This window comes from Sorangium sp. So ce375, assembly GCF_051473855.1.
Lineage (GTDB): Bacteria > Myxococcota_A > Polyangia > Polyangiales > Polyangiaceae > Sorangium.
Genome location: NZ_CP150335.1, coordinates 1,038,089 through 1,095,759, shown reverse-complemented (window position 1 = coordinate 1,095,759; position 57,671 = coordinate 1,038,089). Strand labels below are relative to the sequence as shown.

Below are 57,671 nucleotides of genomic sequence, written 5' to 3'. Positions count from 1 at the left end.
TCCGCCGGCAGATCGGCGAACCTCGCCAGCAGCAGCGCCTCCAGCGACACCGGCGGTGCCGGGGAACAGGCATCCTCGTGGCCCGGGTGAGCCGGCGCCGCGCGGCCAAGGTGGAGCGCGAGCTCCGCCAGGAAGAAGGGGCTGCCCTCGGACTCGCGGGCGATGTCGGAGGCCTTTCGCGAGGGGCCTTGGCCGCCGAGGAGCAAGCGCGCCAGCGCTTCCGCTTCTTCACGAACGAGCGGGCCGAGGCAGAGCTTCCGGTGCTCGGTGGCCCCGGTCCACCTCGGCGCCGGAGCGCCGAAGAGCTCCCGCAGGAATGGACTCGAGGCCTCGTCCTCGGACCGATACACGCCGAGCATGAGCATCGCGGGCGGATCGGGAGGGCCGAGGAGGTCGGCGAGGAGCAACGCGCTGTCGCGGTCGCCCCACTGAAGATCGTCGATGGCCACGACGAGCGGCCCCTTGTCGGCGAGCGCCGACAGGAGCTCCTTGAGCGCTCGAAACGCGCGGAACCGGAGCTCCTGGGCGTCGTGGATCTCGAAGGGGCGCCGCGGGACGTCCTCGATGGCCGCGACGACGCGCAGCGCGGGGAACACGCGCACGAGCTCATGGATTCCGCGCGGCAGGAGGCCCGCGGCCGCAGGCCGCGGCAGGCGCCTGAGATGGCGGCTGAGGGCGTCGAGCACGCTGTCAAAGGCCTTGAAGGGGACGGACTCGCGCTCATAACACCGGCCCGCCAGGACCACCGCGGCGCGGCGGCTGCGCAGGCCGTCGAGGAAGTGCTGGACCAGCGCCGACTTGCCCATGCCGGAGCGGCCATGCACGTAAACCGCCACCGAGCGGCCACCTCGCGCCTCGTCAAACGCTTCCTCGAAGGCCCGCAGCTCCTCGCCGCGTCCCATGAACAGCGCGTGAGGGAGCGGCGCCGGCGCGTCGCTCCCTGTCGGCGGGGCGCCGGGCCAGGGAGCGGCGCCCGGCGCTGGCGCGGGGGCGACCGCCACCTCGCGGAGGACGCGCAGCACGTCCGCGCCCGTGGCCCGCGCGCGCGGGTCGCGGTGGAGGAGCTGCAGGCACAGATCGCACAGCGCCCGAGGCGCGTCCGGCGCGATGAGGTGAGGCGGCGGCGGATCGCCGAACGCCTTGCTCTCGACGATGTCGTAGAGACTGCCGCTGAAAGGAGGGCGGCCCGTGAGCGACTCGTAAAGAATGGCGCCGAGCGCATACCAGTCCGCGGCGGCGGACAGCTCTCCGCGCATGTGCTCCGGCGCCATGTAAATCGGCGTCCCGGCGACCGGGGCGTCCGTCTCGAGGGTCGCGAACGCCGCCCGGCGAGCGTTGGTGTCACGGGCGATGCCGAAATCCAGCACCACGACACGTCCGCCCTGATCCACGAGCACGTTCGAGGGCTTGAGATCCAGGTGCAGCTTGCCCGCGCCGTGCAGCGCCGCGACTCCGCTCACAAGCTGCTCGAGCGCGTGACAAAGGCGCGCCACGTCGACCTCGGGCCGCGGCGCGGGCGCGCCGCCAGAGGCGGCCCTTGCCACCTCGCCGGCGTGGGACGAGAGCGCGCGACCGTCGAGGTCCGCCTCGCAGATCGTGGTCGCCGCCGAGTCGAAAGACCGCTCCGGGACATGCGCCGGCGGGCCCGGGGCGGCCCGCTCCGCCCCGCGGACGTACCGGGTGAAGCTCACGCCGGAGACGAGCTCCATCGTGAAGAACCAGCGCCCCTGCGCCGAGATGAGCTCGTAAAGCGTCACCAGGTTCGGGTGGGCGATGTCCGCGATGGCGCGGAACTCGTTCTTGAGGCGAAGGATGTCGGCGGCCTCCATCCGGAGCAGCGTCTTGAGCGCCACATCCGCGCGGCGAAGACGATCGTGGGCGTGATAGACGACCCCCATGCCGCCCGCCCCGAGGCGAGCGAGGATCTCGAAGCGGTCCGTGCCGCCGAACCCCTCGGGAGCAGGACTGTCAGCGACGCTGTCCACCTGGCCCATCCCTGCCTCCGCGACGCGCCATCGTAACAGCACGTCCGCCGCGCGCCAGGGCGCGTGCCGCGCCGATGGCGAGCGGCCGGATGCGGCGGGCTGCCTCCCGTCCTCGGTGCGGAGCCAGCCATCGCCTTTGCCGAGGTCGCGCGTCGCCGGCACGCGGAGCAGGAGCCCCACGAGGAGGATGCGCATGCGCCCCACGAGGAGGATGCGCATGCGCCCTGCGCGCCCTACGCCGAAAGCAGGGTTGCCTCCAGCGCGCGTCGTGGGGAGTGGGCTCCGCGATCAGTCACAGGGCCCGAGGTCGGCCCACTCGGCCGGGCACCAGAAGGTGGGGTTGCTCGGCGGGCAGCTCGGGTGCGACCACCAGATCTGCTGGGTCGCCGCCCAGAGGTGGCCGCCGTCGGTGACCAGCGTGGAGGGCGTGTACACCTGCCCCGACAACCATGCGGGCACGCCGCTGCACTCGTTTGCGGGCGACGTGCAGGCCTCCCAGGTCGACGGCGACGCGCTGAGGTTCTTGTTCTGGTAGATGTACGGAGCGGCGTCGTGGAACGACCAGGTGCTCGCGCCCGACATGTTCTGCCAGACGCCCGCGGTCGTCTTCAGCTGCTGGCGGAGCATCTTGATGGGCGCCTCGCAGGAGATCTGCGGCTCGGGGTACGCCGGACCGACGTCGGCGAAATGCTCGACGTCGTGCGCGTACATCTCGACGGTGGTGCGCGCGTCCTGGGCGAGGAACTGCCAGCCAGCGCCGTCCTTCATGTCGACATAAAGGCACAGCTCGGATCCGGTCACGCTCGCGGCGCGCTCGGGCGTGCACCACTCGTACTTGAAGACGACCTGCTGCCCAGGCTGCAGGTCGCCGAGCGAGCCGCCACAGGTGCCCCCCGAGCCCCACTGGGTGTTGCAGCTCGGATGATTCCCCGTAACCCCGTTGTCATCTCCGAAGTAGTAGACGAACCACCCGTCCGGGCTGTGGTAAATGCCGGACTCGAGGTTATAGTACCACTGGCCCACCGCGGTCCAGGCCGTCGACTCGTTCAGCAGCTCGGGGACCTGCCATTCAACGAGCCAGCCGCGGGTGTCCCCGACGGTGCCCGTGTAGCTGCTCGTCAGATCGTAAGTCCCGCGCTGGCTCGCCACCCCGAGGATCTCGTCCTCCTCCACGCCGGCGCCGGAGGTGCAGGCGGCGCCGCCGACGGCTCCGACGAGCAACAGCGCTGCGCCGATTCGCGGCAGGGCAGCGCGAGACGGACGACGAGGATGGGGTTGCATGGAAAGCGTGCTCTTCTCGATCATAAGTATTCTCCAGGGAGCTAGGTTTTCCCCCTCCGCAGCGGTGAATAGCGCAGGCCCTGGCCGCCCACCGTTAAGTCGTGTTAAGGCGAACGACGTGATTCCGGGATCCGGCGCCGAGCGCGCGGGAGGCAGCTCGCGGAGCAGGTCGATGCTCGGTGGCGTTATGGACGCAGCTCAGCCCGCGGCAAAGTCGCCGCAAGCGAAGTGAGGAGAAAGAGATTCGCGGCGCGCCCCGGGGGCGAGGCGCGCGAGGAGAAGCGATTCGACGTGGGGTATCTCCATCGAGAGGACCGCATCGTGCGATCTCTGAGCACGTGGAGAGACCGGCTCAAGTTTTTGGAGGTGGTCCCGCGAGGCCGAGCGATTCGAGCCTGCAGCGGTAGGCGGAGCCGTCGCCGGCGACCGGGGCCGCGTACCTCAGGGACCCGTCGACTCGAGCGGAACCCCGTTCACCCGCGCGCCGCCTCCCATTCGGGGCTGCTCAGGAAGTACGTATCGTAGAGCTCCTGCACGTCGCGCAAGGTCTCGGGCGGCTCCTCGCCGTACGCGATGCGCGTCAGCTTGCGAAAGTAGTCGAAGCGCTCGACCCCTGGGGTGATGACGACCAGGAGCTCTGCGCCCTTGCCGCGCGCGGCGGCGAACGCGTGGGCGACCCGGGGAGGGACCACGAGGAGATCGCCCCTCTCGGCCGTCACGATGTCGCTCCCCGAGAGGACCTGCACGGCGCCGTCGAGCACATAGAACATCTCGGCCGAGGCGTCGTGACGATGGGGCCGCGCGCCGTCCGCGTCCTTCGCGAGCGTCACACGGACGGTGGAGAGCGCCCCGCCCGTCGCGCTGCTGTCCGCGAGGAGCTGGATCCGCGCCGTCGGTGAGCCGACGATCTCAGCGTCGGCGCCACGGACGACGACCGACCGATCGAAGCATGGCTGGATGATCGACATGCCGCCCAGTGAAGCACCCGGGGAAGGAGCGCACCTGGAAAAACGTGCGGAGCTCCCCCGCTGGCTGTGGGTGGAGGTGGCCGCTTCGAGGGCGGACGCTGGATGGAGCAGGTGGAGGTGACGTCGTTTTTCCAGGAGGTGGACAGCGCGCGTCGAGGAGGCGGCGCCCGCTCAGGTGAGCGGCAGGGCGCCCCCGGTGTTCAAGACGCCCTCGCCGAAGCTCTTGACGTCTTCGAAGCCCATGTAGTGGAAGCAGCTCACGAGCATGTCGGCGAAGGAGCGATCGCCACGGAAGTCGACCAGCCTTCCGCGCCGGAAGTAGTCGTGGGCCTTGCCCGCGAAGACGACCAGGCTGTCCTCGATGCTGTGGCTGTCGCCCTGCCCGAGCTCGTTCCAGTGCACGACGAGCGTGTTATCCCAGAGCGTGCCGTCGCCGTCGCTCGTGTTCTTCAAGATCTCGTAGAGCTTTGTGTTCTGCTCCCAGAGGTGCTTGTGGATCTTGCGCACGTCGGCGAACGCGGCTTCGTCGCTGTTGTGCGAGATGTCGTGGTGCCCCTCGCTGAGGCCCAGGTTCGAGTAGACGCGGTTGCTGGTGTTGCCGCTCCAGTTGAAGTGCACCACGCGCGTCAGATCGCAGGCGAACGCCAGGGCGCTGATCCTGAAGAACAGCTCGCCAACGATTGCGTGGTTCTCGTCGGCGTAGGGGTTCATCCGCTCGCCGAGCGACGTCTTCACGCACGCGGCCGCGCCGTTGCCGGCCTGGAGCGCGCGCTCGACGTCGCGCATCGCGTCGAGGTGCTGCTGGATCTTGGCGCGGTCCTCGGCGCCGAGCCTGCCGAGGAGGGAGTTGCCCTCTTCGCGCACCAGATCGATGGCCGACTGCTTCTTCGCCAGGCGCCTCAGCACCTCTTGCTGCGCGCCCCCGTCGTCGGAGGCAGCGCCGAAGATCCGGGCGTAGGCCTCGTACGGGTCGGTCTCCGGCGGGATCGGGTTCTGCTCGCCCGCGGGCCCCGCGTGGGAGTGCGTGTTCCAGATGTCGTTCCACTTGTCCCCGACGCGGTACACGAGGTGCCGGTGCGCGACGCGCTCGTCGGTCTCCAGCACGCGACCGCCGATCGCGTAGTCGGCGCTCGGCCCTTCCACGTAACCGATGGTGCTCTCGGTGCCGCCGATCGGGAACGACCCGGTGCCGGACTTCCACGGAGCGAGCGAGCTGCCGCCCTGCTGGTGGTTGTCGGCCCGCTCGGACTCCGGCAGATCGTAGAAGTGCTTGTGCAGGTTGTTGAGGAAGATCAGATCTTCCCGGTAAGGCTCGAGCGGGGCGAGGAACTCGCCGAGCTGAAAGCTCGTCTCACCGCGGGCGTCGAAGCGCCTCGCCGTCTCGTCGCCGTTCGCCTGGAACACGAACATGATGCGGCGCGGGGAAGGCGGCGTCTGGGCTCGCGCGCGGCTCGGGCGCATGGCATCGAGGAACGGGAGCGCGAGCGCAACTCCGGCTGCGCCACGCAGGAATGTACGGCGGCTCAGAGGTTTCATTGTTTCTCCGGGACGATGACGGGGCGGTAGCGGAAGGCGTCGGTCTGCGTGAGCGCGACCACGAGCTCGGACAGGCTGTATCCGCTGTCCTTGAACGCGAGCGAGAGCGAAGCCATCGAGCAGCGATCGGCGTCGGTCTTGTCGCGACCGTAGAAGAAACGGAAGTTTTGCAGCACGTAGCAGGCGCGCGCCTCCTGGCTCTGCGCGAGGCGCTGGCCCAGCTCGGCGGCGTCCGCCACGGGGCCATTGACGTCGCCCGTGCTCGAGATGGTGCTGGAGGTGACGACCGGCCTCCCCGCCTCGTCCTCGGTGCGCGGGCGGCCCACGGCGTCAAACGACTCGAACACCACGCCGATGGGATCCATCAGCGAGTGGCACCCCGCGCAGCTCGGCTCGGTGCGGTGGAGCTCGAGGCGCTCGCGCTGCGAGAGCCCTTCTCCCAGGCCCTCGAGATCGAGCTTGACGTTGTTGGGCGGAGCCGGCACGAGCTTGCACAGGAGATCGGTGCGCACCTTGAGGCCGCGCCGGACGATCGATGTGCGCGTCGCCTTGTCGCGCGTGAGCATCATGCCCTGGGTCAGGACGCCCGAGCGGCCGGGCATGTCGACCTTGATGAAGTCGTCGCCGCTCACGCCGCTCACGCCGTAGTGCTGCGCGAGCGCGCCGTTCACGAAGCTGTAGTCGGCGGCGAAGAGGTCGTCGAGCGAGCCTGTCGGGCTCGCGAACAGGTCCTTCACGAACGTGCGCGTCTCCTGTCGCAGCAAGGCGGGCAGGCCGGGCGCCAGGTCCGGATACACCGCCGGATCGCGGGTCATGTTGCTCAGGATGTCGGTGTCGAGCCACTGCTCGAAATACTCGAGCAAGCGGTCGGCCTTGGGATCGGCCAGCATGCGCCGCACCTGGGCTTCGAGCTGCTCTTTCGTGCCGAGCTCGTCCGCCTCCGCCGCGCGCGTGAGCTCCTCGTCCGGCTGCGACTGCCAGACCAGGTACGAGAGCCGCGAGGCCATCTCGTACGGCGTGGGCTCGGTGACGTCACCCGTGCTCTCCTGGCCGAGCTCGACGCGATAGAGCACGTTCGGCGACTGCAGCATGCTGAAGACGACCCACTCGATGCCGTCTTCGAAGGTGTACCCGTCCGAGCCTGCGGTGAAGCGCTCCTCGTAGCTCTGGACCTCGGCTTCGGTGAGCGGGCGCCGGTACGCTTTGGCGCCGAAGGTGCGGATGAAATCGCGCGCGCACTCGAGCTCACCGAGCTCCTCCGGATCGCAGGAGACCAGGCCCGAAGCGTGGGCCGCGACAGCGGCGATCTGCTCCGCGGCGTCCTGGAACTTCTGCGCGACGAGCGAGCCGACGGTCAAGAAGCTCGCGTTATTGCGGAAGCCGAGCGACTCGGACTCGTTCGGAAACGTGGCGACCGCATTGTCGACGGTGGAGGCCACGCCCGGGACGCTGGAGAAGAGATCCTTCAGCGTGTTGGCATACTCGTAATTGCTGAGGCGGCGGAGCGGCGCCGTGCCGGGCTGCGGCGTCTGACAGAACGCCGAATCCAGCACGTCCTCCGGGGGCACGTTGCTCCCAGGATCGTCCCCGCCGGGGCCCGTGCCAGACCCCGTGGACTGGCCGGACCCGCCGATCTGGCCGTTGCAAGCCGCGACGAACGCGAGCAGGAGCGGCGCAGCGTACATGAGTTTTGAGCCGGAGAGCTCGAGAGGCCAGCGATGCGTGTATTGCTCGGGGTTCACCGTGTTCTCCACGCCGCGCCCGACGAAAGGCACGAGTTGGTGCGAGCGCCGACCACATGGATCGGCGCCTGCACGGGTTCCCGACGCTGCGACTCAACAGCGCCGATTTGACATTATGTACCAGAACCTGTCCTGTCCGGCTCACGGCAGAGGTCGATCGCGAACATTTTTGTGCCCCAACGACCCACCAACCCACCCATTTTATGTACTGTCGTCGCGTTTTTGAATCCCGACGGTAGCGGGGCGCGGCGCACTGCCGGACATCGCTGTCGAGAGCAGAACCTTCAACTATCAATGATTTTGACGCGTGGACGACGGGATCGCGCTGGAGGAGCAGGCGTCTTCCGTCCGCCCCGGGGTCGTGACATCATCGTCGCGACGGGCGCGGTGCGGGTTATCCGACGCTGGCGGAGGTGCGAGCGATGGGGGTCAAGGTTCTCTTCATCGTCAAGGAGATAGAGGGGGCCGAGCCGCTCGGCGCGCTCTACGTGGCGGGTTGCCTGGAGCACGCGGGCCACGAGTGCAAGTTCACCGGGACGCGCGGCCGCGACGTGCTCGCCGAGGTGCGGCGGTACGAGCCGGACGTCATCGCCTTCGGGGCGACGACCGGGCTGCATCGCTATTATCTCGGGCTCAATCACCACATCAAGCAGCATTATCCGAAGGCGGTGTCGCTGATGGGCGGGCCGCACGCGACGTATTACCCGGAGGTCCTCCAGACGCCGGGGCTCGACGTGGTGTGCCAGGGCGAGGGCGAGGACGCGGCGGTCGAGCTGTGCGACGCGCTCGCGCGAGGCGACGATCACCGCGGCATCCGGGACCTCTGGGTGAAGTCGGAGGGAAAAATCTACAGGAATCCGGCGCGCGGGCTGCGCCGCGACCTGGACGCGATCCCCTTCCCTCCGCGGCGGCTGCTCTACGAATACGACGACAGCCTGCGCCGGCGCCCCCTCAAATCGTTCACCACGAACCGGGGTTGCCCCTTCCCGTGCAGCTATTGCTTCAATCCGTCGCTGGTCGAGCACTACGGATCGAGCTGGAAGAAGGTGCGCGTCCGGAGCCCCGAGAACGTCGTGGCCGAGCTCGTCGACGTGAAGAAGCAGGGGCCGCTCCAGTTCGTCGGCTTCCGCGAGAGCATCTTCGTGTACGACGCCGAGTGGTTGAGGCAGTTCGGAGAGCTCTACCGCCGTGAGGTGAAGCTGCCTTATTACTGCCACCTGCGCGCCGACATGATGACCGAGGAGATGGTCGATCTCCTCGCCTGGTCTGGCTGCTACACCGTCAACGTCGGCATCGAGACCGCGAACCCCGAGCTCGCGAACGGCGTGTTGCGGCGCCAGATCCGGATGGACCGGCTTGACCACGGGATCCGCCTCCTCAAGCGCGCGGGGATCGTGGTCTTCGCCGACAACATCCTCGGCATCCCGGGCGGGACGCTCGAGGACGACCTGGCGACGCTGGAGCTCAACATCGAGCTCGACGTGGACTACGCCGCCGCCACCTTGTGCACCCCCTATCCCGGGACGGGGATCGCCGCGTACGCGGTCGAGCACGGCTATTTCAGCGGGGATTTCGACCTCATCGACGACAGCTATTACACGGAGTCGGTGTTGCGCTTCTCGTCTGACGAGGAGAAGCGGCAGATCGAGAACCTGCACAAGATGTTCGCTGTCACGGCCGCCATCCCCGCGCTGCTGCCGCTCGTGAGGCGGCTCATCAGGCTCCCGCCCAACGATTTCTTCTACGCGATGTTCCGCGCCTGGTACCTCGTCTGCCACATGACGGACGTGATGCCGCGCCGGCTCGAGCTCGCCGAGCTCTTCAACAGCGCGCTCTCGATCTTCGGCGTGTACCGGGGCACCGACGAGAACCGGTATCCCGCGCCGGCCCCCGAGGCGTTGCCCATCGCGGCGCCGCCGGCGCAGGCTGCCTGCGGGGACACGAGGACCGTCCAGCTGAGGCGCCGCCCGCGGATCGCGGCGGAGAGCGCGGAGGTGCCGGATGTTCGCTGATCCGAAGAAGGTCGGGCTGCGACGGCTGAAGAGGCGGCTCAAGGCGGGCGCGTCGATCGCGATCGCCATGGCTGCCGGGGTGTTCCTTGCCTGCAAGGGCGGGGCGAGCGACCCGGGTGCGTCGCCGAGCGGCCCCGACGCGCGGACCGGCCCTGAGCGGAAGGGCGCGGCCGGCGGGAGCAGCGGCCAGGGCGCGCCCGCCCCGACCAGCGGCGCCGTGAGTGACGGCGCCTCCGACGCCGGCGATGACCTGGATGCCACGGCTCCCGCGGACGCAGACGCGGGTCAGGCCATCCTGGTCCGCGACGCAGACGCCTCCGCGGACGCCGGCGCCAGCGGAGCGATGGTGGTCCCGAGCGCCAAGCCGTCCACCGGCGTGAAGCCTCGCACACCGCACGTGGACAAAGAAGAGCACCGCAAGGGGATGCCGGTACGCGACAATCTCCTCGAATAATCCCGGGGGGCGGGCAGCCCGGGGGGCGGCGCGCTCGAAGCGAAGAGAAGCGCGCCTGCCGGCGCTGAGGTCACCCGCGCGCTATCGCACCGCCGCACTCGGGCCGCGCGGACGGGCGCGCGCCCGCGAGGTAGGCCCGCGGCGTCACCCCGAGCAGCGACCGGAACTCGGCCGTGAGGTGGGCTTGGTCGTAGAAGCCGGTCTCGAGGGCGAGCCGCGCAAGGCTCGTCGTGGCGAGGCGCTCGGCCGCACGACGGATGCGCACGATGCGCGCATAACGCTTCGGCGATAGGCCGATCTCCTCGTGGAACAGCGCGCGAAGCGTCCGCTCGGCGACGCGAAGGCGCCGCGCGAGCGCGGGGATGGAGGTGTCCGAGCCGGGTGCCGACGCGGAGGCGTCGAGGGCGTCGACGGCGCGGCGCAGGAGCGCCCGGCGCGCCGGGGCATCGGCCCTCGCGCCGAGCGCGCTGCACAGGGCGTCTTCGAGCAGGCGCACCGCGGCGGCCGCGTCCCCGCCGACGCGCGCGAGCGCATGGCGCAGCTCGCGCGCGCGGGCGCCCCAGAGGTCGTCGAGCGGGACGACGCGATCGACGAGCTCGTGCGCGGCGACGCCGAGGGCGGGCCGCGCGGCCCCGGGGTGGAACGAGAGGCGAGCGTAGAGAGGCACCGAGCCCGAGGGCTTGAACGTGGCGCGCTGGAGCGGCCCCACGGCGGCGACGACCGGCTCTCCGCCGGTCCAGCACGCGACGAGCGACGTGGTCCCGCTCGGCAGCCGCGTCCACCCCGCGGGCGGCGAGGGGACGGCGCTCATCACGTGGACGTCGGAGACCCAGGAGCGGAGCGGCGCACGTGGCGGAAGGTCGCGGTTCTCCGGACGGGCGGGAGCGATCAAGGGCGCGAGCACACTGGCAGTGTAGCGCGCGCGGCCTCCGCCGCATGGGCCGTCGCGCGCCGGCGGGCTCGTACTTCGTGCCGGAATCTCCAAGAGACGGCTTCGAGGAGACAGCAGGGTTCGCTCTCGAAACGGAGGTGTTTTATGATCCTTGTTGCTGGTGCGACAGGCACCATCGGTCGCGCGCTTGTCCCACAGCTGCTCGCCGTCCGGGCCGATGTGCGGGTGTTCACCCGCGATCCCGCCCGCACGCGTGCGCTCTGGGGGAGCGACGTCGAGGTGGCCTGCGGAGACCTCACGGATGCGCCGTCGCTCGGGCGCGCGCTCGAAGGCGTCGACCGCGTCTTCTTGCTCACGGCGCCGGGGCCGACGGTGGCGGAGCACGATCGCGCGATGGCCGCGGCGGTGATGAGCTCGCGGGTCGAGCAGATCGTCAAGCTCTCGGCGTACGGCGCCGAGCAAAAGGAGCTCATCGCGTCCGGCTGGCATCGGGCCGGGGAAGAAGCGGTGATCGCGACGGGGCGCCGCTTTACGCTGCTCCGGCCGGCGGGATTCCACTCCAACGTGCTCGCGTGGGCCGCGAGCGTGCGCGCCGGCGCCCCGATCGAGATCTCGACCGGCACAGGGAAGCACGCGGTCGTCGATCCGCGCGACGTCGCGGCCGTGGCCGCTCAGGCGCTCACGTCGAACCATCACGACGGGCGGGCGTATACGCTCACCGGGCCCGTCGGGCTCGACGCGCACGAGCAGGTCGCGATCCTCGCCGAGGCGCTCGGGCGCCCGATCGCCGCCGAGGACGTCCCCGTCGAGCACGCAGCAGCGAAGATGCGGGCGGCCGGCGCCCCGGAAGCGTTCGTCGCAGCGGTCGTCGAGGGCCTCACGTTCCTGCGCGACGGGTGCGCGGCGACGCCGACGGACGACGTGGCCGCGGTCCTCGGCCGCCCGCCGCGCCCCTTCGCTGCGTGGCTCCGGGATCACCTCGACGCGTTTCGCTGAGCACCCGCGATTCGAGAGGAAGGTCGCCGAGAGGCCCTACATCAGGTGATCATTTGTAGAAGCCGATGTCGTCGATGTAGACGTCGAAGCCCTCGCCCTCGGCGAACCCGAACTCGACCGCGAAGAGCCCTGTGAGGTCGATGGTCTCGGCTGTGGGCTCGGCGCCCTCGCCGCCGCGCGACAGCGCCTCGAAGGGGATCACGACCGGGGCCCACTCCGTGCCGAGGCGCGTCGTGGATAACCAGTCGTCAAAGCACGGATTGGCCGTGTCCTCGCCCGACTCATCGCATATCCCGCCCGCGGGATCGGAAAACTTGTCCGGGATAGCGATCTTCATGGTCGCCGCCGCGCCCGGGTCGCCGAGCTTGGCCCAGAACACGATACCGCTGTACGCCGACGCGTCGTAGGCGGACAGACCCCCGTCGGCGCCGTTCAGCGCGAAGCCGACCCCGGCGCCCCACGCAGTGAAGCCGGACCCGAACGTGTGCATCGCCATCGTGCTCTCGCCGCGCGGCTCGGTGAGCGCCTCCGGGATGAACCCGACGGGATTATCTTCCGTGTAGACCGGGGGAGTCTGCGTGCCCGTCCCATCATTGAAGCTGTACCAGTAGCCGACCCTGCCCCCCGCCTCGTCGATGGCGCTGTCGCCGTCTTCCATGTCGTCGATCAGCTCGATGTCCGTGGGGACGACCACCTCGCCCCCGCCCGCCCCTGCGCCGGCCTCGCCGCCCGCAGCCGAAGCCGAGGACGGACCGCCCGTCGCACCGGCCGCGCCGCCCGCGCCGTCCGCCAGGTGGTAGCTGTCGTCCAGCCCCGCGAGCGCGGTGCACCCGCCGGCTGTGAGCGTCCACGCCGCGCACATCCATGCAGCACGCCTCTTCGCCATAACTTCTCCTACCACCGCCGCGCAGGCGCGGTCCACCGCCGCGCGGGACCGCCCACGGCGCGGCGTCAGGCGATCAAGCTGTCGACTGCTCGTTGGGTCGAGAAGAAGAAGGGAAGATTCACAGGGAGCAGCCGTGTTTCCCGTCAAGAGGTGGCTGCGGTGAAAGACCAGGGTCGGCGCGCCTTCACCATCGCGTTGAGGATGGTCAGGAGCTTGCGCATGCAAGCGGTCAAGGCGAGCTTGGCGGGCTTGCCAGCGGCGACCAATCGCTCGTAGAGCGACTGGAGGACCGGGTTGCAGCGCAGGCCCGAGACGCACGCCATGTAGAGCATCGAGCGCACGGGGGTGCGCCCACCGCGGATGCAACGGCGGCGCTCCTTGCCGCCGCTTTCGTCGTTGAACGGCGCAAGACCGGCGAGCGAGGCGATGGTCTTGCGGTCGAGCGTGCCGAGCTCGGGCAGCTCGACCAGCAGCGTCCGCGCCGTGCCCGGGCCGACGCCGGGGACGGTGCGGAGCAACTGGTCCTTCGCGCGCCAGATGTCGCTGCGCTCGATGTGGCCCCGCAGGTCCTCGTCGATGTCCGCGATCTCCTTGGTCAGCCAGTCGATATGGCGGTCGAGGCTAGCGAGCACGCGCTGAGTGCGTCGTGGTCCGAGCAGCGTGGAGCGTCGATTTTTCTCGGCGACGAGCTCTTGCATGAGCTGCCGGCGGCGCGCCAAGAGCTGCTCCAGGGCGAGCGTCGTCTCGTCGGGCATCTCGGTTCGCGATGGCTGCATGGCCGCCGCAAAGTGGGCGATGCACCTGGCGTCGAGCTTGTCGGTCTTGGCCAGCCTCCCGCTCGCCTTGGCGAAGTCGCGCACGTTGCGCGGATTGACCACGGCCACGGGCAGCCGCGCGACGCTGAGCGCGGCGAGCACGGTCATTTCGAAGCCGCCGGTGGCCTCGAGGACGATGAGCGCCGGTCCGATCGACGCCAGTTCCTTCGCCAGCGCCAGCAGACCGTCGTCGTCGTGAGCGCACCGCCACTCGCGCTTGGCCTCGTGCAGCGCGATGTCGAGGTGCTCCTTCGAAACATCGATGCCTACGTACTCTGCCATACTCTGGGACTTTCTTCCGGACGATGACGAAACGATCTCCCCGGCGCGCCCACCCTTGCAACAATGCGAGCTCTGGCTCAGGCAGCCGTTCGGGCTCTGCGAGGAGACCTACACCGCGGCGACCTCAGCTCCCTGACGGTCTTCCAGACCAGGGCGGGGTCGATCTGCCGCGGGGCAGCTTTGTTAACGCTTCGGCGCGCCCCCGACGAGCTTTCCCCCCAAGCTCCCCAAGTTGCCGGTCTCCCCCCGGGCCCCCCTCATCAGCGACGACGACGACGTAGACCAGGCGCTCCCGAGGGTCATACAAGGCGGGGAGGCGAGGAGGCGAGAGATGGGGATTTGTTGTTCGAACCGTCAGCTCGGCGCCGACTGCTTCGGGCGGCATCGATGCGTGGCGGCTGTGGTCCACGGGGGTCGGACAGCTCGGCAACCAGCTCAGCGAGCGCCCTCCGCTCGGATCAGCGAGCGCCCAGGTAGTCCATCTTGCCGATGTCGAGCCCGTTGTGGCGCAAGATCGCGTAGGCGGTCGTCACGTGGAAATAGAAGTTGGGGAGGGCGAAGTTCAGCAGGTAAGGCAGACCCTTGAACTGCATCGGCTGATCGCGGGTCGGGATCGTGACCTCGCGGTCCTCGGAGCCGTCAATCTGCTCCGGCCGGAGGCTGTTCAGGAACGCGATCGTCTTGGCGACGCGGGCCTGTAGCTCCTCGAAGCTGGCCTCGTTGTCCTCGAACTTCGGCACGTCGACGGCCGCCAGCCGCGCTCCACAGCCCTTGGCCGAGTCGGTGGCGATCTGGATCTGACGCGTGAACGAGAGCATGTCCGGGGCGAGGCGCCCGTCGAGCAGGACGCGAGGCTCGATCTTCTTCGCCTCTGCATACGCGACGGCCTTTTTGAGGATCGCCGAGAGGTTGCCGAGCATTCTGACGAGGACAGGGACCGAGGCCTGATACATCGAGATCGTCATCTTCATCTCCTTGCTACCGCACGGTTCGGGCAGCGCGTTCCCGCACGGCGCACGCGACGCGGCGCCGACGTACCCCCGCGGGGACGCGAGCAGGCGCGAACATAGGGCATCCTGCTCCGCTGGCAAGCGCGCTCGCGCGCAGGGCCCGCCCGCGACCTCCCGAGCGCCCGATCGCCGCGCTCGTTCGCCGGAATTTACGGTCTGGGCGCGAAGGACACGCCCTCCGGGCGCTCCGCGTCCCGCGTCATGATGCGTTCGTGAAGTAATGTAAACAGGGTTGACGAACGACACTCGATGACGAGGCGCCGCGAGAGGCTCCCTACCGGGGAGGGAGAACGACGGGAGCGCGTCGAGGTCGCGCGCCGCGCGGCGCGGCGGAACGATGGCCACCCCGGCGCGGCGGGGCGGCCCATCGAGGTTGCTTGACAAGCGAGGCGTGATTCGTTGTCCTACGGTCGGGAGGGCGCGCATCGTCAGGTGAGCAGGGGTGCGCCTGGACACGGCCTTCGACGGGAGACACGTGGAGCAGGTAGGACAAGAAGCGGCGGAGCTCCTGCGTCTCCGCGACCGGATCGCAGAGCTCGAGGCGCACGCCGCGAACCTCGAGCGAGATCTGGAGGGAGCCCGCCAGGCGATGGACCGGCTGCAGCGCAGCCAGTGGCGGCTGAGCCGCCTGCTCGAGATCCCGAACGAGGCGCTCGCCGTCCTCGAAAACGGGCGATTCATCGACGTGAACAGCGAGTTCGAGCGCATGTTCCGCTGCCGCCGCGAAGAGGCCGTGGGCCGCAGCGCCCTTGATTTCGCGGCGCCCGAGTCGCGCGACCTCATCCTCGGTCACCTGCGCTCCGGACACGCCGAGCCGTACGAGGCCATCCTCCTCCGGCTGGACGGGACGACGTTCGTCGCCCTGATGCGCGGGAGGATGGTCGAGGAGGACGGCCGCATGGTGCGGGTGACCTCGGCGGTCGACATCACCGGGCAGAAGCGGGCCGAGAGCGCCCTGCGCGAGAGCTTCGCGCGCGAGCAGGTCATCAAGGCGCAGGCGGAGCTCCTCGCCGAGATATCGACCCCGCTCCTGCCCATTGCGCCGGGCGTGCTGGTCATGCCGCTCATCGGCCAGGTGAACGCCGAGCGAGCACGGGACGTGATCGAGACGCTCACCAAGGGCGTCGCCGCGCACGGCGCCCGGGTCGCCATCCTCGACATCACCGGCATGCGGATGGTCGACGCGCAGATCGCCGATACGCTGCTCACCGCGGCGCGCGCGGTCGGCCTGCTGGGCGCCCGCGTGCTGCTGACCGGGATAAGCCCCGCGACCGCGCGCACCATGGTGGACGTCGGCGGCGATCTCGCCAGCATCGCCACGCTCGGCACGCTCGAGCAGGGCGTCGCCCACGCGCTCGCGAACCGTCGGTAACTCGACGGCGATGTGGGCGCGCTCGTCGAGCCTTGTGCGGAGCGCGCTCGGGATGTCCCTCGACGGCCGCGTCGACGTCACGTTATAGGGGACGCCGATGCGAAACATCCTTTTCCCCTGCTTGTTCACGGCTGCGCTCGCGACCGCGTGCGGCTCCACGACGACCGACCCGGAGCCGTCCGGGAGCGGCGGGTCCACCGCCAGCTCGACAAGCGAAGGCTCGACCAGCGAAAGCTCGACGGACTCCAGCTCGGCCACGGGCACAACCTGCACTCCTGGCGAGACCATGTCGTGCACCTGTCACGCCGCCAGCTTGCCTGGCGTCGCGACGTGCCTCGCCGACGGCAGCGGCTACGGGCCGTGCATGGAAGAAGGCGGCGGCGACTGCAGCTGTCCCCTGGGGCGCGGCGACGGCTGCTGCCCTGGCGACGGCATCTGCTGCGCGTGCGTGCAAGGCTGCGATCCGAGCACGGATCCGCTGCAAGATCCCGAGACGGACGCGCTCATCGCCTGCGTCTGCGCGGCGGGCGTGTGCGCCGACGAGTGCGAGGCGGAGTGCGCCGGCCAGGGTATCAGGGCGGACTGCAGCGCGTGCGTGCAACAGGCGGGCATGGACGTGTGTCAAACGGAATACGACGCCTGCGGCGGGACGTGAGCGCATCGCGCGGCCGGCGGCGCGCAGGGGCGGCACAGACTCCCCCTTCGTGACCTAGGTCGCCCGCGGCTCTACCGCTCTCGACCGCAGCAGCGCATGGATCCGGCGGAGCAGCTCCGCCGGATCGATCGGCTTCGGCAGGATGCGCCCCCCGTGCGCCGAAAGGAACCTCCTGCTCACCTCGCTCGTCGCCCCTCCGGTCATGAACATCACCCGGTCAGCGAGCGCCGGCAGCTCCGCCTCGATCCACTCGTGGAGCTCTATCCCCGTGCCCTCCTGCATCACGATATCGCAGAGCACGACATCGAAGTCCGCGTCCTGCCGGAGCGTCCTCTGGGCCTCTCTGCCGGAGCCCACGCACACGACCTCGTGGGATGGCTCTAGGAGCCCGCAGAGCGCGCGCAGGAGGAGCGGCTCGTCGTCCACGAGGAGGATCCGGGCGCGCCTCGTCGGTCCCTCGTCGCGAGCCGGCGCGGGCGGCACGCGACGAGGGGCCGGCTCGGCGCTCGCCCAGATGGGCAGCCGGACGCGGACGCAGGTGCCCACGCCCGGCTTGCTGCTGACGCCGATGGTCCCGCCGCACGACTCAACGATGTTGCGGCAGATCGCGAGTCCGAGCCCCGTCCCCTCCCCCGCGCGCTTCGTGGTGAAGAACGGCTCGAACAGCCTGTGCATGTGCTCTTCGGGCACGCCGCAGCCCGAGTCCACGATCTCCGCGACGATCTCCCGGCCCTGCTCGCGGGTGCGCACCTCGACGATGTTCTCGGCGACGCGCCCCTCCCGGATCGACTGCGCCGCGTTGATGAGCAGGTTGACGAACACCTGCGTCAGGCGCCCCTCCGCGCCGCCCACGGGAGCGACCGGGGAGAGCTCGCGCACGACGCGCGCGCGGTGCTTCATCTGGGCATGAACGATGTTGAGCGCGCTCTCGATCACCGCGTTGACGTCGGTCGGCCCGCTCGCCTCGTTCGCCTCCACGCGCGCGAACACCCCGAGATCCCCGACGATGTCCACCACCCGCGCGGCGCCGTGGCGGGCGTCCGCGAGCGGCTGGGCGAGGTGCTCCGTGGCGACGCCCTTGTCGGCCAGGCGCCGCACCTCGCGGGCGAGCAGCTCCAGGTTCGCCACCACGTACGCGAGAGGATTGTTGATCTCGTGAGCCACGCCCGCCGCCAGCTGGCCGACCGCGGCGAGCCGCTCGCTGCGCTCGAGCCGTAACCGCAGCTCCTCGGCCCGGCGCCGCCCGGTCACGTCGCGCAGGAGCGCCATGCTCGCGGGGCGCCCCTGCCAGTCCACGTCGACCCAGCGGACGTCGATGACGACCTGCTGCCCTCCGAGCTCCAAGGTCGTCTCGCCGGCGCAGAGCGCCTCCGGACAGCGCCGGCCGGCGACGGGGCGCCCGTCGCCCAGCAGCGACTCCGCGGCGGGGTTCGCGAAGAGCACCGCCCCGGAGGGATCGACCACGATCACCCCATCGGCGCTCCGGGCGATGAGCTGGTGCAGGTTCGCCTCGTTCTCCCGGGCCTCCGCCATCGCGCGCGCGAGCTGCGTCACGAGCTGCTGGCGGCTGACCGCATAGCGGATGGCTCGCCACAGCGCGTCCGCGTCGAGGCGGCGCTTCACGAGGTAGTCCTGCACCGAGGCGCCGAGCGCGCGCTCCGCGAGGCGGACGTCGTCGTGGCCCGTCAGCACCACGATGGGCACATGGGGATCCACCGCCCGCACGCGCTCGACCACCTCGATGCCTTCCCCGTCGGGCAAGGACAGGTCGAGGAGCACGACATCCCACCCTTCCCTCACGCGCGCGAGCCCGGCGGCGAGCGTCTCCGCGTGCGCGAGCTCGGCGCGCTGCCACGACGCGGCCTCGAGGTGGCTCTGCACGATGGAGGCCGCGATGGCGCTGTCCTCGATCAGCAGGAGGCGAAAGCAAGGCAAAGGCGGCGCCCGGCTGGGCTCAGCGAACATGGTGACCCCCTGAGGACTAAGAAACTCAAACGCTTTCCCGGAAGTCAAGCGTCTCTCGCCCTCGCCGCCGATCGCGGCGAGGGTGGAGCGGCGAGCGGCAGGCTCCTCCGCCGCGGACGACGCAACGCACCATCCCGGAGCCCGAGGACTCGCCGTGTCCTCGGCGCTATCGTCGCCGGCAATGGAGTTCCTCGCCTTCCCGAAGATGCCGTGCCTCGGCGCGAGCGACGCGCCGACCTGGGTCGCGCTCGAGAAGATCCACGGCGCGCAGCTCGTGATCGGCGTCGACGCGGCCGGCGTCCATTTCGGCAAGCGCAAGGAGTGGCTCCGGGACGAGGACCCGTTCTTTGGCTGGCAGCTGCTCCGCGCGTCGCTCCGGGACGCCGCCCGCGCGGCGTTCGCGGCGGTCGGCGCGGCGCGGCTCGTCCTTTACGGCGAGCTCTTCGGCGGCGGTTACCCCCATCCGGACGTGCCCGCGGGCGGCGTGAGCGCCGTGCAGACCGGGGTCTGGTACGCGCCCGACCTGCGGTGGGCGCCCTTCGAGCTGCGCGCGATCGACGGCGGCGAGGACGCCTTCCTGGCCTGGAGCGAGGCGGCCCCGGTCGCCGCCGCGGCGGGGCTCATGATGCCCCCGCTGCTCGCCCGCGGGCGCAAGGCGGAGGTCGCCGCCGTGCCCGAGCGCTTCCCGTCGCGCGTCGCGTCCGCCCTGGGGCTGCCGCCGCTCGGCCCGGAGAACCTCGCAGAGGGGCTTGTGGCCAAGCCCGACGTCCGCATGCCGGCCGGGGCCTACATGGCCTTGAAGCGCAAGATCGCCGAGATGCGCGAGGACCGCTTCGACGAGAGCGCGCCGTGGGACCCGGAGCGCCCGGTCGACCTCGCGACGCTGATCCGCTGGGGGGAGCGGCTCGTGAACGGCCCGCGCCTCTCGTCCGCCGCCTCGAAGGTGGGGCGCCACGACAGGGCGGCCGTCGACGAGGAGGCCGCCCTCGACGTGCTCGTGGACCTCGAGGCGGCGTTCCCCGGCGCGATGCGGGCGCTCTCGCCCGAGGACGGCGAGGCGCTGGAGCGCGCCGTCAGGGCGGCCGTCGCGGCGGAGCGGCTCTGAGCCGCGGCGCCGAGCGATCAGGCGGGAGCGAATCGCGCGTCTCCGCCCCGTGCGGTCACGACGCCGCTGGCCGGGCGCCCACGCTGCTCTGCCGCGGTCGCACGTCGGGCCCGAGCTATTCCTCGGCATTGAAGCAGAGAACCCCGTAGACGAGATTCTCTCCTGCGCCTTCGCTCGTGCCGTCAAAGAGGCCACCCCCAGCGTAGCCATGTTGGTTGCACACCTTCTCGGCCACCAGGGACGCTGTCTGCCATTCGTTCATCTCCAGCTCTTCTTGCCATTCAGGCTCCAGTATATCTCGGCGAGGAGTCAAAATACGGCTTGCGTGGACGCAGACGAGCCTCATAGGCGCTCCTGGTACATTGACAATAAAACCACCTTCGTAGTTATCCCGGAGACATTTGCCCCTTCCGAACTGGCTCGATTTTGCCCAGGATCCCGGTATAGGGTACGCTATCGGATCCCGCCGGATGCTCGTCGCGAGCGCCCCCGAAGAGAGGCATCTGTACCTCAGGTCGGAGCCCCCTCCTGCCAAGCGGATCTCCTCGACGGGGAACCCGCCGATCTTTCTCTCGTCGACACAGCGTTCGTTTGCCAGATCGTAATAATCCTCCCATGTTGGAGGAGCAAAGTTGAACCCACCTGGATCTTCAAATCTGGTGGTGCGCTCCGCTGTGGTGGCTGGAGCGGAGAGGGCGGCATTGTCCCGGCCCAATTCTGCAGTGAGCTCATTGGCCCCATATCCATATGACATGATATCGGAAGCCCTGCACCCAAAATCGCGATGAGGCCCCTTACGCTTCGCCCGTGAGTGGGGCTCATGTGACATCTCCTTGCACCAGCACCACTGCCATTTACCGCTCGATACCATCCGTCATTTCGGCAGCAAGGCATAGACTATCTTGCCACTGAGCTCACACGTCTAGTTGGAGCCTCGCCGTCGCAATTTCCATCAACTATTATTGCGAAGAATCCGCACCGGCGTGACCCTCTCCACCGTTCGCGCCGTTCCCGCCGCCGCTTCGGCGGCCTTTTGCGCTATCCTCACGACCTCGAGGAAGAGGCGGATCTGATGGGCCATGGACCTGTAGCCTTCGTCGTAGAGAAGCTCCTTTTCGAACGGGTTGAGCTCGAACTTGAACGGAGATATCTTCCCTGTGTTTATCTGGATGACCCTGACCCATTTCAGCAGGTCCATGAGCTCTTCCGTGTCGCTGATGTCGTGCGCCTCCTGGGCGGTGGATGCGAGGGCGTACGCCGCCCGGAACGCCATGAATGGAGATCGAATTTGATGCATCCTGTCGCTCAGGAGCCGTATCCCGATGGTGGCCTCGGGCGCTCCGGGGCGCGGCCGATCGAACAGCCTGATCGGGAAATTGCTCAGCAGCCCGCCGTCCACGATGAAGCTCGTCACGCCGTTGCGCCCCGTGAGCCGCACCGGTCGGAATACAAATGGTACGCTCATGCTCATCCGGACAGCCAAGGCGACGTCCAGATCGTCTGGATCGTATCCGTACCTGTCGCTCTCAATGTCGTCTGGGAGGATGAGCATGCGTCCTCTCGTGATGTCGGACGCAACCAGGCGTAGTCGGTATCTGTTCTGCCGAAGCCCGGCGTTGCGAGGGTCGATGAAATCTCGGAACGTGGTCTTCTTCTTCTCGCGGAGCAGCTCTCGGATGAAATCCGTGAAGTAGTCCCCCTTGTACATCCCCAGGTGGAGCAGGAGCCCGCTCAGCCTCTCCAGGTTGCCGACCACCGGGATGCGGCCGAACCACGAGCTGTCGGCGAACCGGGCGATCTCGGGGCCGCCGATGATCTTCTTGAGCTCCGATGACGTATAGCCGGCCGCGAACAGGGTGGAGACGATGGCGCCCGCGGAGGTCCCCACCATGCGAGCCTCCGTGCTGCCAAGAAAGTAATCCTTGTTCTGTTCGAGCTCCTCCTCCAGGGCCTGTATGGCCCCCACCAGAGCTATCCCCTTGACGCCGCCGCCTTCAAGCGCGAGGTTGATTCCGATTTTCGGTCGTTCGGCCTCGAGACTGTCCTGGCTTTCTGGCGTGTCGTGCGTGTCGTTACCTTCCGGTGGTCGAGTGCTGCTCATGGTGTGGCCTGCCGTGCTGTACACATCTGTGGTCTCGTTTGAATCTGTTCCGGCACAAGGGCGCGTCAAGCCAGCGTCACGAGCCAGCTTGGGGCCTCGCGGCCAACAAAGCGCCCGAGTCGAGGCTGGCGCCACATCGCGACGCCCGCTGGCATGGTAGACATGGGCTGGATTTCCTCGCACCCAAGGTGACCCATGGCCCGTGTCTTCTCGTTTTTCTCGCCGGAAGTGCAGCAGGACCCGTATCCGCAGTACGCGAAGGCGCGCGCGGAGGAGCCGGTCTTCTTCTGCGAAGACCTGGGCATGTGGGTGGCTACCCGGCAGGCGGATGTCGCCGCGATCCTCCGCGACACGGACCGGTTCTCGTCGCGGCTCACCACGATGAGCGTCAAGGAGCCGCCGCCCGAGGTCGTGGCCGTCCTGCGAAGGGGGTTCCCGCGGACGACCTCGATCATCCACCTCGACCCACCGGAGCACACCTCGGTCCGGCGGAAGATGAACGCCGCCTTCACCGCCGAGCGAATCGCCTCCATGGAGGGCGCCATCTCCACGCTGGCAAACCAGCTCGTGGCCTCGTTCGAGGCAGACGGCCGGGCAGAGCTCATGGCGCGCTTCTGCAGCCCGCTGCCTGTGGCGGTCATCGCCGGCATCCTGGGTGTTTCGCCGGCCGACGCCGGCAAGTTCGGTCAATGGGCAGATGACGCGGCGCGCTTGCTCATGAGCGGTCACCTACCGACCGACGCGTGGGTGAGAGCGGCCGAGAGCGTGGTGACCATGCAGCACCACCTCGCGGGGCTCCTCTCCGCGCGGAGCACCACGCCGGCCGACGACCTCCTCACCGTCCTCGTCCAGGCGGCCACGGACCCGAGCGGTCAGCTCGACATGGCCAAGGCGGTCAGTTATGCGACCGCGTTCGTGTTCGCGGGCCACAAGACCACCACGGACCTGCTCGGCAACGGGGTGCACCTGTTGCTCCTGCACCCCGACAGGCTCGCCGCGCTCGCGCGCGATCCGTCGCTCGCCGCCGCCGTCGTGGAGGAGACCCTCCGCCGGGACTGCCCGGTCCCCGGGACGACCCGTGTCGCCAGCGTCGACGTGACGATCGGGGATGTCACGATCCCCAAGGGTGCGCGGGTCTTCGCGCTCCTGGGCTCTGCCAACCACGACGAGGCCGTCTTCGAAGCCCCTTCGCGCTTCGAGCCCGGGCGCCCCGACGGGGGCGAGCACCTCGCGTTCGGCCGCGGCGTTCACTTCTGTCTCGGCGCCCCCCTCGCGCGACTCCAGGGGCGCGTGGCGCTGTCCGTGCTCACGCAGCGCTTGCAAGGCCTTCGCCTCGCGGGCGATCGACCTGTGCAGTTCCGGCAGGTCACCATGTTCCGAGGACCCGTGTCCCTCGACGTCGCCTGGGACGTCAGCGGGCAGGGAGCGAGCGCGTAAGGGAAAGCTGGTCGGAGCGCCGGGGCAGCAGCTCGCGGCGCACGCTCAGGTCGGCCAGCGCCGCGGCGCTGTTACGTGGCCTTGCGCCCGCGCTCCGCGAGCTGCGGCACCTGGGGTGTCGAGCGCGTTCAGGTCGCGCGCGCGACGCTGACCGCGGCGCCGCCTTGGGTGACGCGACCGGCGAGCGCTTGATCGTAGAGGGCCTGTTCGTTGGCCTTGTGAGCGGCCGTGAAGCGCACCACGATCGCGCACACCGACGTGGCGAGCGCGGCGAGGCCCAGCAACGCAAAGCAGTGCTGGATGTCGCCGACCGCCTTGAGCAGGAGCCCCGCCGCGACCGCGCCGACATTGCCGCCCGCGCCGACGATACCTGCGATGCCGCCGAGCGCCTTGCGATCGACGAAGGGCACGAGCGCGTAGGTGGCGCCGCAAGCCATGTGCGTGAACATCCCGAAGCAGATCATCGCGAGCACCGCCATCCCCACCGTCTTCGTTTGGGAGAACCAGAGCAGGCCGAGCCCCTCGCCGATCATCAGCACGAACAAGAGGGTCGTCCGGGCGTCCAGGCCCTTGCGCTGTGCCAGCCGATCCGAGAGCATGCCGCCCATCGCGCGCGCGAACAGCGCCAGGAGCCCGAAGCTACCCGCGGCCAAGCCCGCGGTCTGGAGATCGAGGTTGAAGCGATCCACGTAGTAGCTGGCCGCCACGTTGTGCACGAAGAGCTCGATCCCGAAGCAGGCTCCGTACGTGAAGAACAACATCCAAGCCCGGTAGTTGCGCCCCGCCGCTTTGAAGACCTCCCATCCGCCCTTCTTCCCGCTCTCGATCTCGACGCCCGCCGCGCGGAGGTCCTTGTAGTTCCCTTGCGGGCAGTCCTGAGTGAACTTCCAATAGAGGACCGCCACGACGAGCATGAGCGCGCCCGGCACGAGCATCGAGATGCGCCAGCCGACGGACGAGGAGACACCCAGGCTCAGCACCGCCGCGAGCACCCAAGGCATGGTCGACTGCGTGACGCCCCCGCCGGCGTTGCCCCAGCCCGCGCTGGCCGCGTTCGCGGTGCCGACCACGTTGGGAGCGAACATGACGGACGTGTGATACTGCGTGATCACGAAGCTCGAGCCGATCATGCCGATCAGCAGCCTGAAAAACAGGAAGACCTCGTAGCTCTGCGCAAGGGCGATCCCGATCACGGGGATGGCGCCGAACGCGAGCAAGCACGTGTAGGTCACACGCGGACCGTACTTGTCGCAGAGCGGCCCGATCAGCAGGCGGCCCGCCACCGTGATCCCTACCGCCGCGATGTTGATGTTGGCGATCTGCGCGCCGGTCAGCCCGAATTCGCCCTTGATGACGGGCATCAGCGGTGCCACCGCGAACCACGCGAAAAAGCAGGCGAAGAACGCCAGCCAGCTCAGGTGGAATGCGCGCATCGCTGGAGTCGAGAGTGAAAAAAGCTCGATTTTATTCGCCTTGGTAGCCTGGGCCATGGTGCCTCGCGGGTTGCCGGTTCTGAAGGACCTCGGGGTGCGGAGCTCGAGGCTTCTGGACGGATCCATAAAACGAGGCCCGTAAATGAGTCGTAAAACGTATGTTTCCTTTTGATATCCTTGCCGTGACCATCACGGCACGCGGCGCGCGGTCGAGGCGCCTGCCAGCGGCTGCGAAGGGTATGTTTCCTTTTGATATCCTTGCCGTGACCATCACGGCACGCGGTGCTCGGTCGGGGCGCCTGCCAGCGGCTGCGAAGGGTATGTTTCCTTTTGATATCCTCGCCGTGACCATCACGGCACACCGCACGGTCGGGGCGCCTGCCAGCCGGCGCCTGCTAGCGGCCGCGAGGGGCAGGCGCTTCCCGCCAAGCGGGCTCACGAGGCGGTGGCCTGCGCTCTGCGGTGCCGGGCGCACGAGCGCCACGCCTTGGGCCCGGCGGGCGGAGGCGGGGGGTCTCGGGTGTCCTGGCCGCCCCAGCCCGCGGCTCACGGCGTCGGCACGTTGACCAGATGGGCCGCACATCGGCCGTCCTTGCAGAGGCAGCCGCCGCCGCAATCCATCGTCCCGCCGCGGCACTCCTGCGTGCACATCAGGCCGCGATCGCACGTGGGCGCGGTAGCCTTCGCGATGCACGCGGCCGCGTGGCACGCGCACACGGGCACACAATCGGCGTCGCTCTTGCACGGATCGCCGCCCACGACGATCCGCTCGCCCATCGGGGCGGCCACCGGCGGCACGCGCCGCCTTTCTACAGGAGGCGGGTTCCCCGGAGGCGCGTTCGAGCGCGGAGGCGCGTTCGAACGCGGAGGCGCATTCGAACGCGGAGGCGCATTCGGGGCGGATGGCGCGTTCGGGCCGGGAAGCGCGTCGACCGGAGGCGCGTTGGAGCGCGGAGGCGCGTTGGAGCGCGGAGGCGCGTTTGGGGCGGATGGCGCGTCGACCGGAGGCGCGTCCGGGCCGGGAGGCACGTTCGAGGCGGGAGGCGCGTCCGGACCGGCAGGCACGTTCGAGCCCGTAGGCTCCTGCGCCGACGCCGTGCACGCAGCGCCGCAGAGCCCCGCGGCCAGGACGACCCCCACCGACCCGTCGAGGATGTGTCTCATGCGCGTGCTCTCTCACGGATCACCACGCCGTTCCACCCGGCCCCCGAGCTCATCCTCGCCCGGCGCCGCCCCGGAGCGGCGGCCGGCGGATCACGGCGGCCGCCCGGTGGTCTGCCATCCCGTCCCCCCCGGACGCCCCGACAACCCAGGAGCCCGGACGCCCCGGCGACCCGAAAAAAAAATCGTCGGCGCCATGTCGAGCCAGCGCACCGTGCTCCGACATCCAGGCGAGGGCGCGGTCGCGGTGACCGCGCCGCCCTCACCTCACCGCCGGGCCCGACCCGGCCAGGAGCCCCGATCATGGCCACCACGCAGACGATCAAGACGTGCCTCTGGTTCGAGAACAACGCCGACGAGGCGGTGCGGCATTACCTGTCGATCTTCAAGGGCGCACGGATCCTCTCGGAGCTCCGCTCCGGAGACGCGGGTCCAGGGCCCAAGGGCTCGCTCATCACCGCCGAGCTCGAGCTGAAAGGCCAGCCCTTCGTCCTCCTGAACGGCGCGCGCGAGAAGTTCAACGAGACGATCTCGCTCGTCGTCACCTGCGAGACGCAGGAGGAGGTCGACGAGCTCTGGAGCAAGCTCACGGCCGACGGCGGCGCCGAGAGCCAGTGCGGGTGGCTCAGGGACAAGTTCGGCGTTTCCTGGCAGATCATCCCGTCGGCCCTGATCCGGCTCCTCCAGCACCCGGAGCCGGCCAAGGCGGGGCGGGTCATGCAGGCGATGATGCAGATGAAGAAGATCGACATCGCCCGGCTCGAGGAGGCCGCCCGATAGGCGACCTCGCTCCGCCCGCCAGAGGTCCGGTCAGGGATGGCCGGCCCTCTGCGCCGCTTCGCGGCGGCTGCGCGCCGGCGGCGATGGCTTCGCGCCCTCGCGGCTCCGTCCCGCGCCGCGGCGTCCGCTTCGCCCCCGCGCCCCTCACGCGAGCGCGCGGACCTCGCGCAGGACCGCCTCGACGTCCGCCTCCGAGTTGAGCAGGCTCGGCGCCACGCGCGCATAGCGCGTCGCATAAGGCGTCGTCGACGCGACGATCTTCCTCTCCCGGAGCCTCTCCACGACGGCCGCAGGCGTCATCCCCGCGACCTCGAAGCAGACGAGCCCCGCGGAGATCGCGTCGTCGACCGGCGTGTGCAGCGTGACGTGCCTCATCCCCTGGAGCCCCTCCTTGCACTGCCGGTTCAACGCATGAATGCGGGCCGCGACCCTGGCCTTTCCGATGCGCCGGTGGAACGCGAACGCCGCGGGCAGCGCCCAGCGGTGCTCGAAGGCGTGGAATCCTCCGGGAGACATCATGTTTGCCGTGGTGGGCGGCGCCGGCCGCCCCTGCAGCCAGGCCCCGTACCCCTCCCGGCCGAAGTGCGGGATGCTCGGGCGCAGCATCGGCCAGAGCTCGGCCCTACCCCAGAGCACGCCCGTGCCCCGCGGCCCGAAGATCCACTTGTGGCAGCCGGCCGAGAAGAAGTCGCAGCCGAGGTCGGCCATCGTGACGTCCTCGACCCCGAAGCCGTGCACGCCGTCCACGCAGCAGACGACGCGATCCCCCGGCGCCCGCCCATGGTTCGCCCGGGCGACCACCTCGGCGATGGCGCGCACCGGCGTCCTCACCCCCGTGCTCGAGTGAACCCACGTGATCGCCACGACCCGCGTGGCCGGCGCGATCGCCGCCTCGATCGCCCTCGCCATCTCCGTCGCCGACGCGGCGCTGCTCCGCTCGTACAGCGCGATCTTCCGCACCTTCGCGCCCGTCCGCTCCGCGGCGAACCGGAGCGACTCGTGCGTGGCGTAGTGATCGTGCACCGTCGTGAGCACCTCGTCGCCCGCCCGGAGCGGCAACCCGAGGTACAGCGAGGCGAGCCCCATCGTGGTGCTGCCCGTGAGCGCGATCTCCTCGGCCCTCACGCCCATGTACGCCGCGGCCGCCTCGCGCACCGGCGCCGGATCCTCGTGCGCGTCGAGCGCGTGCGCCGGGTTGTCGTCGAGCTCCCTCCGCAGCGCCTCGATCGCCTCGCGGACGGGCCGCGGGTGCGATGCGAGCAGGAAGCTCGCCATGTGGATCCACGCCGGCGACACCTCGAACTCGCCCCGGACGCGCTGCCACGCGTCGGTCGGCGGGCGCGGCTGCGGCCGATCGCTCGCGGCGGTCGCAGCCTCCGAGGGCGCGCACCCCGCGGCGCCCAGCGCCAGCAGGCCTTCGAGCAGGCTTCGCCTGGGTAGCTTCGTCATTCCCCGTCTCCTCCCTTCCTGCCGGGCGCAGCCCTCCGGAACCGCAGGATTGCGCGCCCGGGGAGCGCCGCGCTTCCGCGAGCAGGGGAGCCTCCCCCTCCCCGCCCCGCGCAGGCCGCGGAGTATGCACGGCGGCCGATGACGAAGATAACTATTTGAAAAGATATGAGTTTTTGCGACAATGGGCAGATCGCAGCAGGTCCGCCATGTCGGTGCAATCCCGTCTCGAAGCGCGCGCTGGACAATCCCGGATCACCAAGCTTCTCCCCGCGCGGCGCGCGACAGCTCCAGCGCCCTCGCCATGAAGCGCCGCTCGTCGGCCTCGGCGAACGAGAGCCTCGCCGCCCGCGGGATCAGCGGCGCTGCGGCCGGCGGGCTCACGGCGCCGGGTTCGGGTACCGGGCGTGGATCTGCTCGATCTGGACGAGCACCTGCTCATCGAGCACCACGCCCGCGCTCTTCACGTTCTCCTCGAGCTGCTCGACCGTGGTCGCCCCGAGGATGGTGCTCGCCACGAACCAGCGGCTGCGCACGAAGGCGAGCGCGAGCGACGCCGGGCTCAGGCCGTGCGCGCGCGCGAGCTTCACGTAGGCCTGCACCGCCTCGTCCACGTTGGGCTTCCTGTAACGCTGGCCGAAGGTCTCGAACCGGGCGAGCCGGGAGCCCGGCGGCGGCCCGCCCAGGTACTTGCCCGTGAGCAGGCCGAACGCGAGCGGGCTATAGGCCAGCAGCGGCACGTCCTCGCGGCGCGAGGCCTCCGCGAGCGCCGCGTCGAACGTGCGGTTGACGAGGCTGTAGGCGTTCTGGATCGACACCGGCCTGGGGAGCCCGAGCTGCGCCGCGACGCGGCTCCACTGCGCCACCCCCCAGGCGGTCTCGTTGCTGAGGCCGAAATAGCGGACCTTGCCGTCGCGGATCACCTCCGCGAACGCCGCGAGCTGCTCGGCGATCGGCGTGCTCGATCGCTCATTCGCCGGGTCGTAGGCGGTCGCGCCGAACTGCGGCACGTACCGATCGGGCCAGTGGATCTGGTAGAGATCGATGTAATCGGTCCTGAGGCGCCGCAGGCTGTCCTCGACCGCGCGCCGGACATTGGCGCGGTTGATCGCGAGAGAGCCGCCGCGGACCCACGGGATCGGGCGCCCCGGCCCCGCGATCTTCGTCGCGACGATCACCTTGTCGCGCGGCCGCTGGCTCAGCCACTCGCCCACGTAGCTCTCCGTGCGCCCCTGCGTCTCGGCGCGGGTCGGCACGGGGTACATCTCGGCCGCATCGATGAAGTTGATCCCCGCGTCGAACGCGTAGTCGAGCTGCGCTCTGGCGTCCTCGAGCGTGTTCTGCTCGCCGAACGTCATCGTCCCAAGGCAGAGCTCCGAGACCCGGAGCTCGCTGTCACCCAGCTGTCGGTAGTGCATGGTTGTCCCGTCCGTTGGATGCCCAGTACCACGGGGCAGCGTCGATGTCCACTATAACGGACGCAATTTCTTTTATAGCGGACCAGCACATCTCCGCGCTCGACCGCGCCGGGAGACCTGGAGCTCGCCTCCCGCGGCGCAGGGGGTCCCCGGTCGCTGCCGCCCCGCAGAGGAGGATCATCTCGCCGAGGCGCAGGGTCTCCAGAGACGGCCTTGGGAGGGATCAGGGCATTTGCAAGCAGTAGCGAGGATCTTCGAAGCTTCGTATGGATTGACCATCTTCGCTGACGTCGAGCTTGAAGTAGCTATAGGCGGACCCCTCCCCACATTGCTCTTCGTACCCCTGCGGGCCGGCCGTCGTCCCGCCGATGGGATCGAGCCATTGTTCGACGCTGGGCGTCGACGATTTCCATACCTCGGGCGTCGAACAACCGAACTGGACCTGGTACACATGCTCTGCGTCGTACGTATACCTGAACGCCACGACATTCTTGGGGTAGTCGCAGAATTTGGAGACGTGAGAGCCCGCCATGCCGCCGATCACCGGGCCGGCATCGTACCCGTCCCCCGTGTGACCGTCGCTCTGAAAGTCGGCGCAATGAAGAACGAACCCGTTGAGCCACGCGTCCCCCCAGACGCGGGCGCCCACGGCGACCCCCTTGCCGGGCACGCACTCTTGGACCATTGCGCCGCCGCCCGTGCCGCCACCGGCGCCGCCGGCCTCGCCGCCTCCCGCTTCGCCTCCACCGCCGCCGGCGCCGCCGGCCTCGCCGCCTCCCGCTTCGGCGCCGCCGCCACCGGCGTCACCGCTCCCGCCAGCTCCTCCAGCGGCCTCACCGTTGAAATCAAGCGATCCTACCCCCGAGATCAGCGTGCATCCCGCGGTCGCGGCGAACCCTACGATCAGAACACCCATCCTCGCAATTCGCGTGCGTTGCGTATCCATCGTTCCTTCTCCGTCAGAAGCTGCGTCGATCTCGCCGCAGCGCGCGTCGCCAAAGCGCTCCGGGCGCGGTCACGTCGTGTCGTCGCCGAGGATCTTTGACGTGGATCACCCGGGCCTGCGGGCCGGAGGCTCCTCGATGAGCGACGTCAATCGATCGATCTGGATGGGCTTGACGAGGTGCGTCTCGAACCCTGCCCCCTTCGAGCGCCGGAAATCCGCCTCCTGCCCGTAACCGGTGATCGCGATCAGGCGAACGCGCCCGCCCGCCGGCTGCTCGCGGAGGCGCCGCGCGAGCTCGTAGCCGTCCATCACCGGAAGCCCGATGTCGAGCAGCGCGACGTCGGGCGCGAACTCCTCCGCGATCCGGAGCGCGGACGGGCCATCGGAGGCAACGCGCGTCGCGTGCCCCATCGCGCCCAGCGACTCGGCCAGCAGCTCGACCGCATCGAGGTTGTCGTCCACGAGCAGGATGCGACGCCGGCCGGCTGGAGCCGGAGTCCCCTGCGTCCCGGCCCTCCAGCGCGCCGGCGCGGCCTCGGACGGGCGCGCGCTCGCCACGGCCGGCAGCCGGATGGTGAACTCGCTCCCGCGCCCGCGGCCCTCGCTGTGCGCGCTCACGCGCCCGCCGTGCATCGCGATGAGGTTGTGGACGATCGCGAGGCCCAGGCCCAGGCCGCCCTGGGCGCGGTCGAGCGCCTGGCGCTCCTGCACGAAGCGCTCGAAGACGCTCGCCAGCATCTCGGGGGCGATGCCGATGCCGTTGTCGCGCACGGAGAGGACGACCTCGCCCCCGGCGCGCTCGGCCCGGACGGCGATCTCGCCGCCGCTCTCGGTGTACTTCGCGGCGTTCGTGAGCAGGTTCGAGATCACCTGGGCGAGCCTCGTGACGTCGCCGTCCACGGCGAGGCCGCTCGAGGGGACCGCGACCGTGAGGCGGTGCCGGCGCTGCTCGAGCAACGGGCTCGCCAGCTCGACCGCCTTGGCCACGACCTCCGCGATCTCGATACGCTGCTTCTTCAGCTCGACCTTGCCCCGCGTGATGCGGGAGACGTCGAGCAGGTCGTCGACCAGCGTCGTCAGGTGCTTGATCTGGCGCTCGATGACGAGCCGCTCGCGCTCGGCGTGCCCCCCGGCGCGGAGGCGCATCAGGTGGAGCGCCGTGACGATCGGGGCGAGCGGGTTCCGCAGCTCATGGCCGAGCATCGCCAGGAACTCGTCCTTCGCGCGGTTCGCCCGCTCCGCGTCGCGCCGCGCGTCCTCCGCGCGGCGCAGCAGCTCCTCGCGCTCTCGCGCCGCCGCCTCGAGCTTCATTCGCGCCCGCACGTACTCGGTGACGTCGAGCGCGACGACCAGGATCCGGGTGACGGCAGCGTCCGTGTCACGCATGGGGTGCAGGTTGAAGCTCCAGTACGACTCTTCCAGCCCGCCGCGCCCGTGATCGATGTCGAACCGGTAATCGTAGGTCACGAACGGCTCGCCCGTCGCATAGACCCGATCGAAGACCTCGAGGAGCGGCGAGCCGACGATCTCCGGGAAGGCTTGCGCCAACGTGCGTCCGATCACGCCCCGATGGCCCACCATGGTCAGATAGTGCAGGTTCGTCATCTCGAAGACGTGCTCCGGGCCACGGTGGACGGCGATCCCGATGGGCACCTGCTCGAACAGCTCGTACATCCTCTCGCGCTCTCGCTCCGCCTCCCGCCGGTGCGCTGCGAGCTGGAGGTGGGTCGCGACGCGGGCGATGAGCTCGCGCGCAGAGAACGGCTTCACGAGGTAATCGTCGGCGCCGGCCGCGAGCCCCTCGACGCGGGACTCCTCGCCCGCGCGCGCCGAGAGCATGATCACCGGCACGCCCCGCGTCGCCGGATCGGCGCGCAGCGCCCGGAGCAGGCCGAAGCCGTCGAGCCCCGGCATCATCACGTCCGCGACGACGAGATCCGGCGGCGATCGCCGGGCGATCTCGAGGGCGCTGGCGCCGTCGCCCACGGCCTCGACGGTCCAACGCTCATCGAGGATGCGCCGCACGTACATGCGCATGTCGGCGTTGTCATCGGCAAGGAGGATGCGCGTGCTCGGGTCGAGCGGGACAGCGACAGGGGCGGGCTCGACGCGCTCGCCCGAGGTGATCGCGTCGGCGGGCGCCTCCGCGGCGAGCTGCCACCGCAGCGCCTCCTCGACGTAGGGCGCGGCGCCGGTCGCCGTCGACGAGAGCGTCTTCTCGGCGCGGATGCGCTCCGCCGAGAGGTGCACGGACCCGCGCGGGATCGCTATCGTGAACGCCGTCCCCTCGCCCAGGCGGCTCTCCGCTTGGATGCTGCCGCCGTGCAACCGCACCAGCTCGTGCACGAGCGCGAGCCCGATCCCGGAGCCCTCGTGCGTGCGCGCGCGCGCCCCGTGGACGCGGTGGAAGCGCTCGAAGAGGTGCGGCACCTCGCGCTCGGGGACGCCGGTGCCCGTGTCGCGCACCGCGAGCTCGACGTGGTCCCCGCGCGAGCAAAGCGATAGGAGAATCTCGCCCTCGAACGTGAACTTCAGGGCGTTGGACAGCAGGTTCAGGACGACCTTCTCCCACATGTCCCGGTCGACGAACACCGGCTCCGGGAGCTTCGGGCAGTCCACCTTGAACCCGAGCCCCGCTCGCTCGATCGCGGAGCGAAACGCGCTCGCGAGATCGGCCGTGAGGCCGGCGAGGTCCGTCGGCTCGTACGACGCCTGCGCGCGGCCCATCTCGAGGCGTGAGAAGTCGAGCAGCGCGTTGACCAGCTTCAGCAGGCGCAGCGCGTTGCGGTGGGCGAGCGAAAGGTGCTCGCCGCTCAGCGCGCGCTCCGGCGACGCGAGCGCGTCCTCCATGGGGCCGAGCATCAGCGTCAGCGGCGTCCGGAACTCGTGGCTGACGTTGCTGAAGAACAGCGTCTTCGCGCTGTCGATCGCGGCGAGCTCCTCGGCGCGCCTGCGTTCCTCCTCGTAGGCCCGCGCGTTCGCGATGGCGGTCACCACCTGATCGGTGATCAGCCGGAACAGCCCGCGATACGACTCGTCGAGCAGGCGGCGCGGGCTGACGCCGCCGACGAGGAAGCCATACGGGCGATGTTGGCCCGGCCGCGAGAGGGGCAGGACGATCGCCTGCTCCGGCGCGCCGCCCCAGCGGCCGCCGGGCAAGGCGCCGAAGCGGGCCGCGAGATCGCCCACGAGGAGCTCGCCAGAGGCGCGCGCCGCCTCCGCGAGCGGCCAGGTCGAGGACGCGTCACCTCGATCGTGGAGGGAGACGCGCGCCGGCTTCGCGGCTCCCTGGTACTCGTCGAGCCCGCTCGCGCCAGCGAGGCGCGCGTCGCCCGCGTCGCCGTCCAGGAGGTAGAGCAGCGAGAACGGCAGATCGGCGCCGTTCGCCGCGAAGATCTCCGCGGCTGTCGAGCACGCCTCCTCGGCAGACTTCGCGTGGGCAGAGCGCGTCGCGAGATCGCGCAGCATGTGGAGCTGGCGCGCGTCGAGCACTTGCTCCGTGGTCTCCTGCACCGTGACGAGGACGCCGGCGACCCGCTGGTTGTTGCCGGGTATCGGGCTGTAGGAGAACGTGAAGTACGCCTCCTCGACGAAGCCTCGCCGGTTCATGGGGAGCATGAGGTGCTCGCTCCACGTCGCGGGCCCGCCGTCGAGCACGCTCAGCGCCATCGGGCCGATGACATCCCAGATCTCGGCCCAGACCTCGGCCGCCGGGGCGCCCATCGACGCAGGGTGCTTCATGCCCAGGATAGGCCGATAGCCATCGTTGTAAATGTGCAGCAGCTCCGGTCCGATCAACGCGAGCATGGGGAACCGATTGCCCAGCACGAGGCCGACCACGGTCTTCAGGCTTATCGGCCAGTTGGCGACGGGGCCGAGCTTCGTCTTCGACCAGTCGATCGAGCGCATCAGCGCGCCCATCTCGCCGCCCCCGGCGAGGCAGTCCTCGGCGCTCGCGTCCAGGGCGCTGCCATCGGGCGGGGGCGCGACGACAACTGAAGATTTCTTCCGTATGCCGGCTGGCCCCATGCAGCGCCATGGTGGATGAAATCCACGGCTTTTGCCACAGGGACACGCCACACGGCTCGGGCGCCGCCGGCCTCGAGTCGCCCCGGCGGCGAGGACACGGGCGAGCGCGGCGTCCTCCGGGGACGGCGCGGTGGCGCGGTACGGCAGAGCGTGATCGCCGGAGAGGGTCGGGGCGAACGGCGAAGCCCGCCAGTCCACCGGCGTCGCTGCTCGACGATCACGTTCACGACCGCGGTGGGCAGCTCGAAGGGCACCGTGACCGACCACGATTCGGTGGCGGTGAGGGCGCCTTCGTCATAGCCGACCATGAACGTGGCTGACAGCTCGTGCGATCCATCCTCGACGAGCTGGTAGCGAGGCTCTTCGAAGCTTCGTATGGATTGACCATCTTCGCTGCGTTGAGCTTGAAGTAGCTATAGGCGGCCCCCTCCTCACATTCCTCTTGGTACTCCCGGCAGAAGCTGCGTCGGTCTCGTCGCGGCGCGCGTCGCCAGAGCGCTCCGGGCGCGGTCACGGCGCGTGGCTCACTCGGCCCCGCGGGCCGGAGGCTCCTCGATGAGCTCCGTCAACCGATCGATCTGGATGGGCTTGACGAGGTGCGTCTCGAACCCTGCCCCCTTCGAGCGCCGGAAATCCGCCTCCTGCCCGTAACCGGTGATCGCGATCAGGCGAACGCGCTCGCCCGCCGGCTGCTCGCGGAGGCGCCGCGCGAGCTCGTAGCCGTCCATCACCGGAAGCCCGATGTCGAGCAGCGCGACGTCGGGCGCGAACTCCTCCGCGATCCGGAGCGCGGACGGGCCATCGGAGGCAACGCGCGTCGTGTGCCCCATCGCGCCCAGCGACTCGGCCAGCAGCTCGACCGCATCGAGGTTGTCGTCCACGAGCAGGATGCGACGCCGCTCGGCGGGAGCCGGAGTCCCCTGCACCTCGGCCGGCGGGCGCGCCGGCGCGGCCTCGGACGGGCGGGCGGTCGCCACGGCCGGCAGCCGGATCGTGAACTCGCTCCCGCGCCCGCGGCCCTCGCTGTGCGCGCTCACGCGGCCGCCGTGCATCGCGATGAGGTTGTGGACGATCGCGAGGCCCAGGCCCAGGCCGCCCTGGGCGCGGTCGAGCGCCTGGCGCTCCTGCACGAAGCGCTCGAAGACGCTCGCCAGCATCTCGGGGGCGATGCCGATGCCGTTGTCGCGCACGGAGAGGACGATCTCGCCGTTCATGCGGTCGCCCCGGACGGCGATCTCGCCGCCGCTCTCGGTGTACTTCGCGGCGTTCGTGAGCAGGTTCGAGATCACCTGGGCGAGCCTCGTGACGTCGCCGTCCACGGCGAGGCCGCTCGAGGGGACCGCGACCGTGAGGCGGTGCCGGCGCTGCTCGAGCAGCGGGCTCGCCAGCTCGACCGCCTTGGCCACGACCTCCGCGATCTCGATACGCTGCTTCTTCAGCTCGACCTTGCCCCGCGTGATGCGGGAGACGTCGAGCAGGTCGTCGACCAGCGTCGTCAGGTGCTTGATCTGGCGCTCGATGACGAGCCGCTCGCGCTCGGCGTGCCCCCCGGCGCGGAGGCGCATCAGGTGGAGCGCCGTGACGATCGGGGCGAGCGGGTTCCGCAGCTCGTGGCCGAGCATCGCCAGGAACTCGTCCTTCGAGCGGTTCGCCCGCTCCGCGTCGCGCCGCGCGTCCTCCGCGCGGCGCAGCAGCTCCTCGCGCTCTCGCGCCGCCTCCTCGAGCTTCATTCGCGCCCGCACGTACTCGGTGACGTCGAGCGAAATGACCAGGATCCGGACGACGGCACCGCCCGGCTCACGCATGGGGTGCATGTTGAAGCTCCAGTACGACTCTTCCAGCCCGCCGCGCCCGCGATCGAGGTCGAACCGGCATTCATAGGTGACGAACGGCTCGCCCGTCGCATAGACCCGGTCGAAGACCTTGAGGAGCGGCGAGCCGATGATCTCCGGGAAGGCTTGCGCCAACGTGCGTCCGATCACCTCACGATGAGGGCCCACCATGGACACGAGTTGCGGATTCGCCATCTCGACGACGTGCTCCGGGCCACGGTAGACGGCGATCCCGACGGGCGCGCGCTCGAACAGCTCGTACATCCTCTCGCGCTCCCGCTCCGCGTCTCGCCGGTGCGCTGCGAGCTGGAGGTGGGTCGCGACGCGGGCGATGAGCTCGCGCGCAGAGAACGGCTTCACGAGGTAATCGTCGGCGCCGGCCGCGAGCCCCTCGACGCGGGACTCCTCGCCCGCGCGCGCCGAGAGCATGATCACCGGCACGCCCCGCGTCGCCGGATCGGCGCGCAGCGCCCGGAGCAGGCCGAAGCCGTCGAGCCCCGGCATCATCACGTCCGCGATGACGAGATCCGGCGGCGATCGCCGGGCGATCTCGAGCGCGCCGGCGCCGTCGCCCACGGCCTCGACGGTCCAACGCTCATCGAGGAGGTGCCGCACGTACATGCGCATGTCGGCGTTGTCGTCGGCGACGAGGATGCGCGTGCTCGGGTCGAGCGGGACGGCGACAGGGGCGGGCTCGGCGCGATCGGCCGGGGCGAGCGCCAGGGCGGGCGCCTCCGTGACGAGCTGCCACCGCAGCGCCTCCTCGACGTAGGGCGCGGCGCCGGTCGCCGTCGACGAGAGCGTCTTCTCGGCGCGGATGCGCTCCGCCGGCAGGTGCGCGGACCCGCGCGGGATCGCGATCGTGAACGCCGTCCCCTCGCCCAGGCGGCTCTCCGCTTGGATGCTGCCGCCGTGCAGGCGCACCAGCTCGTGCACGAGCGCGAGCCCGATCCCGGAGCCCTCGTGTGTCCGCGAGCGCGCCCCCTGGATGCGGTGGAAGCGCTCGAAGAGGCGCGGCACCTCGCGCTCGGGGACGCCGGTGCCCGTGTCGCGCACCACGAGCTCGACGTGGTCCCCGCGCGAGCAAAGCGATAGGAGAATCTCGCCCTCGAACGTGAACTTCAGGGCGTTGGACAGCAGGTTCAGGACGATCTTCTCCCACATGTCCCGGTCGACGAACACCGGCTCCGGGAGCTTCGGGCAGTCCACCTTGAACCCGAGCCCCGCTCGCTCGATCGCGGAGCGAAACGCGCTCGCGAGATCGGCCGTGAGGCCGGCGAGGTCCGTCGGCTCGTACGACGCCTGCGCGCGGCCCATCTCGAGGCGTGAGAAGTCGAGCAGCGCGTTGACCAGCTTCAGCAGGCGCAGCGCGTTGCGGTGGGCGAGCGAAAGGTGCTCGCCGCTCAGCGCGCGCTCCGGCGACGCGAGCGCGTCCTCCATGGGGCCGAGCATCAGCGTCAGCGGCGTCCGGAACTCGTGGCTGACATTGCTGAAGAACAGCGTCTTCGCGCTGTCGATCGCGGCGAGCTCCTCGGCGCGCCTGCGTTCCTCCTCGTAGGCCCGCGCGTTCGCGATGGCGGTCACCACCTGATCGGTGATCAGCCGGAACAGCCCGCGATACGACTCGTCGAGCAGGCGATGCGGGCTGACGCCGCCGACGAGGAAGCCATACGGACGATGTTGGCCCGGCCGCGAGAGGGGCAGGACGATCGCCTGCTCCGGCGCGCTGCCCCAGCGGCCGAGGGGCAAGGCGCCGAAGCGGGCCGCGAGATCGCAAACGAGGAGCTCGCCGGAGGCGCGCGCCGCCTCCGCGAGCGGCCAGGTCGAGGACGCGTCGGCGTGCTCGTGGAGGGAGATGCGCTCTGGCTTCGCGGCTCCCTGATACTCGTCGAGCCCGCTCGCGCCGACGAGCCGCGCGTCGCCCGTGTCGCCGTCCGAGAGGTAAAGCAGCGAAAACGGCAGGTCATCGCCGTTCGCCGCGAAGATCTCCGCGGCTGTGGAGCACGCCTCCTCGGCAGACTTCGCCTGGGCCGAGCGCGTCGCGAGATCGCGCAGCATGTGGAGCTGGCGCGCGTCGAGCACTTGCTCCGTGGTCTCCTTCACCGTGATGAGGACGCCGACGACCCGCTCGGTGTCGCCGGGTATCGGGCTGAAGGAGAGCGTGAAGTACGTCTCCTCGACGAAGCCTCGCCTCTGCACCGGCAGCAGGAGGTGCTCGCTCCACGTCGCGGGCCCGCCGTCGAGCACGCTCAGCGCCATCGGGCCGACGACGTCCCAGACCTCGGCCCAGACCTCGGCCGCCGGGGCGCCCATCGACGCAGGGTGCTTATTGCCCAAGATAGGCCGATAGGCATCGTTGTAGATCTGCAGCAACTCCGGCCCGATCAACGCGATCATGGAAAACCGATTGCCGAGCACGAGGCCGACCACGGTCTTGAGGCTTATCGGCCAGTTGGCGACGGGGCCGAGCTTCGTCTTCGACCAGTCGATCGAGCGCATCAGCGCGCCCATCTCTCCGCCCCCGGCGAGGCAGTCCGCGGCGCTCGCGTCCAGGGCGAGGCCATCGGGCGAGGGCGCGACGACATCCGAAGATTTCTTCCGTATGCCGGCTGGCCCCATGCAGCGCCATGGTGAATGAAATCCACGGATCTTGCCACACGGACAGGCGGCACATGGCTGAGGCGGTATCAGCCTCGAGCCGCCCCGGCGGCCGAGGACACGGGCGAGCGCGGCGGCCTGCGAAGATCGCGCGGCGATCCAGCAAGGCAGAACGCGGTCGCCTGAAACGCCGGGGCGAGCAGCAAAGCCCGTCGCGCCGGCAGCGAGAGACAGGGGGTCAGCGCGATCTCCAGACCGATCCAGGGCGATCGCCCTTCAGGAGATCACCGCGCGTGGTGCTGCGTGGCGATCATGGACGGGCGCTGGCTGGCGACGTCGAACCAGCGCGCCAGGCCGCTCCGGCCGCTTCGCCACGCCCGATCGGGCCAGCGGAAGTCGAGGTAGCCAAGCGCGCAGGCGACCGAGATCGCGCCGATGTCCGCGAGCGCTCCCGACAGCGCGCCGGCGTCACGCTCCAGCCTGTCGAGGCCGGCCTCGATGGCGGCCGCCTGGCGTTGCATAACGCTGCTCGATCGCTCGTTGGATGGGCGATGTTCGTCGGCGAAGAGGCGTCCGGCAGCCGCGTTGACGCCGTCCGCGATACCCTGCCGGAGCAAGGCGCTCCACCGCGCCTCGCCCGGCGCTGGATACAACCCGCCGGCCGCGAGGTGGTCCAGGTATTCGCAGATGAGCGCCGACTCGAAGAGCACCTGCCCGTCTTCCAGGACCAGCGTCGGCACCTTGGCCAGCGGGTTCAGGGACCGCAGCTCCGCATCCGACCAGGGATTGACGAGCACGAGGTCGATCCGGTCTCCCAGCTGTAGTTCGTGGGCGGCGACCCGCACCTTGCGGGCAAAGGGGGATGTGGGCGCGTAGAAGAGCTTCATGGAGATCAGCAGGCCACCGGGCGAGGAAAGGAGCAACGATCCGACGATACAAGGGGCGAGGCGCGGCGCGCCGCTGAGGACAGGAGCTCTCGTGCGCGATCCGCCCCCTCCTGGAAGCGCGATGCCTCGCTAAGGCGGCGGCCAGCGGACGCCGAGCCCCTGGTGCGGCGAGTCGGCGCTCAGGCGCACGTCGTCCGCGGGGGGCGGCAGCGCGCGCCACACGTCCGGGTGCTGGTCGGGCTGCTCTCCCTGGCTCTCGGCGAGCGCCTGGTAGAGCGCGCCCTGGTGGAGGACGTAGGCGCCCTCGGGGTACGTCACCGCGCGATCGTCCGGGCTGAGCGTCGCGCGATCGGTCCACCACTCCACACGTCGGTAGTTCTCGTCGATGCCGCCCGCCATGAAGTCGCGGAAGCGGACGCGGGGCACCGCCTCGGTCGGGTTGTCCCCGGCCTGCACGCTGTCGAAGAGCCACTTGATGAACGGATACGGCCCGTCCACCCGGTTGCCCTCGAGGACGTGCGGGTTCGGCGCATTGCTGCCCACGGCGAAGACCTGCACCGGCTCGTCCGTGTCGGGGTACACCTCGCCATAGTTGAAGTGGAACCCGAGGAAGGCGTTGCGCTCGAAGCGTATCGTGGCGCCGGTGTCCACCGCGTGCGTGTACACCCCGCTGAGCGACGTGTCGGCGAAGTAGTTGTCCGTGAACGAGATCGTGTCCGAGGGCGAACGCGGATCGCCGTCGACGCGCGTCGGGAACAGCTCGACGAAGAGATCGCCCGTCCCGATCACGATGTTGTGGTGGAAGCTCGAGCTGCCATAGCGCTGGCCGAACTGCACGTTGCCGTCCTGGTAATGGTCGAACGCCGACCGCCACCGGACCGCGCCCGGCCCGAGCACGTTGTGGTGGATCTCGCAGTCCGAGCCGAGCTGCCCGACCTGCAGCGCCTCGGTGCCGGTTCGGAGGAGCCGGTTATCGTACACCTCGAGGCGCTCGAACGCGTGCTGCGGCTGCGCCTGAGTGCTGCCGAAGTAGATCCCCTCGGAGCCGACGTCGTGCACGTAGAGGTCGTGGATCTTCACGTTGCGCATCGTGGCCTGTCCGTCGTCGTCGGTCTTGGCGACGACGCCGGCGAACTCGGCGCGCGCGACCTCGAGGGTGTCCAGCTCGAAATCCGACGCTCCTCCGCCGATGGCCAGCCCCGAGAGGCCCTCTTTGCTGAACGCGTCGTCGATGAAGATGCCGTATGTCCCCTGGCTATGGGCGAACGCGCCCTCGGCGTGCCCCCGGAACCCCGCGTCTCCGGTCTTCGAGACAGGATCGTGGCGGCCGGTCAGGATCCAGCCCTTTCCACCCTTGATCACGAACACGTAGTTGGCGGCGTCGCCCCCGACCTCGACCTGCCCGCCGAGGTTCGTGATCACGAGCGGGCGCTCGGCGCCCCGCTCGGGCAGGCCGCCGAGGAGGATGCTCCGGTAATGGCCGGCCGGGATGTAGAGCCGATCGAGCGCGCTCCAGTCGACCTCCGGGAACGACCCGGCGAGATCGGGATAGGCGATCGCGGGGAGCTCGCCCTCCTTCGGGGCCGGCTCCGGCAGCGTGAAGGTGGTCGTGGCCTGACCGAAACGACCGTAGGCCGGGACGCCCGGCGTGGAGCCGCCCGCGCCAGACATAGAGCCTCCGGCGCCGCCCGCGCCGGACGTGGAGCCACCGGAGGCGCCCGCGCCCGGCGTGGAGCCTCCGGCGCCGGCGGAGGACTCCGCCCCCTCGCCGTCGCCGCCGCACGCCGCCATCGCGACGAGCAGGACACCGATCCCCGCGCTTTGCCGCATCCGCCGGAGGATACGCCATCGGCTGGGCGCGCCGCGGCGAAAGCCGCGCACCACGCGCCGGTGCGTGGGAGCTGGTGTTCAGAGCCGGGTGGACATCATACCGGCTGCGCCGCTCACCAGCGCGTCCGTCTCATCACCCTGCGCGCCTGACGGTGGGCGCGCGGTCCTCTCGCCGCCTGGCCTGCCGGTAGCCGATGGGGCTCACGCCGTGGGCGCGCGCGAAGGCGCGCGCGAACGCGGGCTCGCTGTCGTAGCCGACGCGGGCGGCGACGAGCTTCACCGGGAGCGTCGTCTCGCCGAGCAGGACCGCGGCGCGCTCGAGGCGCAGCCGGCGCACGTGATGGCCGAGCGGCTCGCCGAGGAGCGCCGTCGCGCGCGCCGCGAACGCGGATCGCGAGAGGCCGGCCGTCCGTGCGAGGTCCCCGAGCTCCCACGCGCGCTCGGGCGAGGCGCGCACCCGCGCGAGCGCGGCCGCGATCGGCTCGTCCCGGAGGGCGTCCCGCCGCGGCAGCGACGCCGCGGGGTCGCGCAGCGCGCTCGCGAAGAGCGCGTGCGCCCACGCCTCGCCGACGGAGCGACGAAGCGCCGCCGACAGGGCCTGTGGGCCGGCGAGCAGCGCGAGCGTGTCATTGAGCCAGCGCGCGAGCCCCGGCGTCGCGCCCGTGACGTGCACCGCCGGCGGCAGCAGGGCGACCCACGGGGCGCCCGCCGCGTCGATGTGCAGGTCGATGACGACGAGGCGCGTCTCCGGCGGGGCCTCCGTCGCCAAGGCGTCGTCGGCCACGGCGCGCATCCCGCGACAGAGGGCCTCCGGGTGCGCGAGCGAGGTCGTCGGTCGATCGCGGATGGCGTGCTCATCGGCGCGCGGCAGGAACACGAGCTCTCCAGAGCCGAGCGCGAGCCGCCGGCGCGCGACGTCGACCCACCCGCCGCCGCGGAGCGCCGCGTACACCCGGGCGGAGGCGCGCTGCGCCGGCTGCCGCTTGCCCCAGCGCTCGCCCAGCGCGAAGCGCATCACCTCGGCCTCGCGGAGCACGACGCTCCGGGCCAGCTCGTCGAGCGCGGCGGACATGGCGCGATCGACTCTACACCACGCGGCGCACCGCGCCACACCGGCGCGCGCGGCGGGCCGCGAGGACGACGCGAGCCGTGGACGCGCGGATCGCGGAGCCGGACGCGCGGCAATCGCGGCGCGCCTACGCTTGGCCTCGTCAACACGAGAGGAAAGGACCTTCCATGACGTACCCCCCGCCGCATTCCAGGCCGCTCGACGCCGCGCAGGCGCTCGACGCGCACCTCGAGCTCATCGGTCGCGACACGGAGCGCTGGCTCGACCTCTTCGCCGACGACGCAACCGTCGAGTTCCCTTATGCGCCGGCGCTCGGCGCGCCGGCGCGCCTCGAAGGCAAGGCGGCCATCCGGCGCTATTTCGAGGGCATCCTCGAGAGCTTCCACGACCTGGAGCTCCGGGACGTACGACGGTATCCGACGACCGATCCCGACGTCGCGCTCGCCGAGGTGCACGGCTCGGCGACCATCGGGCCCGCGCGCAAACGCTACGAGCAGGACTATGTGATGTTCGTGGCGACGAGGAACGGCCGAATCGCGCGCTACCGCGAGTACTGGAATCCCGCGCCCGTCGTCGAGGCCTTCGGCGACGAGCTCACCACACGTCGCGAGGGGGCGTCGTGAGCCCGCGCGCGGGCAGCGACGGGCCGCTCGTCCTCGTCACCGGCGGGACGGGCACCACCGGGCGAGCCGTCGCCGCGCGGCTCGCGGCGGCCGGCGCGCGCGTCCGCACCGCGAGCCGGGCGGCGCCCGCTCGCGAGGGCGTGGAGCACGCCCGCTTCGACTGGGCCGACGCCGCGACCCACGAGGGCGCGCTCCGCGGCGCCGATCGCGTGTACCTCGTGGCGCCCGCGATGATCGAGGATCCCTCGGCGCTCATGCTGCCCTTCATCGAGCGCGCGCTCGCGGGCGGGGCTCGCCGCTTCGTCCTGCTCAGCGCGTCGGCCGTGGCCGAGGGGGGCCCCGGGCTCGGCGTCGTCCACCGCGCGCTCCGCGAGCGCGCTCCAGAGTGGACCGTCCTCCGACCGTCGTGGTTCATGCAGAACTTCATCGACCCGCGCCACCCGCACGCGGCGGCGATCGCCGGGCGCGGCGAGCTGGCGACCGCGACGGGCGGCGGCCGCGTCGGCTTCGTCGACGCCGAGGACATCGCGGAGGTCGCCGCGCGCGCGCTCCTCGACGACGCGCCGCACGATACAGCACACGTCATCACCGGCCCGGAGGCGCTCGGCTACGATGACGTGGCGGCCATCGTGTCCCGCGCCGCCGGCCGGGCGATACGCCACGTCGAGGCCGGCGAGGAGGACGCCCGTGCGTACCTCGTCCGGGCGGGGATCCCCGCGCCCTACGCCGCGTTCCTCGTGAGGCTCGACCTCGCCATCCGCGACGGGGCCGAGGACCGCGTCACCGACGTCGTTCAGCGCGTGACGGGCCGCGCGCCGCGCGCCTTCGGCGACTTCGCGCGCGCCCACGCGCGCGTCTTCCGTGAGGAGCCCAGCGCTGCAGGGGCGAGATCATCGCTCTGACCCGGCGGGGCGCGGGGCGTCACCCGCGCCAGAGCTCCTTCACGCCGTCGGCCATGAACTGCACCGCGATGGCCGCCAGGATGAGGCCCATCACGCGCTCGAGCACGGCCACGCCGGACGCCTTGAGCGCCCGCTGCACGAGCCCCGCGCCGCGCAGCACGAAGTAGGAGGCACCGAAGGTGATGACCACGCTGGCGAGCACCAGCGCCATCGCCACGGGGTCGCTTCCCCCGCGCGACATCAGCACCATCACCGTGGCGATGGCGCCCGGCCCGGCCAGGAGCGGCATGGCCAGGGGCACCAGCGCCACGTCCTCCTTGGCGATGCCCTCCTGCTCCTCGGACGGGGTCGTGCGCGTCGCCGAGGAGCGGGCGCGCAGCATGTCGAGCGCCGTGACCAGCAGCAAGAGCCCGCCCGCGACCCGGAACGCGGCAAGCGAGACGCCGAAGACCTTGAAGATGACGCTGCCGAAGAGGGCGAAGAACACCATGAGCCCGCCGGCGACGGCGCACGCCCGCCGCGCCGTGCTGCGGACCTTCTCCGGCGGATCGCCCGCGGTCATCGTCAGGAACAGCGGCACGATGCCGATCGGATCCACGACGAAGAAGATCGCCGACAGCGATACGAGGAAGACCGAGACGTAATGGGCCATGCTCATCGGAGGCGTCGCGGAGCCCGCGGGACAGGCGCATCTCCCACATCCCCGACGGCCGCGCTAGGTGTGAGGCACCATGGGTGTCTGACACGGATCTGGCGGCCCGCGCCGCTCAGTCGAGCGGCACCGGCGAGGAGGTCGATGCGATCAAGTAATCGTGCGCGGAGGCCCCGCGCTCCTTCGCGAGGGCGAGCGGGACAGGCCGGTAGAGCAGCGTCGCGGTGACGTTCGCGGTCGCCGCGCAGCCGGCGGGGATCGCGAAGCCGTGCGACGTCACCGCCACGCTCCCCGGCGCGATGCGGTTGTCGCTGGCGATGTCGACGGCGCGGTGCTGCGGCGCGTGCCGCGCGCCGGCCGGATCGATGAGCACCTTGGCGAAGGTGTAGCCCGCGGCGCCCGCGAACGCGGCCGCGGGCTGGCCGTCGGCGGGCGCCGCGGCGAGCGGCGCGCCGAGGTAGACGAGGTCCCCGTCCTGCGCGGGGATCGCGCCGCTCAGCGTGAGCGCGCCGCCGCCGGCGGCGACAACCCGCGCCTCGCCGACGGGCGCGCGGATCTCGAGGCCCTTGTCCGCGGCGTCGAGCGACGGGTCCGCGAAGCGGCCGATGCCGGTGTAATCGTCGTAAGCGCCCGTCGGGCGGACGATCCTCACCACGTCTCCCGCCTTCGCGCGCGCCGCGCCCTCCTCCCAGGCGAGCCGGGTGCCCGTCAGGGCCACGCCCTGGCCCACGCGCGCCTCCGCGAGCGCGCCGCCGGTGTCGTTCACCGTCATGCCGCTCGACGGCGAGAGGGGCGCGCCGCACGCCTCCGCCGTGACGAGGAGCACGAGCGCCCGCATCGGCTCCCCGGTCGGGACGGCGTGGCCCGCGGAGCCGCCGGCGAGGGAGACCGTGACCGCGAGCTCACCCGACGCCGCCGCGGCCGCGATGCGGACGTCGACAGCGCCCCGGATGAGCCGAGGGGAGCCCTCCAGCGGGCCGCGGAAGAGGTGGGAGCGGACCGTGCCCTCCGGGCGGACGAAGCCGAGCGAGACGCTCGCGTTCGCCTCGGTCGTCACGTCGACGCTGCTCTTCAGCGAGAGGATCCCCGGCATGTGGCACGCCTGGCACTGCGTGGCCGGACGGTTCCAGGAGCTCGCGGTCCACTCGGAGAACGTCTCATGGATCGGGAGCCCGTCGGGCCAGCGGACCGGATCGAGCGCCGCGCCCGGCAGGAGCGCCGCCTGCCGCTGCTCGTGGCAGCCGCCGCAGAGCTCCGAGGCCGAGAACTTCGGCTGGTAGCTCCCGCCCATGAACCGATTCGGCACATCCGGCCGCGGGCCGAACATCACCTCGAGGAGCTTCGACGAAGGGTCGGCGGAGATCCTCTCCTGCGGGCGCTGGACGATCAGGGCGCCGGCGACCCCGGGCAGCCTGCTGAGATCGACGTCGCGGATCTTGTGGCAAGCGTCGCAGTGGTCGCCCTTCTCGAAGGCGATGCCGGTGGCCTCGAGGAGGTCTCGCCCGCCCGCGGGGCCGTCGATCCCCGCGGCGTGGCAGTCGGCGCACGCGCCGAACGCCGCCGGGCGCACCGCGGCGGGCAGCGCGGGATCGTCGCACGAGGGCTGCGCTCCCCCGCCGCAGGACGGGTTGAGATCCGGCAGCACGCCGCTCCCGAGGTAACACCGCATCGCGGCGCCCCCCTCGCTCCCCGGGACGCGGCCGGCCTTCCAGCGCCCGCCCGCGGCGCTGCACGAGGCCTCGTCCGTGTGGGCCATCGAGACCCCGGCGTAGATGGCCTGGAGGAGCGGGCTCCTGGCCGAGCGCGCGTGCCCCGACTCGAGGAACTCGGCCACGAGCGTCGTGTGGCAGTGATCGCAGAACCGGGTCGAGTTGTGGGGGTCGCCGTCGCCCGGATCTCCGTAGGTGTAGCCGAGCGCGTTGTCCGGCGGCGACACGCGGCGAAGGGCGATATCCACCGGCCCGTCGGGGACGACCTCGAGCTCGATGCCATCGGTCCGATATCCGATCTTCGCGGCGACCACGGTCGGCTGACCCGGGATGTCCCGCGTGATCTCGATGGAGAACGCGCCGTCCGAACCGGTCACGAGGGCCGGCTCCCCGCCGGCCTGCATCACGATGGCCCCTTCGAGCGGCGCCGCGCCGTCGGTGACGACGCCGGTCACCGTGAACGCGTGCGGCAGCTCCCCCGGGGCGCCGCCGAAGCCCGTGACTGCGCTCACGTACGTTGTCGTCGTCACCGGGTGCGCGCCGGCGCCCTGGCCGCCGCCGCCTTGGCCGCCCGGCGCGGGCGGCTCCCCTGCGCACCCGCCGCCCAGCAGGCAGGCGGCGAGCGCCGCTGAAAGCGTGGGTGTTCGCAGCCGGGTCAGGGTTCGCGCCGCCGTTCGCATTCCGGGGGATCGCCACGGTAAACCCGGCTCGACGACCTGTCGACGGAGAGGGGCTACCGCGACAGCATGAGCTCCGAGGGCGGGGGCTCCGGCGCTCCGGCCTTCGAGGGCCGCGGGGCCGTTCGCAGCGGCGGCGATGGCGGCGGGACGACCCCCCACGATACCGGCCCCCGCGACGGTGGGGGCGGCGACTGCGCGGGCGGCGATGGCGGAGGCGGCGACTGCGCGGGCGGCGACGGCGGATCGCCCAGCTCGTCCGCCCTGAGCCGCTGCATGCTGCCGTCCCCGGACAGCGTGGTCTCCGTCGAGGCCGCATAGGCCTCGGCTTGCTCGAGGACCCGCACGAAGTTCCCGCCCAGCAGGCGGAGGATATCCCTGTCCGAGTAGCCGCGACGGATGAGCTCCAGCGTGATGTTCGGGGGCCCGTCGATGGCGGCGAGCCCCTCCTTGAGCACCTCGCTCCCATCGAAGACGGAGCCGAGGGCGACATGCTCGATCCCCGCGATCTTCACCACGTGGTCGATATGGTCGATGATCCGCGACAGCGGCACCGTTACCGGCCCCTCCTGCGCCCTGAGCTTCTCGATCTCCTCGTGGAGCGCCTTCGTGTCGCCCGGGAGCCTCTCGCCGAGCTCCTTGAGGTGCGCCCCGTACTTCTGCGCGAAGCGCGCCGACTGCTCCGCATACGCGTCGTCCAGGAACAGCGCCCAGGCGTTCACCATGACGAGGCCGCCGTTCTCCGCGATCGCGCGCAGCATGTAATCGTCGAGGTTGCGGCGGTGGTGCCCGGCGGCCGGCATCGTGGAAGAGGTGAGGATCGGCGCCTTGGCCACCTTCATGACGCCCTGAAACGTGCTGTCCGATCCGTGCGAGACGTCGACGAGCATGCCCATCCGTTGCATCTCGCGGACCACGGCCTCACCGAAGGTGGAGAGGCCGCGATCGCGGACGTACCCGGCATCGAGGGCTCCTCCCGCGGAGCCGGCCCAGTCGTTCGTGGTCATGTGCGTGAGCGCCATGGTGCGGACGCCGAGGCGGTAGAACGAGCGCAGCGTGGGCAGGGAATTCTCGATGGCGTGCCCGCCCTCGACGCCCATGAGCACGGCGATCTTGCCTTCGCGCTCGGCGCGGCGCACGTCCTTCGCGTTGCGCACGAGCACCAGCGTCTCCCGGTGGCGCTCGATCTGGCGGTGGGTCGCGTCGATGAGATCGAGCGCGCGGCGCGCGGCGCTGCCGCCGAGCCGCGAGGGCGAAAGCGGCGCGGACGCACCGACGTGGATCGGGAAGAACGCGCCGGTGACGCCCGCCGCCTTGATCCTGGCGAGCTCCGCGGCCGCCAGCTCGTCGTCCGGGCTCACCCGAGCGAACGCGTCGCCGAGGAGCAGCGAGGGCACGCCGCTGTGGCCGTCCACGAGGATCGCCTTGGCTTGCAGCCGAGCGGCCCGCTGCTCGGGCGTCTCCGGTCCCACGGGGCTCGCCGAGACGTCGGGCTCCACCGCGGACCAAGGCCCGACCTCGTCGGCGGGCTGCGGAAAGAAATCGGGCGACGCCGCGGTCCCAGGGGAACGAACACAGGCCGCGAGCGACGCGGCGGCGAGGAGCGCGAGGGACAGACGAGTGCGCATGATCGGAGGGTATCATGCGGGCTCGGCGGAGAGATAGATCGAGCGGCGTCCGGACCGTGCCTCGGAGAGGCGGGCCAGCAACGCCGATGGGCGTCGACACGCCGGTCCTGGGGCCCCCTATGTCCTGATGACCCCCGTGGTCAGCCGCCGTGGCGCAGAGGTGGCGCCATCGGCGGACGTCCTCCTTCCCCCTACGCGGCGCCGCGCCCGGTCCGGGGCTCCACCTGGAGGGTCCCGCCGTCCGCGGTCGCCAGACCATAACGGCCCGCGCTCCCGAGCACGCTGCCCTCGCTGCTCGTCATCACGCGCAGTCACGCGGAGTCACGCGCAAGACGCCACCGCCGTTCCGGCCGAACGCAAGCGACGAGTCGGCTCCGGCCGCAGACAGCACATGAAATCGAATTTGTTACGAGCTCTATCAATCGCATGTTCGCCTCGGCGCCGCTCGGGATAGCGACATCGCGCCCGAGACACACCGTCGCGCCACACCTGCGATACACAGCTTGACAAGAACATGTATCTTGCAATCCTAGAGAGTATGTATGGAACACTATTCCGACATGTTCTGTTCCCGTTGTACGAGACCCATATACGAAGACGGGCGACCCTGAGGCGATTGCACGAGATCGAACAATCGCAGTGGCGTCCGGAGCGCGAGATTCGAGAGCTGTCCTTTCGAAGGATGCTCGACGCGCTTCGCTTCGCCGAGCAGAAGGTGCCTTTCTATCGGCGCCGCTTCGCCGAGTATGGGGTGCGTGTAGCAGACGTGAAGGCACCAGAGGACCTCGTGCGGTTCCCCATTCTGACCAAGGCGGATATCCGCGCCCACGGGCCGGAGCTGCTCGCCGAGGGGTACACGGGCAAGCTGATCAAGAGCGGAACGGGCGGCTCCACAGGGGAGTCGATGCAGTTCTACCTGGACCACAAAACCTACGAGCATCGGATCGCCGCGGCGATGCGGTCGGACGGCTGGGCTGGAGGGAAGGTGGGGGAGAAGGAGCTCCACATCTGGGGGATTCCCTTCGTCAATGAGAGCCGCTTCAAGAAGGGGAAGCGCCAGCTGCACGAGGCCATACTCCGCAAGAAGTACGTGTGCGCGTTCGACCTGTCCGAGCAACGGCTCGCCGCCGCCGTGGACGACATCGCACGCTATCGACCGAACTTGATCATCGGCTATACGAACCCGCTCTACTATACAGCGCTCTTCGCCCTGGAGACGGGCCGCAAGCTGCCGGCGCCCAGAGGCCTCGTGTGCACCGCCGAGCGGCTCTTCGATCACCAGCGCAGGACCATCGAGCACGCCTTCGACGCACCCGTGTTCAACCGATATGGGTGCAGGGAGGTGATGCTGATCTCCTCGGAGTGCGACCGGCACGAAGGAATGCACATCAACATGGATGGGGTCTACCTGGAGCTGGTACGCGAGGGCCGGCACGCGGCGCCTGGCGAGCCTGGTGAGGTGATCGTGAGCGACTTTGTCTCCCGGTCGATGCCGCTGCTCCGCTACAAGAACGAGGACATCGCCATCGGGTCCACGTCGACGTGCTCGTGTGGGCGAGGTCTGCCGCTCCTCGCCTCGGTCGAGGGGCGGGAGCTCGACATGATCGTTGGATCGGATGGGCGGCTCGTCGCGGGCGAGATTTTCCCTTACATTCTCAAGGACTGTCCGTCGGTGAAGCGCTACCAGGTCCACCAGGATCGGAGCGGGGCCATCACGCTCAAGATCGTCCCGGCGAACGGATACCAGGACGAGCACGCGCGCTACATCGAGCAGGCGCTCCGCAAGCACCTCGGCGACCGAGCCGTCCTCCAGATTCGGGTGGTCGACCATATCGCGCTCACCCGCGGCGGCAAGCTCCGCGTGACGATCTCCGATGTGCCGAGCAGGCTCGACGCGCGGAAGGATCCACCGCAGGCGAGCCCGCCGGCGGCCTCCGCGGGGAACGGCCTGGAACACCACCCCGATTGATCGACTTTCCTCCTGCGTGGAAGGCGATGGTCTCCAGCACTTCGCGCACCGCGGCCTGGACAACCTTGCCCGCGGTGCGCGAGACGCCGCTATGTCGTGCCTTGCTCCGTATACAGAGCATAGGAGCGGCGGTCACCCGCACAGGAGACGGGCCCAGATCGGCGTTTTCGGCGCGCAAGCGCACTCATGTGCGCTGAGCACCGAAAACGTCGAGATGGGCCCGTATCCGACGCGGGTGACCGCCGCTCCAGGGAGAGCTTGTCTTAGGCTACGGCGCGCTCGCTGTCCCCGAATGCCGCCCGCGCGAGCAGCCGCTCCAGCTCCTCCGCGCTCTCCTCCCACGATGGCGGCGCCGCCTCGGCGAACGCTCGCGCGTCCCAGGGCCGCGCGAGCGCCTCGCGGAGCGCCTGGCCCAGCGCCCTCACGTCGCGCGGCGGGACGAGCAGGCCTGTGCGACCGTGGGTGACCAGGTCCGGGATCCCCCCGACGCTCGTGGCCACCACCGGACAGCCGACGGTCATCGCCTCGAGCACCACATTGGGGGTTCCTTCCGCCCAGCTCGGCAGCGTCAGCAAATCGGCAGCTGCCATGTAGCGCGCGACCTCACGGAGCGGGCGCTCGCCAGCCGCGATGATCTGACCGGCCGCGCTCTGAGCGGCCTTGCGGCGCGCCGCGGCCCGATCGACCGCGGTCCGGCCCGGGCCGGCGCCGACGACGACGAGATGGGTGGGCTCGCCCCCCTCCTCGGCGAGCGTCTCGAACGCCTCGAGCAGATCCAGGATGCCCTTCGGCTGCTTGAGCTCACCGACGAAGGTGATGATGCGGCCGCGCTCCGGGAGGCCGAGCTCGCGCCGGGCGGCGAGCCGATCGCTCGGATGGAAGATCGAGCGGTCGACGCCATTGCGGACGACGACCGCGCGGCCCGGCGGCGCGCCGAGCGCGGTGAGCAGCTCGGCCATCGGCCGGCTCACGGCGATCGCGTACGAGGCGGACCGAACCGCGCTGGCGACGAGCGGGCGCACCGAGCGCCAGCGGGCCACGACGTTCACGTCCGTGCCGTGCGCTTTGACGACGTAAGGAAGGCCGAGCATCCGCGCGACAAGCGCCGCCGCGCAGGCGTCCGGATACAGCCACGCTCCGACCACGACGTCGAACCGCCCGCGCAGCCGCCGGATGTGAGGCAGGATTCCCGTGAGATAGAGCGGCGCGTTCACCGGCGCCAGGATGCTGCCCGCGCCGGGCAGGTACGGCGCGCGCGGGTGCACGACCGAGATGCCGTCGATCACGTCGCGCTCTGGCACCGCCGCCAGCCGCCCTGTACGTGTGCGCGCGCCCAGCAGCGAGCTCCCCGGGTGGTAGGGGATCGCCGCGAACACCTCCACCGGGCAGCGGCGCGCGAGGGCCGCGAGCTGCTGGCGCTGGAAGGCACAGACGAACGGCTCAACCCGGTTTGGAAAAAGGCGCGTCATCCAGAGGACACGCGGCCTCTTTGTTCCTCCCTCCCCAGCCAGCTCGGAGCGCGGGTTCCCTCGGGGACTCTCATTCAGCTTGGGATCCGTGAACAACATATCCAGCATGATGCCAACCTTCCTCCAGGGGCCGGCGCGAACGGCATGGTACGTCCTGCCGCTCGACGCCGGCGCCCGGACTGCATACGTCCTTGCTCCCGGGCGCCTCCGCGCGCAGAACGAGCTTCCGTTCGCTGACAGTGAGCGAGTCGTCCCCCCACACGAGGGGTACCGCACACGACGCTCGTGTCGAGTTAAATTTCCAGTATTGTGATATTTTAAGCACTGCTCGATGCGGGATGTTTCGGGCGTCATGCGTGCTTCCATGGAGGGCGGTCGAGCCGGGTCGCGCCAGCCCGCCGGGCGTGCCGCGCGGCAGAGGGAGGACGAGCGTCCTCGCTCGCTGCAGCACACCCGGACTGACGCGCTCGACGGAAAGAAATCAGCTAGCCTTAGAGCAGGAGCCCCGATGTCGATCAGGCAGCGCGATTACATCCTCCGCATGATCGAGCAGCTCGCCGAGGCCATCGGCCGGATCGCCGGGCTGCGGCGCGCCGGCCAGCTCGACGAGGCGGAGCTGCTCGTCCGCACCACCGCCGACGGGCTCTTCGGCCCGATGCGGGACATGCTCGACCGGCTCGACGCCGCGGGCGCGGCCACGCTGCTAGGCGACGACGAGAAGATCGGCGCGTACGCGGCGCTCTGCGTGGAGCAGGCCGAGATCCTCGAGCTCCGGGGCCGCGCCCCGCAGGCGCTCGCGGAGCGCAGGCGCGCGCTCGAGCTCTACCTCGAGGCGGTGAGCCGCGCGCCGGAGGGCAACCCCCGCGCGCAGCAGGGCGCGCGCGCTCTCCTCGGCCGGCTGGACGCCGCGCGCCTGCCGGAGCGGTACCGCGCCCTCGCCGCGAAGCTCGGCTGACCGCGGCAGCAGCGCTCGCGGGCTCGACCGCCGCTCGCCGGCTCGACCGAAGCGCCGCGCTCCACGGCGCGGTCTGCCGTGCGGGCGCTGCGCCCCGCGCCGGATGCCGGGTTGCGATGACGCTGGCGCGCAACCATGACATGGGGAGCCCCGTGGAGCCGACCCCCTCGTCCGCCAGCTTCGCCGCGCTCGGCATCGGTCCTGCCCTCCTCGGCGTGCTCGCCGAGCTCGGCTACGAGGAGCCCACGCCGATCCAGCGCGAGGCGATCCCGCACCTCCTGACCGGGCGCGACCTGCTCGGGCAGGCCGCCACCGGGACCGGCAAGACGGCCGCGTTCGCGCTGCCGCTGCTCCAGCGCCTCGAGATCGGCGGCGAGCCGCCCAGCACCCCCGAGGCCCTCGTGCTCGTGCCGACCCGCGAGCTGGCCATGCAGGTGGCCGAGGCGATGCACCGGTACGGCCGCCGGCTCGGCGTGCACGTGCTCTCCGTGTACGGCGGCCAGCCCTTCGGGCAGCAGCTGCGCGCGCTCCGCCGCGGGGTCCACGTCGTCGTGGCCACACCGGGCCGGACGCTCGACCACATCGGGCGCGGCACGCTCCTGCTCGACGGCATCCGCACCGTCGTGCTCGACGAGGCCGACGAGATGCTCGACATGGGCTTCGCCGAGGCGCTGGAGGAGATCCTCTCGGCCACGCCGGGCACGCGGCAGACCGTGCTCTTCTCCGCGACGCTGCCGCCGCGGATCGCCGCAATCGCCGGCCGGCACCTGCGCGAGCCTGTGCGGGTCAAGATCGCGGGCGAGAAGGCGGCCCCCGGCGAGCTCCCCCGCGTCCGCCAGACGGCGTACATCGTGCCGCGGGCGCACAAGCCCGCTGCGCTGACCCGGGTGCTCGACATGGAGGATCCGTCGTCGGCCATCCTCTTCTGCCGCACCCGCAACGAGGTCGACGAGCTGACCGAGGCGCTGCGCGGCCGCGGCTACGAGGCCCAGGCGCTCCACGGCGGGTTCTCGCAGGAGCACCGAGATCGCGTGATGGCCCGCTTCCGCGCTGGCACGGCCGAGCTGCTCATCGCCACCGACGTCGCGGCGCGGGGGCTCGATATCGAGCACGTCTCGCACGTCATCAACTACGACATCCCCTGCGCGGCCGAGGTGTACGTCCATCGCATCGGCCGCACGGGGCGCGCTGGCCGCGAGGGCGCGGCGATCACGCTTGTCGAGCCGCGCGAGCACTACCTGATCCGCAACGTCGAGCGGCTCACCGGGCAGCGCATCGAGGTGGCCACTCTCCCGACCGTGGCCGACCTGCGCGCGCGGCGCCTGGAGCTGACGCGCGCCTCGCTCCGGGAGGCGCTCCTCGAGGGCGGCGCCGAGCGGTTCCGGGTCGTTGTCGAGGGGCTCGCCGACGAGTTCGACGTCATGGACATCGCGGCGGCGGCGGTGAAGCTCGCCCACGACGCGACGGAGGGGGATCGGGAGGAGGACGAGGCGGAGATCCCGTCGTTCCGGCCGCCCCCGCGCGGGCCGGAGCGCGCCCGCGACGACCGCGCGCCGCGCGGCCCTGCCGGGGCGCGAGGGCGCCCGGGCGAGGCGCAGGCGCGACCGCCGCGCGAGGGCAACGGCGACGTCGCCCGGCTCTACGTGAGCGCGGGGCGCGCCGCGGGCATCCGGCCGGCCGATCTTGTCGGCGCGATCGCGAACGAGGCGTCGCTGAGCTCCCGCGACATCGGCGCCATCGAGATCGCCGACGGCTTCTCCACGGTGGAGGTCCCGGCCGAGGCGGCGGATACCGTCATCGAGGCGTTGCGCGCCACGCGGCTGAAGGGCCGCAAGGTCCAGGTCCGCCGGGACGACGCGGGGGCCCGCGGTGCGCGAGGCGGGGCGGCCGAGGCCCGCGGCAAGGCCACCGAGGCCCGCAGCGGGGCCGCCGAAGCCCGCGGCGAGGCCGCCGAGGCCCGGGGCGAGGCGGCGGGTATGGCGCCCCCGCGGCGGCGTCCACGGGCCTGAGCTCCCCGGCAGCCATTTCCACCCACCAGGAGCCCGGCCAGGGATCCGGAGAGAGATTTCAACGCAAAGTCGCAAAGTCGCAAAGTCGCAACAAAGAACGATTCGTGCGTTTTGCGCCTTTCTCGCTTGGCATCTTTGCGTTGAAATCTCTCTTCGCTCGGAGACAGATCGCTGGCAGGACTGTTCTCCCGGGTCACGCGCGCGGTGCTGTGCGCGCTGCTCCGCCGAAATGAGGTGGCCGCGGCCGCCTCGCCGCGCGTCGTCGAGATCGGCGAGCGCAAGCTCGACCGGTCTCGACACCTCCATTTCTGCGACGTGATCGCGAGCGCGGCGTTCGACGACTAGCGCCATGAGGAGCGCTGCCGCGGGGCCGCCAGCGCCCACCACCATCGACTTCAAAGGCGGCTCGCGGCGACACGCCGTGACACGGCCGTGAACTTGTCAGTCACACCGGCGCGCGCCGCACGTTGCCGCGGCGCGAGCGCTCGATAAGGTATCGGTGCTGGCGCGAGCGCGGGGGCGGCGAGCTCTGCCCGCGGCCCCAGCGAGCGCCAGATCGAGCCGTACCACCGCGCGAAGGCGATGTTTCCGATCGTGCCCGCCACGACGACGGTGACGGGTCGACGCGCCCTCGTTGCTTTCCGAGGAGACGAGATGATCTACAACGTCAAGAGTGCCCCCTACAATGCAGCTGGCAACGGAACGACTCCCGACGACGCCGCCATCAACGCCGCGATCGTGGACTGCGGAACGGCGGGCGGCGGCGTGGTCTACTTCCCGAGGGGGGTCTACAAGCTGACATCCAGGGTCAACGTGGCGTACAGCGGGGTGATCCTGGAAGGAGAGGGTCGAGAGAGCGTGCTCAAGCATGAGCCCGAGACCGGGACCTTCATCCCGGTGCTCTTCTTCAAGAGCGCGAGCACGGGTTACGAGGAGATCAGGAACGTGGGCGCCCGGGACCTCACCATCGAGTTCGCGAACGCCGGGCCGCCCAGCGCCGGGGGGCTCCAGCTGAACGGCTGCGTCGATTGGTTCTGCGAGCGGGTCACAGTGCGAGGAAACGGCACCGGGATGTCGAACTCGACGACGAACGGCATCGCGACGGCCTTCTGGTCGCGCGACGGGATCATCTCGGGCTGCGTGGTGGAGGGCGTGAGCAAGCCCGGCATCTACCTGGCCGGAGCGAGGCGCGTCACCGTCGTCGGCTGCATGGCGAAGAACATCAAGTGCACCGCGGCAGCGCTGGAGGACGCAGGCGCCGGGTTCCAGACGGGGCAGAGCCGCGAGGTCAGCTTCATCGACTGCCACGCGACCGGGTGCGCCACCGGGTTCAACATCATCTGCATGGGGACGTACGGCGACGGCACGGTCGACGCATCGCCGGCGCCCTCGCTGACGTCCTTCAGCGTGACCCTGAGCAGCGCTCACTTGCCCTATCGGATGGATCGCCTCGGCATCTGGAATCCCACGACGAAGCGCATCGTGGAGCTGCCGGTGACGTCGGCCACGAACACCTCCGGCAACACCTGGGCGATCACGCTGGCCGCGAGCAACACGGAGTCGATCACGGCAGGAGCGAAGATCTTCGTCAACTACGAGCCGTACAGGAACGTCCGCATCATCGGCGGGTCGTCGAAGAACAACGTCCTCGTTCATAACAGCGTGACTTCCGGCCACGGGGTGGTCGTGTCCTCGCTCCAGGCCGGCGCGGTCGGAAGAGACCTTGTCATCTCCGGGCTCATCTGCGAAGGGAACCCGAGCGCCGGCATCAAGATGGCGGCGGTGGAGGACGCGCTCGTGGAGGGGTGCATCCTCCGGGATAACGGGGCAGGCATCCAGCTGACCGACATCGCGCTGCCAGCGACGCCCGAGATGCCCGCGCAGGACGTGACGAACCGGATCATGATCAGCGGCTGCGAGATCTACGACAACACGAATTTCGGCGTGCAGCTGCGCTCGGTGGAAGACGTCACGATCCAGGGCACGCGCATCTACCGGACCAAGGACACCGTCCAGGCGTTCCCGATCCTCATCAGCAAGGTCGGTGAGAGCAGCAGGAAGACGGCCAACGTCAAGCTGCGCGACATCGATTTCTCGGGGTACGACCTGAGCAAGGGCTCGAGCTTCGTCGTCTCGACGCCCGTGGTCCCCTCGA

At 70.4% G+C, this 57,671-nt stretch carries 41 protein-coding genes (2 of these 41 running past the window's edge); 14 read left to right on the top strand and 27 right to left on the bottom strand.

The genetic code is table 11. The features are described 5' to 3' along the window. The 5 genes from WME90_RS04260 to WME90_RS04240 form a co-directional block, all read right to left on the bottom strand. Window positions 1-2,204, bottom strand: partial view of a serine/threonine-protein kinase gene (locus tag WME90_RS04260; protein WP_437279777.1) — the 5' portion only. The gene continues 1,933 nt to the left of window position 1, outside the view; the window shows 2,204 of its 4,137 coding nt (coding positions 1-2,204); its start codon is at window positions 2,202-2,204; its stop codon lies off the left edge, out of view. Between the two features lie 69 nt (window positions 2,205-2,273). Next, window positions 2,274-3,206, bottom strand: coding sequence for a hypothetical protein (locus WME90_RS04255; protein WP_437279776.1), 933 nt, complete (start codon window positions 3,204-3,206; stop codon window positions 2,274-2,276). A gap of 533 nt (window positions 3,207-3,739) precedes the next feature. After that, window positions 3,740-4,234, bottom strand: a complete 495-nt coding sequence (locus WME90_RS04250; RefSeq protein ID WP_437279775.1) for a cupin domain-containing protein — start codon at window positions 4,232-4,234, stop codon at window positions 3,740-3,742. A gap of 171 nt (window positions 4,235-4,405) precedes the next feature. Next, on the bottom strand, window positions 4,406-5,770 hold the full coding sequence (locus tag WME90_RS04245) for a DUF1552 domain-containing protein (protein ID WP_437279774.1): 1,365 nt from the start codon (window positions 5,768-5,770) through the stop codon (window positions 4,406-4,408). Further along, entirely contained in the window at window positions 5,767-7,512 is a 1,746-nt protein-coding gene (locus WME90_RS04240) for a DUF1592 domain-containing protein (protein WP_437279773.1), read from the bottom strand. Before WME90_RS04240 ends, WME90_RS04245 begins: the two co-directional genes overlap by 4 nt. Before the next feature lie 422 nt (window positions 7,513-7,934). Here WME90_RS04240 and WME90_RS04235 point away from each other — a divergent pair, with 422 nt between their 5' ends. After that, the gene (locus WME90_RS04235) at window positions 7,935-9,524 is read left to right on the top strand and encodes a B12-binding domain-containing radical SAM protein (RefSeq protein ID WP_437279772.1); all 1,590 of its coding nucleotides are present in this window, start codon (window positions 7,935-7,937) and stop codon (window positions 9,522-9,524) included. Beyond that, on the top strand, window positions 9,514-9,978 hold the full coding sequence (locus WME90_RS04230; protein WP_437279771.1) for a hypothetical protein: 465 nt from the start codon (window positions 9,514-9,516) through the stop codon (window positions 9,976-9,978). Before WME90_RS04235 ends, WME90_RS04230 begins: the two co-directional genes overlap by 11 nt. 70 nt (window positions 9,979-10,048) lie before the next feature. Here WME90_RS04230 and WME90_RS04225 read toward each other — a convergent pair whose 3' ends face one another. Continuing rightward, entirely contained in the window at window positions 10,049-10,789 is a 741-nt protein-coding gene (locus WME90_RS04225) for a helix-turn-helix domain-containing protein (RefSeq protein WP_437279770.1), read from the bottom strand. Between the two features lie 225 nt (window positions 10,790-11,014). Here WME90_RS04225 and WME90_RS04220 point away from each other — a divergent pair, with 225 nt between their 5' ends. Continuing rightward, window positions 11,015-11,866, top strand: a complete 852-nt coding sequence (locus tag WME90_RS04220; RefSeq protein ID WP_437279769.1) for an NAD(P)H-binding protein — start codon at window positions 11,015-11,017, stop codon at window positions 11,864-11,866. A gap of 49 nt (window positions 11,867-11,915) precedes the next feature. Here the strand turns inward: WME90_RS04220 and WME90_RS04215 are convergent, their stop codons facing one another. The 3 genes from WME90_RS04215 to WME90_RS04205 form a co-directional block, all read right to left on the bottom strand. After that, window positions 11,916-12,752 (bottom strand): hypothetical protein, encoded by an 837-nt coding sequence (locus WME90_RS04215; protein ID WP_437279768.1) that lies wholly within the window; start codon window positions 12,750-12,752, stop codon window positions 11,916-11,918. 143 nt (window positions 12,753-12,895) lie between these two features. Continuing rightward, the gene (locus WME90_RS04210; RefSeq protein WP_437277021.1) at window positions 12,896-13,849 is read right to left on the bottom strand and encodes an IS110 family transposase; all 954 of its coding nucleotides are present in this window, start codon (window positions 13,847-13,849) and stop codon (window positions 12,896-12,898) included. A gap of 458 nt (window positions 13,850-14,307) precedes the next feature. After that, complete coding sequence (locus tag WME90_RS04205; RefSeq protein WP_437279767.1) at window positions 14,308-14,814, bottom strand: DUF1993 domain-containing protein; 507 nt, start codon at window positions 14,812-14,814, stop codon at window positions 14,308-14,310. Window positions 14,815-15,301: 487 nt separating this feature from the next. Here WME90_RS04205 and WME90_RS04200 point away from each other — a divergent pair, with 487 nt between their 5' ends. Both WME90_RS04200 and WME90_RS04195 read left to right on the top strand, forming a co-directional pair. After that, on the top strand, window positions 15,302-16,231 hold the full coding sequence (locus tag WME90_RS04200; RefSeq protein ID WP_437279766.1) for a PAS domain S-box protein: 930 nt from the start codon (window positions 15,302-15,304) through the stop codon (window positions 16,229-16,231). Window positions 16,232-16,328: 97 nt separating this feature from the next. Then, window positions 16,329-16,886 (top strand): hypothetical protein, encoded by a 558-nt coding sequence (locus WME90_RS04195; protein ID WP_437279765.1) that lies wholly within the window; start codon window positions 16,329-16,331, stop codon window positions 16,884-16,886. 54 nt (window positions 16,887-16,940) lie between these two features. On the opposite strand, the gene WME90_RS04190 is transcribed toward WME90_RS04195, so the two are convergent. Continuing rightward, window positions 16,941-18,851: a response regulator gene (locus tag WME90_RS04190; protein WP_437279764.1), complete on the bottom strand. Its 1,911-nt coding sequence runs from the start codon at window positions 18,849-18,851 to the stop codon at window positions 16,941-16,943. 154 nt (window positions 18,852-19,005) lie between these two features. Between WME90_RS04190 and WME90_RS04185 the strand changes: the two genes are divergently transcribed. Continuing rightward, window positions 19,006-19,956 carry an RNA ligase family protein gene (locus WME90_RS04185; protein ID WP_437279763.1) on the top strand — a complete coding sequence of 317 codons (951 nt, stop codon included), beginning with the start codon at window positions 19,006-19,008 and terminating at the stop codon, window positions 19,954-19,956. Window positions 19,957-20,071: 115 nt separating this feature from the next. Here WME90_RS04185 and WME90_RS04180 read toward each other — a convergent pair whose 3' ends face one another. Together WME90_RS04180 and WME90_RS04175 are read right to left on the bottom strand one after the other, a co-directional pair. Next, the gene (locus WME90_RS04180) at window positions 20,072-20,710 is read right to left on the bottom strand and encodes a hypothetical protein (protein WP_437279762.1); all 639 of its coding nucleotides are present in this window, start codon (window positions 20,708-20,710) and stop codon (window positions 20,072-20,074) included. Window positions 20,711-20,908: 198 nt separating this feature from the next. Beyond that, complete coding sequence (locus WME90_RS04175; RefSeq protein ID WP_437279761.1) at window positions 20,909-22,081, bottom strand: patatin-like phospholipase family protein; 1,173 nt, start codon at window positions 22,079-22,081, stop codon at window positions 20,909-20,911. A gap of 171 nt (window positions 22,082-22,252) precedes the next feature. On the opposite strand from WME90_RS04175, the gene WME90_RS04170 reads away from it, so the two are divergent. Beyond that, window positions 22,253-23,494, top strand: coding sequence for a cytochrome P450 (locus WME90_RS04170; RefSeq protein ID WP_437279760.1), 1,242 nt, complete (start codon window positions 22,253-22,255; stop codon window positions 23,492-23,494). A gap of 128 nt (window positions 23,495-23,622) precedes the next feature. Here the strand turns inward: WME90_RS04170 and WME90_RS04165 are convergent, their stop codons facing one another. Both WME90_RS04165 and WME90_RS04160 read right to left on the bottom strand, forming a co-directional pair. After that, a complete protein-coding gene (locus WME90_RS04165; RefSeq protein ID WP_437279759.1) occupies window positions 23,623-24,984 on the bottom strand; it encodes an MFS transporter in 1,362 nt (453 codons plus the stop codon). Window positions 24,985-25,473: 489 nt separating this feature from the next. Beyond that, window positions 25,474-25,725 (bottom strand): hypothetical protein, encoded by a 252-nt coding sequence (locus WME90_RS04160; RefSeq protein WP_437279758.1) that lies wholly within the window; start codon window positions 25,723-25,725, stop codon window positions 25,474-25,476. A gap of 666 nt (window positions 25,726-26,391) precedes the next feature. Between WME90_RS04160 and WME90_RS04155 the strand changes: the two genes are divergently transcribed. Continuing rightward, window positions 26,392-26,868 carry a VOC family protein gene (locus WME90_RS04155; protein WP_437279757.1) on the top strand — a complete coding sequence of 159 codons (477 nt, stop codon included), beginning with the start codon at window positions 26,392-26,394 and terminating at the stop codon, window positions 26,866-26,868. Between the two features lie 144 nt (window positions 26,869-27,012). Here the strand turns inward: WME90_RS04155 and WME90_RS04150 are convergent, their stop codons facing one another. The 9 genes from WME90_RS04150 to WME90_RS04110 all read right to left on the bottom strand — a co-directional run bounded on the left by WME90_RS04150 (window position 27,013) and on the right by WME90_RS04110 (window position 42,926). Next, entirely contained in the window at window positions 27,013-28,317 is a 1,305-nt protein-coding gene (locus WME90_RS04150; protein WP_437279756.1) for an aminotransferase class V-fold PLP-dependent enzyme, read from the bottom strand. Window positions 28,318-28,569: 252 nt separating this feature from the next. After that, on the bottom strand, window positions 28,570-28,698 hold the full coding sequence (locus WME90_RS04145) for a hypothetical protein (RefSeq protein WP_437279755.1): 129 nt from the start codon (window positions 28,696-28,698) through the stop codon (window positions 28,570-28,572). Further along, on the bottom strand, window positions 28,695-29,732 hold the full coding sequence (locus WME90_RS04140) for an NADP(H)-dependent aldo-keto reductase (protein WP_437279754.1): 1,038 nt from the start codon (window positions 29,730-29,732) through the stop codon (window positions 28,695-28,697). Before WME90_RS04140 ends, WME90_RS04145 begins: the two co-directional genes overlap by 4 nt. Before the next feature lie 223 nt (window positions 29,733-29,955). Beyond that, window positions 29,956-30,648 (bottom strand): hypothetical protein, encoded by a 693-nt coding sequence (locus WME90_RS04135; protein WP_437279753.1) that lies wholly within the window; start codon window positions 30,646-30,648, stop codon window positions 29,956-29,958. 135 nt (window positions 30,649-30,783) lie between these two features. Continuing rightward, window positions 30,784-34,707: an ATP-binding protein gene (locus tag WME90_RS04130; RefSeq protein WP_437279752.1), complete on the bottom strand. Its 3,924-nt coding sequence runs from the start codon at window positions 34,705-34,707 to the stop codon at window positions 30,784-30,786. Window positions 34,708-35,231: 524 nt separating this feature from the next. Continuing rightward, entirely contained in the window at window positions 35,232-39,158 is a 3,927-nt protein-coding gene (locus WME90_RS04125) for an ATP-binding protein (protein ID WP_437279751.1), read from the bottom strand. Window positions 39,159-39,421: 263 nt separating this feature from the next. Continuing rightward, a complete protein-coding gene (locus WME90_RS04120) occupies window positions 39,422-40,024 on the bottom strand; it encodes a glutathione S-transferase N-terminal domain-containing protein (protein ID WP_437279750.1) in 603 nt (200 codons plus the stop codon). 129 nt (window positions 40,025-40,153) lie between these two features. Beyond that, window positions 40,154-41,854 (bottom strand): right-handed parallel beta-helix repeat-containing protein, encoded by a 1,701-nt coding sequence (locus WME90_RS04115; protein ID WP_437279749.1) that lies wholly within the window; start codon window positions 41,852-41,854, stop codon window positions 40,154-40,156. 133 nt (window positions 41,855-41,987) lie between these two features. Further along, window positions 41,988-42,926 carry a helix-turn-helix domain-containing protein gene (locus tag WME90_RS04110; RefSeq protein WP_437279748.1) on the bottom strand — a complete coding sequence of 313 codons (939 nt, stop codon included), beginning with the start codon at window positions 42,924-42,926 and terminating at the stop codon, window positions 41,988-41,990. 164 nt (window positions 42,927-43,090) lie between these two features. On the opposite strand from WME90_RS04110, the gene WME90_RS04105 reads away from it, so the two are divergent. Next, window positions 43,091-43,546: a nuclear transport factor 2 family protein gene (locus WME90_RS04105; RefSeq protein WP_437279747.1), complete on the top strand. Its 456-nt coding sequence runs from the start codon at window positions 43,091-43,093 to the stop codon at window positions 43,544-43,546. Then, window positions 43,543-44,448, top strand: a complete 906-nt coding sequence (locus tag WME90_RS04100) for an NmrA family NAD(P)-binding protein (protein WP_437279746.1) — start codon at window positions 43,543-43,545, stop codon at window positions 44,446-44,448. The genes WME90_RS04105 and WME90_RS04100 overlap by 4 nt, the downstream gene beginning before the upstream one ends. A gap of 19 nt (window positions 44,449-44,467) precedes the next feature. On the opposite strand, the gene WME90_RS04095 is transcribed toward WME90_RS04100, so the two are convergent. From WME90_RS04095 to WME90_RS04085, 3 genes are all read right to left on the bottom strand, one after another. Further along, complete coding sequence (locus WME90_RS04095) at window positions 44,468-45,100, bottom strand: MarC family protein (RefSeq protein WP_437283556.1); 633 nt, start codon at window positions 45,098-45,100, stop codon at window positions 44,468-44,470. 115 nt (window positions 45,101-45,215) lie between these two features. Further along, on the bottom strand, window positions 45,216-47,489 hold the full coding sequence (locus WME90_RS04090; RefSeq protein ID WP_437279745.1) for a hypothetical protein: 2,274 nt from the start codon (window positions 47,487-47,489) through the stop codon (window positions 45,216-45,218). A gap of 53 nt (window positions 47,490-47,542) precedes the next feature. Continuing rightward, window positions 47,543-49,114, bottom strand: a complete 1,572-nt coding sequence (locus WME90_RS04085) for a dipeptidase (protein WP_437279744.1) — start codon at window positions 49,112-49,114, stop codon at window positions 47,543-47,545. A 682-nt stretch (window positions 49,115-49,796) separates the two neighbouring features. Here WME90_RS04085 and WME90_RS04080 point away from each other — a divergent pair. After that, complete coding sequence (locus WME90_RS04080) at window positions 49,797-51,083, top strand: phenylacetate--CoA ligase family protein (protein WP_437279743.1); 1,287 nt, start codon at window positions 49,797-49,799, stop codon at window positions 51,081-51,083. A gap of 263 nt (window positions 51,084-51,346) precedes the next feature. Here the strand turns inward: WME90_RS04080 and WME90_RS04075 are convergent, their stop codons facing one another. Next, a complete protein-coding gene (locus WME90_RS04075; protein ID WP_437279742.1) occupies window positions 51,347-52,552 on the bottom strand; it encodes a glycosyltransferase family 4 protein in 1,206 nt (401 codons plus the stop codon). Between the two features lie 508 nt (window positions 52,553-53,060). Here WME90_RS04075 and WME90_RS04070 point away from each other — a divergent pair. From WME90_RS04070 to WME90_RS04060, 3 genes are all read left to right on the top strand, one after another. Next, window positions 53,061-53,507 (top strand): hypothetical protein, encoded by a 447-nt coding sequence (locus WME90_RS04070; protein WP_437279741.1) that lies wholly within the window; start codon window positions 53,061-53,063, stop codon window positions 53,505-53,507. 140 nt (window positions 53,508-53,647) lie between these two features. Beyond that, a complete protein-coding gene (locus WME90_RS04065; RefSeq protein ID WP_437279740.1) occupies window positions 53,648-55,516 on the top strand; it encodes a DEAD/DEAH box helicase in 1,869 nt (622 codons plus the stop codon). A 654-nt stretch (window positions 55,517-56,170) separates the two neighbouring features. Then, window positions 56,171-57,671, top strand: partial view of a right-handed parallel beta-helix repeat-containing protein gene (locus tag WME90_RS04060; RefSeq protein WP_437279739.1) — the 5' portion only. 506 nt of this gene lie beyond the right edge of the window; only the first 1,501 of its 2,007 coding nucleotides appear in the window; its start codon is at window positions 56,171-56,173; its stop codon lies off the right edge, out of view.

Coding starts and splice junctions, on each gene's coding strand:
- WME90_RS04115 (WP_437279749.1), bottom strand. CDS start 41,854: ATGCGGCAAAGCGCGGGGATCGGTGTCCTGCTCGTCGCGATGGCGGCG.
- WME90_RS04080 (WP_437279743.1), top strand. CDS start 49,797: ATGCTCGACGCGCTTCGCTTCGCCGAGCAGAAGGTGCCTTTCTATCGG.
- WME90_RS04125 (WP_437279751.1), bottom strand. CDS start 39,158: ATGGGGCCAGCCGGCATACGGAAGAAATCTTCGGATGTCGTCGCGCCC.
- WME90_RS04140 (WP_437279754.1), bottom strand. CDS start 29,732: ATGCACTACCGACAGCTGGGTGACAGCGAGCTCCGGGTCTCGGAGCTC.
- WME90_RS04075 (WP_437279742.1), bottom strand. CDS start 52,552: ATGACGCGCCTTTTTCCAAACCGGGTTGAGCCGTTCGTCTGTGCCTTC.
- WME90_RS04170 (WP_437279760.1), top strand. CDS start 22,253: ATGGCCCGTGTCTTCTCGTTTTTCTCGCCGGAAGTGCAGCAGGACCCG.
- WME90_RS04150 (WP_437279756.1), bottom strand. CDS start 28,317: ATGACGAAGCTACCCAGGCGAAGCCTGCTCGAAGGCCTGCTGGCGCTG.
- WME90_RS04180 (WP_437279762.1), bottom strand. CDS start 20,710: ATGTCATATGGATATGGGGCCAATGAGCTCACTGCAGAATTGGGCCGG.
- WME90_RS04130 (WP_437279752.1), bottom strand. CDS start 34,707: ATGGGGCCAGCCGGCATACGGAAGAAATCTTCAGTTGTCGTCGCGCCC.
- WME90_RS04215 (WP_437279768.1), bottom strand. CDS start 12,752: ATGGCGAAGAGGCGTGCTGCATGGATGTGCGCGGCGTGGACGCTCACA.
- WME90_RS04245 (WP_437279774.1), bottom strand. CDS start 5,770: ATGAAACCTCTGAGCCGCCGTACATTCCTGCGTGGCGCAGCCGGAGTT.
- WME90_RS04120 (WP_437279750.1), bottom strand. CDS start 40,024: ATGAAGCTCTTCTACGCGCCCACATCCCCCTTTGCCCGCAAGGTGCGG.
- WME90_RS04210 (WP_437277021.1), bottom strand. CDS start 13,849: ATGGCAGAGTACGTAGGCATCGATGTTTCGAAGGAGCACCTCGACATC.
- WME90_RS04090 (WP_437279745.1), bottom strand. CDS start 47,489: ATGCGAACGGCGGCGCGAACCCTGACCCGGCTGCGAACACCCACGCTT.
- WME90_RS04220 (WP_437279769.1), top strand. CDS start 11,015: ATGATCCTTGTTGCTGGTGCGACAGGCACCATCGGTCGCGCGCTTGTC.
- WME90_RS04165 (WP_437279759.1), bottom strand. CDS start 24,984: ATGGCCCAGGCTACCAAGGCGAATAAAATCGAGCTTTTTTCACTCTCG.
- WME90_RS04190 (WP_437279764.1), bottom strand. CDS start 18,851: ATGTTCGCTGAGCCCAGCCGGGCGCCGCCTTTGCCTTGCTTTCGCCTC.
- WME90_RS04095 (WP_437283556.1), bottom strand. CDS start 45,100: ATGGCCCATTACGTCTCGGTCTTCCTCGTATCGCTGTCGGCGATCTTC.
- WME90_RS04155 (WP_437279757.1), top strand. CDS start 26,392: ATGGCCACCACGCAGACGATCAAGACGTGCCTCTGGTTCGAGAACAAC.
- WME90_RS04195 (WP_437279765.1), top strand. CDS start 16,329: ATGCGAAACATCCTTTTCCCCTGCTTGTTCACGGCTGCGCTCGCGACC.
- WME90_RS04230 (WP_437279771.1), top strand. CDS start 9,514: ATGTTCGCTGATCCGAAGAAGGTCGGGCTGCGACGGCTGAAGAGGCGG.
- WME90_RS04070 (WP_437279741.1), top strand. CDS start 53,061: ATGTCGATCAGGCAGCGCGATTACATCCTCCGCATGATCGAGCAGCTC.
- WME90_RS04225 (WP_437279770.1), bottom strand. CDS start 10,789: ATGAGCGCCGTCCCCTCGCCGCCCGCGGGGTGGACGCGGCTGCCGAGC.
- WME90_RS04135 (WP_437279753.1), bottom strand. CDS start 30,648: ATGGGTGTTCTGATCGTAGGGTTCGCCGCGACCGCGGGATGCACGCTG.
- WME90_RS04105 (WP_437279747.1), top strand. CDS start 43,091: ATGACGTACCCCCCGCCGCATTCCAGGCCGCTCGACGCCGCGCAGGCG.
- WME90_RS04235 (WP_437279772.1), top strand. CDS start 7,935: ATGGGGGTCAAGGTTCTCTTCATCGTCAAGGAGATAGAGGGGGCCGAG.
- WME90_RS04065 (WP_437279740.1), top strand. CDS start 53,648: ATGGGGAGCCCCGTGGAGCCGACCCCCTCGTCCGCCAGCTTCGCCGCG.
- WME90_RS04250 (WP_437279775.1), bottom strand. CDS start 4,234: ATGTCGATCATCCAGCCATGCTTCGATCGGTCGGTCGTCGTCCGTGGC.
- WME90_RS04110 (WP_437279748.1), bottom strand. CDS start 42,926: ATGTCCGCCGCGCTCGACGAGCTGGCCCGGAGCGTCGTGCTCCGCGAG.
- WME90_RS04205 (WP_437279767.1), bottom strand. CDS start 14,814: ATGACGATCTCGATGTATCAGGCCTCGGTCCCTGTCCTCGTCAGAATG.
- WME90_RS04085 (WP_437279744.1), bottom strand. CDS start 49,114: ATGCGCACTCGTCTGTCCCTCGCGCTCCTCGCCGCCGCGTCGCTCGCG.